Consider the following 56568-nt stretch of genomic DNA (forward strand, 5'->3'; position numbering starts at 1 on the left):
CGATGAGCACTTCATCTGCAACCATTCCGATCACGAAGGTCGCTACTCCTTCAGCAATCAGGTGCCTATCGCGCAATGGAACCTCAGCGCGCTGGCACAGGCGCTGACCCCGTTCATCAGCGTGGAAGCGTTGCGCGAGGCCATCGGTTTGTTCCTGCCGCTGTATCAGGCGCACTACCTGGACCTGATGCGCCGCCGACTGGGCCTGACCGTTGCCAAGGAGCAGGACGAACAACTGGTCAGTCAGTTGCTGAAGCTGATGCAGAACAGTGGCGTGGATTACACCCTGTTCTTCCGCCGCCTGGGTGACCAGCCAGCCGCCGAGGCGTTGCGCACGTTGCGTGACGACTTTGTCGATATCAAGGGCTTCGATGCCTGGGCAGAAGCGTATCAGACGCGTATTGCCGGCGAAGACAACGGCACCGAGCAGGAGCGTCAAACCCGCATGCATGCGGTCAATCCGCTGTACATCCTGCGCAACTACCTGGCGCAGAACGCCATCGCCGCAGCGGAAAAAGGCGACTACGAAGAAGTCCGCCGCCTGCATCAGGTGCTCTGCACACCCTTCACCGAACAGCCCGGCATGCAAGGCTACGCCCAACGCCCGCCGGACTGGGGCAAGCACCTGGAAATCAGCTGTTCGTCGTGAGGCGTTTGTCCTCTATCGTGCCCATGCTGGAGCGTGAAGAACGATAATCTCAACTATCGTGCGGCGCTCCGCGTCGCATGCCGTTCTGGACGCTCTGCGTCCGATCTTGAGTATGCGGCGCGGCGCAGATCTGTGACGCGGAGCGTCACGCACGGCATTCCCACGCTGGAGCGTGCGGAACGATCATCACACTATCGTGCGGCGCTCCGCGTCGCATGCCGTTCTGGACGCTCTGCGTCCGATCTTGAGTATGCGGCGCGGCACAGATCTGTGACGCGGAGCGTCACGCACGGCATTCCCACGCTGGAGCGTGAGGAACGATCATCCTGTAACTATCGTGCGGCGCTCCGCGTCGCATGCCGTTCTGGACGCTCCGCGTCCTCTTTACCTATGACAGCCCTGCATCCACCAGCCATTGCTCCAGGCCTTCGAGGTCGGGAATGCGGGCTACGGTTTCGCCGATCTGTACGGCGGCCAGCTCCAGTTCGGCCAGCGGAACGTCGACGTAGCTCAACTGGCTGTCGACCTTGCACGAGCGCGGGATGCCCTGGGTCAGCAGGGCGATGAACCTGACATCGTTGCGTCCGCCCAGTGCATTGAGCACCACGATCCGGGCTCGACCGCCGACACGGGTGCGGCCTCCGCAGGCGGCTTCGAAGCTGAGCAGCGGCAAGGTCAGTTCGCGCCAGCTGATCGGTCCCAGGTACCATTCGGGGGCGCCCGGCTCTGCGCTGCAATCCTGGTAATCGATCAACTCGGCGACCGCGACGTTAGGCAGCAGCAGATGCCGGTCACTCAACGGCAGCAGCAGGCCGGTCAGACTGGTCAGCCGGCTGGTCTGGAACGTGCCTTCAGACATGCGCCTGGCTCCAGTAAGCGATGCTCTCCAGCAACACGGTTTCCTGATAGGGCTTGCTCAGGTATTCGTTGACGCCCACTGCCATCGCCCGATCGCGATGCTTCTGGCCCGAGCGAGAGGTGATCATGATGATAGGCAGTTCCTTGAGCTGCTCGTCCTGGCGGATCTGGCTGGCCACTTCAAAGCCGTCCATACGCGGCATTTCGATATCGAGCAGCATGATGTCAGGCGTGTGCTCCTGCAACAGGGTCATGGCATCGACACCGTCCTTGGCAGTCAGTACGTGCATGCCGTGGCGCTCCAGCAAGCGGCTGGTGACTTTGCGCACCGTCACCGAATCGTCCACCACCATCACCAGCAACGGTCTGGCGTGCTCGGCTTCGTGGTAGGCAGGCGCCAACCCTCTGAAAGGCAAGCCCTGCAAGGTACGGATCTGCGCCATCAGATCGAGAATCAGCACCACGCGGCCGTCACCCAGAATGGTCGCACCGGAAATGCCCTGCACCCTTGAGAACTGCGTACCAAGGCTCTTGACCACGATCTCGCGCGAGCCTGCCAGCGCATCGACCTGCACCGCCACCCACTGATCCTGCAGATGCACCAGCAACACCGGCAGCGGCTGCAATTGCCCGGCCAGTCTGGGCGGGCTGCTGCCCAGCAACTCGCCCAGATAGCGCAACTCGTAACTGCGTCCGCCATATTGATAGCGCGGCGGGGTGGTCTGGTAATAGCCGTCCAGCTCATTGGCCATGACACGCACGATGCCATCGACGGTATTGAGCGGTACCGCATACTGTTCTTCGCCGCACGTCACCATCAACGCCCGGTTGACCGACACCGAAATCGGCAGCCGGATACGGAAGCGCGTGCCCTTGCCCGGCACCGAGTCGATGACCATGGAACCGCCCAGTTGCTTGACCTCGGCGTGCACCACATCCATGCCCACACCACGGCCGGAAATCTGGGTGATGATCTCGCTGGTGGAAAACCCCGCCTGCAGAATGAACGGCAACACTTCATGGTCGGACAGATCGGCATCCGGATGGATCATGCCGCGCTTGATGGCCTTGCGACGTACTGCAGCGAGGTCAACGCCAGAGCCATCATCGCTCAGTTCGATGACCATATCGCCGCCTTCGTACATCAGTTCCAGACTGATATGGCCCTGCTCCGGCTTGCCGGCGGCGATGCGTTTTTCGGTGCTTTCAAGCCCGTGATCGACGGCGTTGCGCAGCATGTGCTCAAGAGGCGCGACCATTCGCTCCAGCACGTTGCGGTCCATTTCACCGTCGGCATTGCCCACTTCGAAATGGACTTTCTTGTGCAGTTCCGACGCCACTTGGCGTACCACACGACGCAGGCGTGGCACCAATCGCTCGAACGGCACCATGCGCGTACGCATCAGGCCTTCCTGGAGCTGGGTGTTGACCCTGGCCTGTTGCGACAGCAGCGTTTCTGCGTCGCGGGCGCGCGCACCGAGGGTTTCCTTGAGGTCCATCAGGTCGGACGCCGATTCGAACAAAGCGCGCGACAGTTGCTGTAACTGCGAATGACGGTCCATTTCCAGCGGGTCGAACTCTTCGTAACCCAGCCGCTCGGCCTGGACCTGCTCCCGGCTAAGGATGCGCCCCTGGGTTTCCATATCGAGACGACGCAATTGGTCGCGCATCCGCTCGATGGTGGTTTCCATCTCGACCAGAGCGATCTGCGAATCAATGATCTGCTGTTCGATGCGTCCACGGAAGATGGATGTTTCGCCGGCCAGGTTGACCAGGTCTTCCAGTTGCTCGGCAGGCACCTTGACCATTTCCGGGCCGCTGCGCTCGGCCTCCCCTTCGGCGACCGGGGCCACGGCGACGACTGACTCCGGACTGACTTCCGGGTCCTGCGCAGCCAGCGGTGCGCCCACCGGCTCATCGGTGGCCAGCCTGCGAATGCTCTCAATCAGCAAGGTGGCATCAGGCAACGGTTTTTCATTGCGCACGGCATCGAGCATGTCGGCCAGCACATCCTGACCGCTCTGCAACAGGCCGATCATCAACGGCGCGGGCTGCAGACTTCCGGTGGAAAGCCCCTCGTAAAGCGTCTCCAGCTCGTGAGCGAGGTCGCCTATCGGAGCGATTTCCACCATCCGCGCGCCGCCCTTGAGGGTGTGCAGGTCGCGCAGCAGGTTTTCGACCTCCAGCATGTTATGCGGATCGGCCTGCCAGCGGGCCAATGCCGCGCCGGAGCTTTCCATGATGTCGAAACCTTCCTCGAGGAAGACTTCACGCAGCTCGGTGTCATGTTCGGGAAGATCTTCATTGGCCAGCGGCGAGGCCTGCACCTCGGGCCCGGTGCTCTCGAGCGTGCGGCAGCTGCGCAGCGCTTCGATCAAGGCCGAAGGGTCGCTGAGCGCTTCCTGCCGATACAGTTGCTCGAGCAGAATCGCCAGATGGTCGTGGCTCTCGTGCAGCAGCTCGGCCAGCGTCGGCGAATGGTTGAAGCGCCGGTCGATCAAGCCTTCGTAGAGGTTTTCCAGTTCGTGGGCCAGATCGCCCACCTCGCCCACCTCAGCCATCCGCGCACCGCCCTTGAGGGTGTGCAGGTCACGCTGCAACGAGGCCAGCGGCGCAGGGTTTTCTGGGTCGGCCAGCCAGCGCTGCAACGCTTGACCGGCACTGTCGAGGATATCGACGGCTTCCTCCAGAAATATCTCGACGATTTCGTCGTCCGGACCGGCAACGTCAGTGTCAGTGTGCCCGGCCTCGTTGGCCAGTTGCTCGGTGGCGGCGTTGAGCTCGGTAACGCTCAACGTGCGATGGCCGTCGCTCTTGACCAGCCCGGTCGCCGACGGGTCAAGCGCCTGATCCAGCAACTGGTTCAAGGCACGCACGCACTCGGGACGCGGCTCGACATCCTGGCCGGCAGCCACCTGATCAAGCATGTTGATCAGCGCTTCGTGAGCATTTTCTGCCACATCGAAAAACCGTTCGCTGACCGCCAGACTGCTTTCTTCGACCGCCCCGTAGAGGTCGAGCAAGGCTTCGCACAGTTCATCGACCTGCGGCAGGTCGGCCAGATGCGCGCCGTGACCGAGGGTGGTCAGCTCATCGAGCAGCGCGCTCAGTTCCTGACGTTCGCCGGGGTGCTGCCGCCAGCGCCGCAGGAGGTTTTCCGCATCCAGCACGATGTCCATGCCTTCGGCCAGAAAACTGGCGAGCAGCGTGGGGTTGCGCTTGATCCGCAGGCCGCTGTCCGACTCGCGCAGCACCACGGTGAGGCGCTCGTTGAGCATCGCCAGGGCGGCCTCGATCAGCGGCGCGGCACCCGGAATATCGGCCAGCGGCGTGCTGTCGAGTTGCTCGAGGCCCTTGTGCAGCAACGGCTCGGCGCTGCGCAGCAGGACGAGTTCCGGTGAGCCGATATCGATGAGGTTGGCCTTGTATTCACGCACCAGTTGATCGAGCGGGCTGGCCAGTTCGGCAATCGGCAGCACCCCGGCCATGTGCGCGCTGCCCTTGAGCGTATGCAGCGCACGCAGCACCGCGTCGCTGATCGCCGGCGACGCTGATTGTTCGGCGTTGTCGAGGAAGCGGCCGAGGGTGTTCAGATGGCCGAGCGCTTCCTGACGGAAAATCTCCAGCAACTGTGGATCGAGCGCTTCGGCGGCAACAGGCTCGCCTGCCTCATGATCATCCGCGACCTGCAGCGTCGGCAGCTCCAGCCCATTGGCCAACGCATGGGCACGGGCCGCCAACAGGTCGACATCGTTACGCTGGCACTGTGCATCTTCGGCAAAGTCGCGGATGACCGACGGCAGCAGCGCCTGCACTTCGCTCATCAATTGCTGCACTTCGAGGCCCGGCAGTACGTCGCCTTCCAGCACCCGGTTGAGCAGGTTTTCCACCGCCCAGGCCAGTTCGCTGAGGATCAGTGCACGCACCATCCGGCCGCTGCCCTTGAGCGTATGAAACGCACGGCGTACCTCGGTCAGCGCCGTGCTGTCCCAATGGCCGTCGCTGCCAAGCGAGGTGAACCAGCGCGGCAGGTACTCGCGCAGCGCGTCGAGCACCTCGTCGGCCTCTTCGAGAAACACATCGCGCAACTCGTCGTCCACCGCCTCTTCTCCGGCCGCGGGCGGCAACAGGCTGGTGGGTACGTTACGGGCGGGAGGGTTGACGGCCGAGACCGGGCTGGCGAGGACCTGGGCAATAGTCTGCGTGGGGCTGACCAGCGCCTTGCGGTCATCCAGCTCCAGCAACTCGTCCTGAGTGATGATCTCTTCGAGCAACGGCACTTCGAGAGTGTCCGCAGCGGGCGTATAGCCCAGCCGTGCCAGGCTTTGCTGGGCCATGTCGAGCACCTGGTCGCCAGGCGCCTGATGGTCTTCGAGCATGCGCTCCAGGTAATACTCGATGCCGGTGATGGTGTCGGCCAGGCAATCGAGCTGAACCCAGGTGGGACGGGTTTCGTCCACCAGCAGGTGTTCCTGAATGTATTCGTTACAAGCGGCCAGCAGGCTGGCAGCACGGGCCAGCGGGATCATCGCCAGCGCACCCCGTACCTGCACGATCAGCGCGCACAGCGGATCGAGCCGCTGCCGGTCCCACTCGCCGTCGATGTAATCGAGGATCACGTCCTTGGCCTGCTGCAACACCGTGCGGGCTTCGCGAATCACCAGTTGATGAATCTGCGTCAGGTCGGTAGTCGGCAGGCGGCTTTCCTCGCGGCTGACCTGCTCGTGACTGCCGGCCATGCCGGCAAGGGTCGATTCGACGTAGAGCAAGGCACCCGCGACATCCATCAGCGCAGCGTCGCTGGGCTCGCGCTGCCCCTGCGCCAGACCGAGCACCACAGACAACTGATCGATGATCACCTTGCGCGGCTGGCCGAAACCCAGCACCGCCAGGGTATCGGCAATCTGCCGCAACGGCGGCAGCAGCGCGTTGAGCTCGCTGACATGCTGACGGTCGCCGCGCACGAACACGTCGAGCCGCTCCTTGACCCTGACCAGCCCTTCACACAAGGCCACGATCACCGAACGCATGGCGTCACGGTCCGGACCGGCCATGCGGGCGCGCTCTTCATTGACCACATCGTTGCCGGGCAAGGCATCGGCCAGCGCGTACTGGTCCTTGAGGTCGAGCATCTTCGGCGCCAGGCTGTCGGACTTGGCGATATAGAACAGCAGGCTTTTCAACAGCTCTTCGGGGGCGGGCTGGTTGATGCCGGTGACGCCCTGCTCGGCCAGACGCTTGAGTTCCTTGTCGGCGTCCTTCAGCAGACTGCGCAGCGCCGGGCTGTTGGTGAAGTTGCCGTTGAGCATGGTTTCGACCAGTGCCGAGGCGATCCGCCAGAGCGCACCGAGCGGCGCGTCTTCGCACAACTGTTCAAGCCGGGCAAACACCTTGGCCATGTAGCCGAGCTGGGTCTGCACACCCTGCTCACGCATCAGGCCGGCCAGCGCCGCCTGCAGGGTCTGGCGCAACTTGCGCAGCAGGTTGGGCAATTCCGGGGTATTGCGCCGCGCCAGCTCCTCGTCATCAAGCGGCGGCACGACGACCAGTTGCGGGGCGAACAGGCTGGTTTCCGAGAGCAGACTTTCGCCCCGCGCACTGCGCAGGTCATTGAGCAATGGCAAGACCACCAGCGGCAGGTCGCGGCGCGCGGAATGAATGCGCTCCAGGTAAACCGGCAACTGACTCATGGCCTGGATCAACAGTTGCTCGGACTCGATCGGATGGCTGACGCGGTTCTGCTGGACCGCCAGCGCCAGTTGCTCGATTTCCTCGGCCAGCAACGCGGCGCCGTAGAACTCGATCATCTGCAGGCTGCCGTGAACCTGATGCACCAGGTTCAGGCACTCGGCCATCGCTGCAGCGTTGGTCGGGTCTTCGATGAACGGGTCCAGCGCCTGTCGGGCCTGGCGCAGCGTTTCGGCGATCTCGCCCTTCAGCCACTCAAGAGCTACGTAATCGTGACGATCAGCCATGACGAGTACCGTCCGTTACCCAATCAAGGTTGTTCATGTGCGGTACATCATCCGGCTTTCTTCGATGACGGCAGGGCAAAGCCCGATACCGAGCGCCGCATTTCGCTGGCCATTTTCGCCAGGTTGCCGATGCTTTCGGCGGTGGCCGATGTGCCCGAGGTGGTCTGCGAAGTGGTCTGCTGAATGACGGTCATGATCTGCGAAATCTGCCCGGCAGACTCGGCCTGTTGGTGGGCGGCATCGGTGATACTTTCGATCAGCTCGGCCAGCACTCTGGACACCCCTTCGATTTCGCCCAGCGCCACCCCGGCGTCCTGCGCCAGCCGGGCACCGCGCACCACTTCGCTGGTGGTCTGCTCCATGGAGATAACCGCCTCGTTGGTGTCGTTCTGGATGGCCCGGACCAGCGTTTCGATCTGCTTGGTCGCAGACGACGAACGCTCGGCCAGCCGTTGTACTTCGTCGGCTACCACGGCAAACCCTCGCCCGGCATCACCGGCCATCGACGCCTGAATGGCGGCGTTGAGGGCCAGAATATTGGTCTGGTCGGCAATGTCGTCAATCAGGCTGACGATGTCGCCAATCTCCTGTGACGACTCGCCCAGACGCTTGATGCGTTTGGAGGTGTCCTGAATCTGCTCGCGAATGTTGTCCATGCCATGAATGGTGTTTTGCACCACCTCGTTGCCTTTATTGGCTATCGTCACGGAGCGCTCCGCCACGGCCGAGGACTCCGAGGCGTTGGTCGAAACCTGATCGATGGACGCCGCCATGTCGTTGATCGCTGTCGACGCCGCACTGATCTGCAACGCCTGGTGCTCTGAAGCAGCCGACAATTGCATGGCCGTCGCCTGGGTTTCGGTCACCGCAGCCGCTACCTGCTCGGCAGTCAGGTTGATGGTCACCACCAGCTCGCGCAACTGGTCGATGGAGTAATTGATGGAGTCGGCAATCGCCCCGGTGAAGTCCTCGGTCACCGAGGCCGTGACCGTCAGGTCGCCATCGGCGAGGTTCTCGATCTCGTCCAGCAGACGCATGATCGCCGTCTGGTTGCGTTCGCTCTTCTGCGCAGTTTCGCGCAACTGGCGATTGGTCTCGCGCACCATGACCAAACCGATGAGGATGATCGACGCCAGCGCCAGCAAGCCCAGCACATAGCCGCCGACGGTGTTCATGGTGCGGCGCTTGGCAAGGTTTTCCAGGCTGTTGGCGAGTACCGAGGTTTCATCCAGCAGGGTCTGTGAGGTGTTGAAGATGTTGCCCGAGGCCTCGCGCACCTGATACAGCTCGGGCGAGGTTTCGAGAATCTCGTCCACCGAGCCGGAGACGAATTCGAACAGCTCGGCGATCTCCGCCAGCCGCGCGCGCGCATCGCGGTCCTCGACCTGGGATATGCGCAGCGTGGCGTTGCCCTCCAGCATGCCGTTGAGCACCCGACCAAACTGGCTGGCATCGCGGCCAAAGGCGTCGGCGGCCTGCACAGCCGTTTCATCACCGGCCAGCACGGTGTTGACCGAGCCGAGAATTCGTTCTGCGAGCAGCGCCTGGCGTTGCGCAACCACCACCTGTGCGGCGGGCGCACGGCTTTGCAGCAGGCTCTCGACGACTTTCTCGTATTCGGCCTGCAATTGCGGAATGGTTTCGGCCAGCGTTGCCGCCACCTGATGCAGCGACAGAACGGTCTGTTCGCTGGCCAGAATCACGTCGGTGCTCTTGCGCAGCCCTTCCCAGTCACGTTGCACGGTGCGCAATTCGTCGCGTATCAGGTCGGGGGCCGCAGGCAATCCGGTGGCCGGGTCGCCCTTTCTCAGATAGCCCCAGCGCACGTCGAAATCATTGCGCGCATCGGCCAGCAACTTGAACGCCTGGGTTTTGCCGGCAGCCGCTTCGGTGGCGTTTTTCGCGATGCGTTGCGACAGGACGCGCAGCTCACCGGCATGCCCGATGTACTGTTTGTCGTAGTTGGACTGAGTGTTGAGGTAAGCGAAGTTGGCGAACAGCAACATGATGAAAACGATAAGCGCCACGAACAGCAGAATAATCTGCGTCCGGCTTCTTGCGCCTTCCCTTGACCGGTCTGTACTACTCATTAATCAGGCCCCCGCCTGGATCAATTGTGAAACACACCAGGCCCGACATGCTAGGAAGCCAGGTCCATGAACTCCGCAGACTGCACCAGCGCCCACGGGCTGAAGATCTGCCACGCCTGTTCGCGGATAAACTGCCCGCGCAGGAACGGCACCATACGCTGATCCATGTCCTGCGGGGTCTGGGGTATGAGGCTCAACTGACTGAAACGTTGCATGCCGAACACTTCATCGACCAGCAGACCGGCAAATACATCATGGTGCTCGACCACCAGCACCCGTCGCTGTTTGCGCACCGGCACCAGTTCGTGGCCGAAAAACCCGCACAGATCCATGAGTGGCAACAAGCGACCGCGCAGGTTGGCGATACCCGCCACCCAGAACTTCACACCGGGCATTACCGCATGATGGGGTTCGTGAAGGATTTCGGCGATCTCGCCGATCGGCGCTACAAACCGTTGCTCGCCCATGCGAAAGCCGATACCGACCCAGTCCTGCTGATGGGCTTCCTGCAGCGGCAGGCCCGCCGCCAGCGAACGACAGCGTCGATCCATATCCAGAAGCAGTTCAAAAGCGGTGCGCGGCTCGGCCATGGCGATTCCGGCAATCAGCCGGCCAGCACCGCATTCAGGGTTTTCATCAGGGTTTCTTCGTCCACCGGCTTGGTCAGGTAATCGCGTGCGCCCTGACGTTTGCCCCAGACCTTGTCGGTCTCCTGATCCTTGGTGGTAATCATGATCACCGGGATCATGCTGGTGTCGGCATCCTTGGTCAGCTGACGCGTGGCCTGAAAGCCGTTGAGCCCCGGCATGACGATGTCCATCAGCACGGCATCGGGCTTTTCCTGACGGGCCAGGGCCACGCCATCAGCGCCGTTTTCGGCCTTGAGCACTTCATGACCGTGCTTTTCCAGCATGCCGGTGAGTTTGTACATTTCAGTCGGCGAGTCATCGACGATCAATATTCGAGCCATGGGTGTTCCCCGTCAGATTACGAGCGCGCTACATCAGGCGCGGGCGTCATGGTATGTGTTGTTCTGCTGCAACGAAGCCCGGCACATGAGCCTTGATCGCGCTGAGCAGTTCTTCCTTGCTGAAAGGCTTGGTCAAAAACTGATCGGAACCGACAATCCGCCCCTTGGCCTTGTCGAACAGGCCGTCCTTGGAGGACAGCATGATGACCGGCGTCGACTTGAATGCCCGGTTGTTCTTGATCAGCGCGCAGGTCTGATAACCGTCCAGACGCGGCATCATGATATCGACGAATATGATTCGCGGGTGGTTATCGGCAATCTTGGCCAGCGCGTCGAAACCGTCTATCGCAGTGATGACTTCACAGCCTGCGTTCTTGAGCAGTGTTTCGGCGGTGCGGCGGATGGTCTTCGAATCATCGATGACCATGACTTTCAGGGCGGAGGCGTGTTGTTCCATAGCTGCTCTTCCATCGCCGCAGCGAATTTTTGCGCATTCTGCGAGGCACTGGGAGCCTGACGGTATCGCTTCGTTGACCCACTGGGACCGAAGACCGGATGCCGAGCCTTTTTAGCACACTCTCCAGACGCAATCCATAAAGTGCACCTTGGCGCATCGCGGCAGGCCTGCCCCTTGACCGGGAGCAATCGGAGCGCCACCCTGATGCCAATTTTACGGCCGTTGCGGCCCTTACCGATCAGAGGATATTGCCCATGAGCGTTCGCCTAGGGATTGTCATGGACCCCATTGAGCGCATTTCCTATAAAAAGGACAGCTCGCTGGCCATGCTGCTTGCCGCCCAGGAACGCGGCTGGTCACTGTTCTATATGGAACAGAAAGACCTGTATCAGAACGCCGGCCAGGCCCGCGCACGCATGAAGCCGCTCAAGGTGTTTGCCGATCCGGCCAAGTGGTTCGAGTTCGAAGCCGAAGTCGACGCAGGTCTTGACGATCTGGACGTGATCCTGATGCGCAAGGATCCGCCGTTCGACATGGAGTTCGTCTACGCCACCTACCTGCTGGAGCAGGCCGAGCGTGCCGGCGTCCTGGTGGTCAACAAGCCGCAGAGCCTGCGTGACTGCAACGAGAAGCTGTTCGCCACGCTGTTCCCGCAGTGCACACCGCCGACACTGGTCAGCCGCCGCGCGGACATCATCCGTGAATTCGCCGAACAGCACGGCGACGTGATCCTCAAGCCGCTGGACGGCATGGGCGGTGCGTCGATCTTCCGCCATCGTGCGGGCGATCCGAACCTGTCAGTGATCCTTGAAACCCTGACCGCCCACGGCACGCAGCAAATCATGGCGCAGGGCTACCTGCCCGCCATCAAGGACGGCGACAAACGCATTCTGATGGTCGATGGCGAACCGGTCCCGTATTGCCTGGCGCGCATCCCGGCAGCCGGCGAAACGCGTGGCAACCTGGCGGCAGGCGGGCGTGGCGAGGCCCGTCCGTTGAGCGACAAGGACCGCTGGATCGCCGAACAGATCGGCCCGACCCTGCGTGAAAAAGGCCTGCTGTTCGTCGGCCTCGACGTGATCGGTGAGCACCTGACCGAAATCAACGTCACCAGCCCGACCTGCATCCGCGAGATCGACAACGCCTTCGGCACCAACATTGGTGGCCTGCTGATGGACGCGATCGAGAAGAAGCTGCAAGCACGCAAGGGCTGATCAGCCACTGACGCCGCCGGCCACGGTCAACACCGTGCGCCACGGCGTCAGATCGATTCCCTTCGTCCGATCCGCAGCAGAGCGGCGCGGCACATTGCGTTATCATGCGCCACCTGTAACACGACACGGATTTTGACATGCAGGCTGACGAGATGCTGAACCGCCAATGACATCCATGGCCAACAACGACCTCCCCCTGGAACTCGCCAACGCCGGTGTGCGTCCTGCCGATCGCCTGGGCTTTACCATGATGATCGCGGCGCTGATTCACCTCGCGGTGATCCTTGGCGTGGGGTTCACCTATGTAAAGCCGGAGCAGATCTCGCAGACGCTGGAAATCACCCTGGCCACCTTCAAAAGCGAAGAAAAGCCCAAGCAGGCTGACTTTCTGGCGCAAGACGATCAGCAGGGCAGCGGCACCCTGGACAAGGCCGAAACGCTCAAGACCACTGAACTGGCGCCCTATCAGGACACCAAGGTCAACAAGGTCACGCCGCCCCCGGCCAGCAAGCCGGTGGTCAAACAGGAAGCGCCGAAGACCGCCGTCGCGACCACCGCGCCCAGCCAGCAGAAAACCGTTGCCAAACGCGATGAGGTCAAGCCCGAGCCCGCCACCAAGGCTGCACCGACCTTCGACAGCTCGGAACTGAGCAACGAAATCGCCAGCCTGGAAGCCGAACTGTCGACCGAACAGCAGCTTTACGCCAAGCGCCCGAAGATCCACCGCCTCAATGCGGCGTCGACCATGCGCGACAAAGGCGCCTGGTACAAGGATGACTGGCGCAAGAAGGTCGAGCGGGTCGGAAACCTGAACTATCCTGAGGAAGCACGACGCAAGCAGATCTACGGTAATTTGCGACTTCTTGTGTCAATCAATCGGGACGGCTCGTTGTATGAAGTGCTGGTGCTTGAATCTTCAGGGCAGCCTTTGCTGGATCAGGCCGCACAACGAATCGTGCGTCTGGCGGCGCCTTTTGCGCCGTTCACCGGCGATCTGGCGGATATTGATCGACTGGAGATCATCCGCACCTGGAAATTTGCACGCGGAGACAAGCTGTCAAGCAACTGAACTTTTTGCCCGCTGACGCTCGACACCCACACGTGTCAGTTGTCAGCCGCGCAAGGCAACGCCAAACTAGGGCTCATGAAAAAAGTCTCTCCGAGTTATCTCAAGCATCAGTTCCTCATCGCCATGCCTCACATGCACGATGAGAACTTTGCTCAGACCTTGACCTACATTGTCGAGCACAACGCCAATGGCGCCATGGGGCTGGTGATCAACCGCCCGCAAAGCCTGACCCTGGCCGATGTACTCGAACAACTGCGACCGGAGCTTCCGGCACCGAGACACTGCCAGGACATCGTCATTCATACCGGCGGGCCGGTGCAGACCGATCGCGGCTTTGTCCTGCATCCCAGCGGCCAGACCTTTCAGGCGACGGTCAATCTTCCGGGCGGAATTTCCTTGTCGACTTCTCAGGATGTGCTGTTCTCCATCGCCGATGGCTACGGACCTGATCAAAATGTGATCACCCTGGGTTATGCGGGATGGGATGCCGGTCAACTGGATGCTGAAATGGCCGACAATGCCTGGCTGACCTGTTCGTTCGACCCGGCCATCCTGTTCGATGTGGACAGCGAGCAGCGTCTGGACGCCGCCGCCAGACGTCTGGGCATCAATCTCAACCTGATCTCGACCCAGGCAGGGCACGCTTGATGGCCGCCTTACGGCTGCTGCTGGGCATTGATTACGGCACCAAACAGATCGGCGTTGCGGTCGGCCAGGCGATTACCGGCCAGGCACGTGAACTCTGCACGCTCAAGGCGCAGAATGGCGTGCCGGACTGGGACAAGGTCCAGGCGCTGATCAACGAGTGGAAACCTGATGCGATCGTGGTGGGTCTGCCGTTGAACATGGACGGCACGCCCAGCGACATGAGCGCGCGCGCGGAAAAATTCTCGCGCAAGCTCAACGGACGCTTTGGTGTAACGGTCTACACCCATGATGAACGCCTGACCACCTTCGAAGCCAAGGGCGAGCGCATGGCGCGCGGCGGCCAGAAGGGCAGCTATCGCGACAATCCGGTGGATGCCATTGCCGCTGCGCTATTGCTGCAAGGCTGGCTGGACGAGCACCCCGAACTGTTGAATGTGTGACTTTTTCTGCCTTTATCGCTTCGAGATACCCGGATTCCACGTTATCGCTTGAGCATCGCGCCACGGACCAGACTGTGTAAAAACGTCACGAGCAAAGGCAAGACAAGGCAAAAACAGGCGAAAACGGCCGGGGTCGCGACCGACTTCAGGTGTTCTAAATGAGCATTTTTCGCCTGTTTTTAACGCAGTATTGCCAAGCGCAGTAGTTTTTACACAGTCTGGGAAGGACGCTGCCCGAGCCTCTAAGGAGCAACCATGAGCCTGCCCGATCCCGCCGAACTGATTCGTCAGATGGCCACTGACCTGAACGCTCACCTGAGCAAGCGCGGCATCAGCGACCCTCGTTTCATCGGCATCCGCACTGGCGGTGTCTGGGTTGCCCAGACGCTGCTCAAGGCACTGAACAACCCCGCTCCGCTGGGCACGCTGGACGTTTCGTTCTATCGCGATGATTTCAGCCAGAACGGCCTGCACCCTCAGGTGCGCCCTTCTGAACTGCCGTTCGAGATCGAAGGCCAGCACCTGGTGCTGATCGATGACGTGCTGATGAGCGGCCGTACTGTCCGTGCCGCACTCAACGAACTGTTCGATTACGGCCGCCCGGCCAGTGTCACGCTGGTCTGCCTGCTGGACCTGGACGCCGGTGAACTGCCGGTGCGTCCGAACGTGGTCGGCGCCACCCTGGCGCTGGCACCGAATGAACGCATCAAGCTGTCCGGCCCCGAGCCGCTGGCACTCGAACTTCAAGACCTCTCCACCGCCCTTTAAGAGTCCATTGCGATGACGCCTCTCGACGCCAAGCGCCCGCTGCAGCTCAACCACCTGGGCCAGCTGCGCCATTTCCTGTCTCTGGACGGCTTGCCCCGCGAGCTGCTCACCGAAATTCTCGACACGGCCGACTCGTTCCTCGAAGTCGGCGCCCGGGCGGTCAAGAAAGTCCCATTGTTGCGCGGCAAGACGGTGTGCAACGTGTTCTTCGAGAACTCCACGCGCACCCGGACCACTTTTGAGCTGGCGGCCCAGCGCCTGTCAGCCGACGTGATCACGCTGAACGTCTCGACCTCGTCCACCAGCAAGGGGGAAACGCTGTTCGACACCTTGCGCAACCTCGAAGCGATGGCCGCCGACATGTTCGTCGTGCGCCACGCCGACTCGGGTGCGGCGCACTTCATTGCCGAACACGTATGCCCGGACGTCGCGATCATCAACGGCGGCGACGGACGCCATGCCCACCCGACCCAGGGCATGCTCGACATGCTGACCATCCGCCGTCACAAGGGCGGTTTCGAGAACCTGTCGGTGGCCATCGTCGGTGACATCCTGCATTCACGGGTCGCACGCTCCAATATGCTTGCGCTCAAGGCGCTGGGCTGCCCGGATATCCGCGTGATCGGGCCGAAAACCCTGCTGCCGGTAGGCGTCGAGCAATACGGGGTCAAGGTCTACACCGACCTCAACGAAGGTTTGAAGGACGTGGACGTGGTCATCATGCTGCGCCTGCAGCGTGAACGCATGACCGGCGGCCTGCTGCCCAGCGAAGGCGAGTTCTACCGCCTGTTCGGCCTGACCACCGCGCGCCTGGCGGCTGCGAAGCCGGATGCGATTGTGATGCACCCCGGCCCGATCAACCGAGGCGTGGAAATCGAATCGGCAGTGGCCGACGGCGCGCATTCGGTGATTCTCAATCAAGTGACTTACGGTATCGCGATCCGCATGGCGGTGCTGTCCATGGCCATGAGCGGACAAAACGCACAACGCCAATTCGAACAGGAGAACGCCCAGTGAAGCTCAGCATCCTCGGCGCTCGCGTCATCGACCCGGTCAGCGGGCTGGATCAAATCACTGACCTGCACCTTGAAGCAGGCAAACTCAGCGCCATCGGTTCGGCCCCGGCGGGTTTCGAGCCCACTCAGACCATCGACGCTACCGGGCTGGTCGCAGCACCGGGCCTTGTCGACCTCAATGTGTCCTTGCGCGAACCTGGCTACAGTCGCAAGGGCAGCATCGCCAGCGAAACCCGCGCAGCGGTGGCAGGCGGCGTGACCAGCCTGTGCTGCCCGCCACGTACCAAACCGGTGCTCGACACCTCGGCAGTGGCCGAGCTGATCCTCGACCGCGCCCGTGAGGCCGGGTTCAGCAAGGTGTTCCCCATCGGGGCGCTGAGCAAGGGCCTGGAAGGCGAACAGCTGGCAGAACTGATCGCCCTGCGCGACGCAGGTTGCGTGGCCTTCGGCAATGGTCTGAGCAGCTTCAGCAACACCCGCACGCTGTGCCGGGCACTGGAATATGCGGCGACCTTCGACCTGACGGTGATTTTCAACTCGCAGGATCGTGATCTGGCCGAAGGCGGTCTGGCACACGATGGCCCGACGGCCAGTTTCCTGGGTCTGGCGGGCATTCCCGAGACGGCCGAAACCGTAGCGATGGCTCGCGACCTGTTGCTGGTCGAACAGAGCGGTGTACGTGCGCACTTCAGCCAGCTGACCAGCGCCCGTGGCGCGGCGCTGATCGCCCAGGCACAGGCGCGCGGTCTGCCGGTGACGGCGGATGTGGCGTTGTATCAGTTGATTCTGACTGACGAGGCGCTGATCGACTTCTCCAGCCTCTATCACGTCCAGCCGCCGCTGCGCACCCGCGCTGACCGCGATGGTCTGCGTGAAGCGGTGAAGAGCGGTGTCATTCAGGCGATTTCCAGCCATCACCAGCCGCACGAACGCGATGCCAAGCTGGCGCCGTTTGGCGCTACGGAGCCGGGCATCAGCAGCGTCGAACTGCTGCTGCCGCTGGCCATGACCCTGGTGGATGACGGTCTGCTGGACCTGCCGACCCTGATTGCCCGCCTGAGCAGCGGCCCTGCCGCCGCGCTGCGCCTGCCAGCCGGCAAGCTGAGCGCAGGAGCGCCGGCCGACATCGTCCTGTTCGACCCTGCCGCCTCGACGGTTGCCGGCGAGACCTGGCTGTCAAAAGGCGAAAACTGCCCCTTCATCGGCCACTGTCTGCCGGGCTCGGTACGCTACACACTGGTGGATGGACGGATCAGCTACAGCCGTTGAGCCCGCTCTGGGCTCTCGCTCCCACATTCCTCGTTGCATCACTGTGGGAGCGAGCCGGGCTCTGCGTCAGCCCCTCTGCCCAAGCTTTACCCGCGTCGGGCGTTCCTCATCGAGATCTGGTCATTCAATGTCCAGAAGTCATAGAGGATGCCCACCAGAAACAGCCCGCCGGTAAACAGGTAGATAATCCCGGTAATCCACTTGCCCTGGTACATGCGGTGCACGCCGAACAGGCCGAGGAAGGTCAGCAGCACCCACGCCACGCTGTAGTCGGTGGAGCCGGGGGTAAAGCGCAGGTCGGCGTCACGGTCCATCGACGGGATCAGGAACAGGTCAATCAGCCAGCCAATGCCAAACAGACCGAACGTGAAGAACCAGATGGTCCCGGTGACCGGTTTGCCGTAGTAGAAGCGATGCGCTCCCAGGAAGCCGAAAATCCACATCAGGTAACCCATGACCTTGCTGTGTGTGTCTGAACGATAGGCGTTCATTTTTGCCCTCTTTGCGCTGATAGAAAAAAATACATAACAAAATTGTGACTTGGTTTCCCTATTCCGACGTATGGCACATGAGGCGGTTTAATGCCGCCAAGCCCTTGTCGCTAAAGGGATTAGCCCGAAAAAAGAAAGAGTCTGTCGCATAAAATGCAATGATGCCACTGTGATGCGCTCGACAAATGGGGTCAGTTTTTTTGAAAAAGCTGTTATAAAGTTGCGCGCTGACCACCATGAGCCCTGCCGAATGCGTCCTTTTTTCAAGACATGGCTAACCATTTGCCTATTTATGCCACTGGCCGCCCACGCCACCAATCGTGAGCAACAACTTCCTGCGAGCTTCACGGGCTACACCGCCAAAAGCCACTCTTCACCGGCACTCGCGACTCGCAATGCACCCAAGGAAGCCACCACCACCCGAACTCAGTACGGCGCTACCAGCGCCGTCCAGAAGCCGCTTTCACGCAAGAACGCCAAAAAAATCGCGGCCTTGCAGGCTTCTGCCCCTGCCAAGCAAGGCAGCGCCGTTGTAAAACGCGCCTTGCAGGCTGTGGGCACGCCTTATCGCTGGGGCGGCACCACGCCCGGCAAAGGCCTGGACTGCAGCGGACTGGTCAAATACGCCTACACGGATGTCCGTGAGGTCGACCTGCCACGCACCTCCAATGCCATGGCCCAGGGTCATGGTCAGACGGTGGATCGCAAGGATCTGAAACCCGGTGACCTGCTGTTCTTCAATATCAAGAGCCGCAACATCAACCACGTCGCCATTTACCTGGGCGACAACAAGTTCGTTCATGCGCCGCGCCGTGGCAAGGCCGTAACTGTCGATACGCTGAACAAACCGTATTGGAACAGTCACTACAAGATCGCCAAGCGCGTGCTGCCCAAGCAACCCGGACAGATGCGTGTGGTTCAGCGCTGATCCTGATGTGAATCCGCGGTCCGCAAGCCGCATCTGAAAAAAAGGGGTCTTGAACGCTTTCAAGACCCCTTTTTCGTTCCTGCAGCCTCCCTGCGATCAGAAGTTATCCGGCACCTTGGCACGTTCGCGCGCGCTTTCACGGGTGATCAGCCCCTTCTTCACCAGATCGGCCAGGCACATGTCCAGCGTCTGCATGCCCATCGAGCCGCCCGTCTGGATCGACGAATACATCTGCGCCACCTTGTCCTCGCGGATCAGGTTACGGATCGCCGGGGTGCCCATCATGATTTCGTGCGCCGCCACGCGTCCGCCGCCGACCTTCTTGAGCAACGCCTGCGAAACCACGGCGTGCAGCGATTCGGAGAGCATCGAGCGAATCATCGATTTTTCCTGAGCCGGAAACACATCGACGATCCGGTCGATGGTCTTGGCTGCTGATGTGGTGTGCAGCGTGCCGAATACCAGGTGGCCGGTTTCAGCCGCGGTCAGCGCCAGGCGGATGGTCTCCAGGTCACGCATCTCCCCGACCAGAATCACGTCCGGGTCTTCACGCAACGCCGAGCGCAGCGCCTCCGAGAAGCCCAGTGTGTCGCGGTGCACCTCGCGCTGGTTGACCAGGCACTTCTTCGACTCGTGGACGAATTCGATCGGGTCCTCGATGGTCAGAATGTGGTGATGCTTGTTGTTATTCAGGTAGTCGATCATCGCCGCCAGGGTGGTCGACTTGCCTGAGCCGGTCGGACCGGTGACCAGAATCAGGCCACGCGCCACGTCGGTAATCTTCCGAAACACACTGCCCATGCCCAAGTCTTCCATGCTCAGGATTTTCGAAGGGATGGTCCGGAAGACCGCGCCAGCACCGCGGTTCTGGTTGAAAGCGTTGACCCGAAACCGCGCCACGCCCGGCACTTCGAAGGAAAAGTCGGTTTCCAGCCGTTCTTCGAAGTCCTGGCGTTGCTTGTCGTTCATGATGTCGTAGATCAGCGCCTTGACCTCCTTCGCGTCCAGCGGAGGCAGGTTGATACGCCGTACATCGCCGTCGACGCGGATCATTGGCGGCAGACCTGCAGAGAGGTGCAAATCCGACGCGCCCTGTTTGGCACTGAAGGCCAGCAGCTCGGTAATATCCATACAGCTCCTCAATCACATAGAATGCCGCAGACTTTAGCCCTGCTGGCGCAAATCAATGTCCACGATAGCAGCGAACATTTCAACGCTCGAACAGCGAATTCGCGACGCAGCGCTTGCTGCTGAGCGCGATCCGGCGTCCGTCGGCCTGCTGGCGGTGAGTAAAACCAAGCCCGCCAGTGACCTGCGTGAAGCTTACACCGCAGGTTTGCGCGATTTTGGCGAAAATTATTTACAGGAAGCACTGGGCAAACAGCTCGAACTGAGCGACCTGCCCTTGTGCTGGCACTTCATTGGCCCCATTCAATCGAACAAGACGCGAGCTATCGCCGAGAACTTCGACTGGGTACATTCCGTGGACCGCCTGAAAATCGCTCAACGCCTGTCCGAGCAACGCCCCGAAGGGCTTGAACCGCTGAACATCTGCATTCAGGTGAACGTCAGTGGCGAAGCCAGCAAATCGGGCTGTACGCCTCAGGACCTGCCTGCGCTGGCCGCTGCCATCAGCGCCCTGCCGCGACTCAGGTTGCGCGGCCTGATGGCCATCCCCGAGCCTACAGACGATCCTGCGGCGCAGAACGCATCCTTCGCCGCAGTGCGCACGCTGCAGGAGCAATTGCACCTGCCGCTCGACACACTTTCCATGGGCATGAGCCACGACCTGGAAGCCGCCGTTGCACAAGGCGCGACCTGGGTGCGCATCGGCACCGCTCTTTTTGGCGCCCGCGACTATGGCCAGCCATAACCTCTTCACAAGGACCCCTTCATGAGCAAGACCCGTATTGCCTTCGTTGGTGCCGGAAACATGGCCGCCAGCCTGATCGGCGGCCTGCGCGCCCAGGGCGTGGAGGCGGCACTGATCAGTGCCAGTGCGCCGGGTGCCGAAACCCGCGAGCGCATCGCCAACGATCACGGCATCCAGGTATTCGCCGACAACGCCGACGCGATCAATGGCGCCGACGTGGTGGTACTGGCGGTCAAGCCGCAGATGATGAAAAACGTCTGCCAGGCCTTGAAGCCCAGTCTCGAACCTCACCAGCTGATTGTTTCGGTCGCGGCCGGCATCACCTGCGCCAGCCTGACGCAATGGCTGGGTGAGCAGCCGGTGGTGCGCTGCATGCCCAATACGCCCTCACTGCTGCGTCAGGGTGCCAGCGGGTTGTACGCGACCGACAACGTCACGCCAGAGCAGCGTGAGCAGGCCGAGGCGTTGCTGGCCGCAGTCGGCATCGCGGTCTGGGTCGAGCAGGAAAAACACATGGACGCTGTCACGGCAGTGTCCGGCAGTGGCCCGGCGTATTTCTTTCTGATGATGGAAGCGATGACTGCGGCAGGCGTGAAACTGGGTCTGCCGGAGGACATTGCTAAAAAGCTGACCCTGCAGACAGCGCTGGGCTCGGCCTTGATCGCGACTGGCAGTGATGCAGGCGCTGGCGAACTGCGTCGTCGCGTTACATCGCCGGGCGGGACCACTGAGGCGGCCATCAAGGCATTTCAGGCGGGCGGCTTCGAGGCACTGGTGGAAACGGCACTGACCGCCGCAGACCATCGTGCAGCCGAGCTGGCTGAACAACTGGGCAAATAATTTTCGGGTTTTCTGGAGCAGATCGATGATCGGATTGAACACCGCTGCAATTTACGTCCTGCAGACGCTTGGCAGTCTTTACCTGCTGATCGTGCTGTTGCGCTTCGTCCTGCAACTGGTACGGGCCAACTTCTACAACCCGCTGTGCCAGTTCATCGTGCGCGCCACCCAGCCGCTGCTCAAGCCGCTGCGACGCATCATCCCCAGCCTGTTCGGGCTGGACATGTCGTCGCTGGTGCTGGCGATCATCGTGCAGATGATCCTGATGGCCCTGACCCTGCTGCTGATGTTCGGCACCACGGGCGACCCGCTGCACCTGCTGCTGTGGTCGATCATCGGCGTGACCGCGCTGTTCCTGAAGATATTCTTCTTTGCCCTGATCATCAGCGTGATTCTGTCGTGGGTCGCACCGGGCAGCCACAACCCTGGCGCGGAACTGGTCAACCAGATCTGCGAACCGGCACTGGCACCGTTCCGCAGGATCGTCCCGAACCTGGGCGGCCTGGACATCTCGCCGATCCTCGCATTCCTGGTGCTCAAGCTGCTGGACATGCTGGTCATCAACAACCTCGCCGCCATGAGCGGCATGCCGGATGTGCTGCGGCTGTTGATGTAAGCACTCTTGTTCCCGCGCTAGAGGTTCCCGCGCTGGAGCGTGACGTTCGAAAGAACGCCTATCGTGCCCATGCTCCGCGTGGGCATGCCGTTCTGGACGCTACGCGTCCTCTCCGGAGCATGCGGCACGGCGCAGATCTGTGACGCGGAGCGTCACCCTAGGCATTCCCGCGCTGGAGCGTGAGGAACGATCACCTCGTAACTATCGTGCCGTTGATTTACGTCTCACAACATCCCTTATTGCCGCTGCACCCCGCGGTCTTTAGACTTACGCCTCATTTATGCGAGAGCAGGGTCGATGCCCACGGTATTCCCTCACGATTCTGTCGGACTGGTCACACCGCAAACGGCGCATTTCAGCGAGCCTCTGGCGCTGGCCTGTGGTCGTTCGTTGCCAGCCTATGACCTGATTTACGAAACCTACGGTCAACTCAACGCCGCACGCAGCAATGCCGTGCTGATCTGTCATGCGCTGTCCGGGCACCACCATGCCGCAGGCTTCCACAGTGCCGATGACCGCAAACCCGGTTGGTGGGACAGCTGTATCGGTCCCGGCAAGCCTATCGACACCAACAAGTTCTTCGTCGTCAGCCTTAACAATCTGGGCGGCTGCAATGGCTCCACTGGGCCGAGCAGCATTGACCCGGACACCGGCAAGCCGTTCGGTGCCAATTTCCCGGTGGTGACCGTGGAAGACTGGGTCAACAGCCAGGCCCGGCTGGCGGATCTGCTGGGTATCGACACCTGGGCAGCGGTCATTGGCGGCAGTCTGGGTGGCATGCAGGCACTGCAATGGACCATCAGCTACCCGGATCGCGTGCGCCATTGCCTGGCGATCGCCTCGGCGCCCAAGCTGTCGGCACAGAACATCGCATTCAACGAGGTGGCGCGCCAGGCCATTCTCACCGACCCCGAATTCCACGGTGGTTCGTTCCAGGAACGCGGAGTGATCCCTAAACGCGGCCTGATGCTCGCGCGGATGGTCGGGCACATCACCTACCTGTCGGATGACTCGATGGGCGAGAAATTCGGCCGTGGCCTGAAGAGCGAAAAACTCAACTACGATTTCCACAGCGTCGAGTTCCAGGTCGAGAGCTACCTGCGCTATCAGGGTGAGGAGTTTTCCGGGCGTTTCGACGCCAATACCTACCTGTTGATGACCAAGGCACTGGATTACTTCGATCCTGCGGCGAACTTCAACGACGACTTGGCCAAGACATTCGCCAACGCCACCGCCAAATTCTGCGTGATGTCGTTCACCACCGACTGGCGCTTCTCGCCAGCCCGCTCGCGGGAACTGGTGGACGCGCTGATGGCCGCGCGCAAGGACGTCTGCTACCTGGAAATCGACGCACCGCAGGGCCACGACGCCTTTCTGATCCCGATTCCGCGCTACTTGCAGGCTTTCGGTAATTACATGAACCGAATTTCGTTGTGAGGACGCCATGAGAGCCGATCTGGAAATCATTCAGGAATGGATTCCCGCGGGCAGCCGCGTGCTCGACCTGGGTTGTGGCGACGGCGAATTGCTGACCTGGCTGCGTGACCACAAGCAGGTCACCGGCTACGGGCTGGAAAACGACGCCGCCAACATTGCCGAGTGTGTCGCCAAGGGCATCAACGTCATCGAGCAGGACCTCGACAAGGGGCTGGGCAACTTTGCCAGCAACAGCTTCGACGTCGTGGTCATGACCCAGGCCCTGCAAGCGGTGCATTACCCGGACCGAATCCTCGACGAGATGCTGCGCGTCGGTCGCCAGTGCATCATCACCTTCCCGAACTTCGGTCACTGGCGCTGCCGCTGGTACCTGGCGAGCAAGGGCCGCATGCCGGTGTCCGAATTCCTGCCGTATACCTGGTACAACACGCCGAACATTCACTTCTGCACCTTCGGCGACTTCGAAGAGCTGTGCCGCGAGCGCGATGCGCAGGTGCTCGACAGGCTGGCGGTCGATCAGCAGCATCGTCATGGCTGGGCCAGCAAACTCTGGCCCAATCTGCTCGGCGAGATCGGCATCTACCGCGTCACCAGCCCTGGGCTGACGGACCACAGGATTGCCGTTTAACCGACCGTTTCCAAGCACCACGACAGGCCAACCATGAACCTCACACAACTCGTACTGGCCAGCCACAATGGCGGCAAACTCAAGGAACTCCAAGCCATGCTCGGCGGCAGTGTAACGCTGCGCTCGGTCAGCGAGTTCAGTCTGGTGGAGCCGGAAGAAACCGGCCTGTCATTCGTCGAGAATGCAATCCTCAAGGCACGCAACGCCGCGCGTCTGTCCGGTCTGCCTGCGCTGGCCGACGACTCAGGGCTGGCGGTGGACTTTCTCGGCGGTGCGCCGGGTATCTATTCCGCACGCTACGCCGATGGCCAGGGCGATGCCGCCAACAACGCCAAGCTGCTGGAAGCGCTCAAAGACGTGCCGGACGACCAGCGTGGTGCACAGTTCGTCTGCGTATTGGCGCTGGTACGCCACGCCGACGATCCATTGCCGATCCTCTGTGAAGGGCTGTGGCACGGGCGCATCCTGCACGCCGCCAGCGGTGAACACGGCTTCGGCTATGACCCGCTGTTCTGGGTGCCGGAGCGCAACTGCTCGAGTGCCGAACTGGGCCCGACCGAGAAGAACCAGCTCAGCCACCGCGCCCGCGCGATGGTCCTGTTGCGGCAACGCCTGGGTCTGCAATGACCCACGATTCGCCTGCGCAGCCGCTGTTTCTCGGCGAGAGCGGCTTCTCGTCAGATAGCCCGCGCCCTGCACTGCCGCACCTGCCGCCGTTGTCGCTGTACATCCATATTCCGTGGTGCGTGCGCAAATGCCCGTACTGCGACTTCAACTCGCACACTGCCAGCCCGGTGCTGCCGGAACAGGAATACGTCGACGCCCTGCTCGCCGACCTGGACCTGGACCTGCCGCACGTCTACGGCCGCGAGCTGCAATCGATCTTCTTTGGTGGCGGTACGCCGAGCCTGTTCAGCGCCGATGCGCTGGGGCGCCTGCTGCAGGGCGTCGAACAGCGCATCCGCTTTGCCAGCGATATCGAGATCACGCTGGAAGCCAACCCGGGCACCTTCGAGCAGGTCAAGTTCAGCGCCTATCGCGGCCTGGGCATCAATCGACTGTCGATCGGCATTCAGAGCTTTCAGGAATCCAAACTCAAGGCGCTGGGCCGCATTCACAACGGCGACGAAGCAATTCGTGCCGCCGATATGGCGCGTCAGGCCGGTTTCGACAACTTCAACCTGGACCTGATGCACGGCCTGCCGGATCAGTCCCAGGACGAGGCGCTGGCCGATCTGCGCCAGGCCATTGCCCTCGCGCCGACCCACCTGTCCTGGTATCAACTGACCCTGGAGCCCAACACGGTGTTCTGGAATCAGCCACCGGTGCTGCCCGAAGACGACATTCTTTGGGACATTCAGGAAACCGGACAGCAGTTGCTGGCCACTCATGGCTACGCGCAATACGAAGTGTCGGCTTATGCACAGCCCGGAAAACCGGCGCGGCATAACCTCAACTATTGGGCGTTCGGTGATTTCATCGGCATCGGCGCAGGTGCACACGGCAAGCTGAGCCACCCGGACGGGCGCATCATGCGCACCTGGAAAACCCGGCTGCCCAAGGATTACCTGAACCCGGACAAGCCGTTTCAGGCCGGTTCCAAGCTGTTGCCGCTGGATGAATTGCCGTTCGAATTCCTGATGAACGCACTGCGACTGACAAATGGTGTGGACGCTGCGTTATTTCGCGAAAGAACCGGTCTAAGCCTCGATTCGCTGGCCGAGGCGCGTCGACAGGCTGAACAAAAGGGGTTGCTGCACCAGGACCCGACACGCCTGATCGCCACGCCACAAGGCCAGCTGTTCCTCAACGACCTGCTGCAATACTTTCTGATCTAAGGACCCTGCATGGATTTCGTACTCGATTTGCTCGCCACCGTCTCGCGCTGGAGCCGCAGCAATCTCTCGGAAATCGCGCTCGCGCTGGTGGGCTGCCTGCTGGTGCTGTTCGGCTCGGACATCAAAGGCTGGCTGGAACAGCGAATCAGCGGCATCACAGGCGCTCTGCGCATCCCGCTCATCGCCCTGCTGTGCGCCGTGGGCAGCGGCGCGGCGCTGATCTATGCCACGCCTTGGGTAGTGCGCGGCCTCAGCCAGTTCAACAACTACAGCCTGGCGCCGGTGCTGTTGGTGGTGCTGGTGCTGATCGGGGTAATTGCGGACCGCAAGTAAGCGCTGCTTTTTCAAACGCAGCAAAAAGCCCGGCATCTCTGCCGGGCTTTTTAGTGTTGCCGATGCAGATCAAGGCACCAGTTTGTCCAGCAACGCCTTGTCACGCACCGCGCCCTTGTCAGCGCTGGTCGCCAGCAGGGCGTAGGCCTTGAGGGCGGTGGTCACTTTGCGTGGACGCGACTCGACAGGTTTCCAGCCTTTCTTGTCCTGTTCGGTGCGACGCTCGGCCATCTCGGCATCGTCGATCAGCAGGTTGATCGAGCGATTGGGGATGTCGATCAGCACCTTGTCACCGTCGCGCACCAGACCGATCGCTCCGCCTGCCGCAGCTTCCGGTGAGGCGTGGCCGATGGACAGGCCGGACGTACCGCCCGAGAAGCGGCCATCAGTCAGCAGTGCGCAATCCTTGCCCAGCCCCTTGGACTTCAGGTAGGACGTCGGGTAGAGCATTTCCTGCATGCCCGGGCCGCCTTTCGGGCCTTCGTAGCGGATGATGACAATGTCGCCCGCTTTGACTTCGTCAGCGAGAATCCCGCGCACCGCGCTGTCCTGGCTTTCGAAGATCTTCGCGTTGCCTTCGAAGACGTGGATCGACTCGTCGACGCCAGCGGTTTTCACCACGCAGCCGTCCAGTGCGATGTTGCCGTACAGCACGGCCAGGCCACCTTCTTGCGAATAGGCGTGCTGGACGCTACGGATGCAGCCGTTTTCACGGTCAGCATCCAGGCTGTCCCAGCGGGTCGACTGGCTGAACGCGGTCTGCGTCGGGATGCCCGCCGGGCCTGCCTTGAAGAAGGTGTGCACGGCCTCGTCGTCAGTCTGGGTGATGTCCCATTTGGCGATGCCTTCAGCCAGGGTCTTGCTGTGTACGGTCGGCAGGTCGGTGTGCAGCAGGCCGCCACGAGCCAGCTCGCCGAGGATGCTGAAGATCCCGCCCGCGCGGTGCACGTCTTCCATGTGGTACTTCTGGATGTTCGGCGCGACCTTGCACAGCTGCGGCACCTTGCGCGACAGGCGGTCGATGTGGCGCAGGTCGAAGTCGATCTCGGCTTCCTGAGCAGCGGCCAGCAAGTGCAGGATGGTGTTGGTCGAACCGCCCATGGCGATGTCCAGCGTCATGGCGTTCTCGAACGCCTTGAAGTTGGCGATGTTGCGCGGCAACACCGAGTCATCGTTTTCCTTGTAGTACTGACGGCACAGGTCAACGATGGTGCGGCCGGCCTGCAGGAACAGTTGCTCGCGGTCGCTGTGGGTGGCGAGTGCGGAACCGTTGCCCGGCAGGGCCAGACCCAGTGCTTCGGTCAGGCAGTTCATCGAGTTGGCGGTGAACATGCCGGAACACGACCCGCAGGTCGGACAGGCGCTGCGCTCGTACTCGGCGACTTTTTCGTCACTGGCTGTCGAGTCGGCGGCGATGACCATCGCATCGACCAGATCCAGGCCATGGCTGGCCAGCTTGGTCTTGCCCGCTTCCATTGGCCCACCGGAGACGAAGATCACCGGAATGTTCAGGCGCAACGACGCCATCAGCATGCCCGGGGTGATCTTGTCGCAGTTGGAAATGCACACGATGGCGTCGGCGCAATGCGCATTGACCATGTACTCGACCGAGTCGGCAATGATCTCGCGGCTCGGCAGCGAATAGAGCATCCCGTCGTGACCCATGGCGATGCCATCGTCGACCGCAATGGTGTTGAATTCCTTGGCCACGCCACCGGCGCGCTCGACTTCACGCGCGACCAGCTGGCCCATGTCCTTGAGGTGGACGTGGCCGGGTACGAACTGGGTGAAGGAGTTGGCGATGGCGATGATCGGTTTCTTGAAGTCTTCGTCCTTCATGCCCGTGGCGCGCCACAGGGCACGGGCGCCGGCCATGTTACGGCCGTGGGTGGACGTTTTCGAGCGGTAATCAGGCATTGAAACACTCCGGCAAAAATAAGGCTGATCAGGAAGGGAGTGAGCTTCTATTGACGTCGCGGACGAGCGGCAGTGACCGCAGGCAGCGAAGAAACCGAACACCACGGGATCACCGTGTATTCGGCCTGAGCTCATAAACCCGCCGGGGATGACTGGCGATGAATAGCGCCGATTCTACACCGCCGGGTGGTTTGGTGGGGTCCGAATATCGGTCTTGGCACGGCGTTGCAAATCCCGATGGACAAAAGGCTGTCAGCCCATCTATCTTCCTCGACAGGCCGCCTCATGTGGCCACGTCGCTCGGACGGTTCCGGGCGCTTACGTACGCGAGATACTCATGGCAGACCAAGGTTCGCCGCGCCGCTTTGCGCGCATCGATCGACTCCCCCCTTACGTGTTCAACATCACCGCCGAGCTGAAAATGGCTGCTCGTCGTCGCGGTGAGGACATTATCGACCTGAGCATGGGCAACCCCGACGGGGCCACACCGCCGCACATTGTCGAAAAACTGATCACCGTCGCCCAGCGCGAAGACACCCACGGCTACTCCACCTCGCGCGGCATTCCACGCCTGCGTCGGGCGATTTCCAACTGGTACAAGAAGCGCTACGAGGTCGACATCGACCCTGAAAGCGAAGCGATCGTGACCATTGGTTCCAAGGAAGGCCTGGCCCACCTGATGCTCGCCACGCTGGATCAGGGCGACACGGTGCTGGTGCCCAACCCCAGTTACCCGATCCACATCTACGGTGCCGTGATTGCCGGCGCCCAGGTGCGATCGGTGCCGCTGGTGCCAGGCGTGGACTTCTTCGACGAGCTGGAAAAAGCCATTCGCGGCTCGATTCCCAAGCCGAAGATGATGATTCTGGGCTTTCCGTCCAACCCGACTGCGCAATGTGTGGAGCTGGATTTCTTCGAGCGCGTGGTGGCTCTGGCCAAACAGTACGACGTGCTGGTGGTGCATGACCTGGCGTACGCCGACATCGTCTACGATGGCTGGAAAGCCCCGTCGATCATGCAGGTGCCGGGCGCCAAGGACATTGCCGTGGAGTTCTTCACCTTGTCCAAGAGCTACAACATGGCGGGCTGGCGGATTGGCTTCATGGTCGGCAACCCCGAACTGGTGAATGCACTGGCGCGGATCAAGAGTTACCACGACTACGGTACCTTCACGCCACTGCAGGTGGCGGCGATTGCCGCGCTGGAAGGCGATCAGCAGTGCGTGCTCGACATTGCCGAGCAGTATCGCCAGCGCCGCAACGTGCTGGTCAAGGGCTTGCACGAGCTGGGCTGGATGGTCGAGAACCCCAAGGCCTCTATGTACGTCTGGGCGAAGATTCCACAGGCTTATGCGCACCTGGGTTCGCTGGAGTTCGCCAAGAAGCTGCTGGCCGAAGCCAAGGTGTGTGTCTCGCCGGGCATCGGTTTCGGTGAGTACGGCGACGATCATGTGCGCTTCGCCCTGATCGAGAACCAGGACCGCATCCGCCAGGCCGTTCGTGGCATCCGCAGCATGTTCAGGGCCGACGACAAGCTCAAGTCCTGAGTTGCTTCTGAGACACCGCGCCTGCTGACCGACTGCGCTCGGCAGGCGTGGACGCTGCAACCAACCGCCTCTCCACACCTGACCGACAGTCGCCTCGGCAATTTTTGATTTCTGCAAATCGCTGCAGACCGGTATGATCGCGCGCCCCGATACACCCGGAAGCCTGACCTGAAATGAAACCCACCTTGATCGCCGCCGCAGAACTCGATCGCATCGACACCTGGGCCAAATACTCCAGCCACATGTGCGGGGGCTGCGTCTCCAGTTGCTGCACGTTGCCGGTAGAAGTGAAGATCAAGGACCTGATCCGCATCGGCATCGTCGATGAGTTCGAACGCGGCGACCCGGCCAAGAACATCGCCAAGCGTCTGCAGAAAGAAGGCATCGTCGAGCGCTACAACCAGAAGTCCGAGATCTTCACCCTGCAGCGCATGAGCAACAACGACTGCCTGTACCTGGACCGCAAAAGCCGCCTGTGCACAATCTATGACAAGCGCCCGGACACCTGCCGCAACCACCCGAAAGTCGGGCCGCGCCCCGGTTATTGCGCGTACAAGCCCAAAGAAGTCGTGCGTCAGGAAAGCGGCTCACTGAGAAACGCCACGAGCGCGCCAGTGCCAAAATTCTGATTCGTGAAAGGCGGCGCAGCACGCCGGACATCATCGTTATCAATCAAGCCCCGCACAGGGGCTTTTTTGTGCGCGATGGAAAAAGCCTATCGATGTTAATTTTTGTGAAAAATAAAAATACTTCACATTATTTACTCATTGATTCACTATCAAATTCACAGATCAGAACAATAACGTCCGAATGTCGGCTTCACAGGCATCGGCACTGACTTCGAGGATTACTGCATGACTGGCAAAAACGTTGGCGTTATCGGCCTGGGTGCGATGGGTCTGGGCATTGCCCGCTCGTTGCTGCGTAGCGGCTTCACTGTGCATGCCTGTGATGTGCGCACCAGCGTGACCGAAGCATTCGCCCAGGAAGGCGGGGTTGCCTGTGATTCTCCGGCCAGCATGGCCGCTGCCTGCGATGTGATCATCACAGTCGTAGTCAACGCCGAGCAGACCGAAACCGTGCTGTTTGGCGAAAACGGCGCCATTGCCGCCCTGCGTCCAGGCTGCCTGGTCATCGGTTGCGCCACCGTCGCGCCCACCTTCGCCGTCGAACTGGGCGAGCGTCTGGCCGCACAGAACCTGCTGTACCTCGATGCGCCTATCTCCGGCGGTGCCGCCAAGGCTGCCGCAGGTCAGATGACCATGATGACCTCCGGCCCTGCCGAGTCCTACGCCAAGGCAGAAGCCATCCTCAACGGCATGGCCGGCAAGGTCTATCGCCTGGGCGACGTCCACGGTCTGGGTTCGAAAGTCAAAATCATCAATCAGTTGCTCGCGGGTGTACACATCGCCGCCAGTGCCGAAGCCATGGCCCTCGGCCTGCGCGAAGGTGTCGATGCTGATGCGCTGTATGAAGTGATCACCAACAGTGCCGGTAACTCGTGGATGTTCAAAAACCGCGTGCCGCACATCCTCAATGCCGATTACACGCCGCTGTCGGCCGTGGACATCTTCGTCAAGGACCTGGGTCTGGTGCTGGATACCGCACGCAGCAGCAAATTCCCGCTGCCGCTCTCGGCCACCGCGCACCAGATGTTCATGCAGGCATCCAGCGCCGGCTTCGGTCGCGAGGATGACTCGGCCGTGATCAAGATTTTCCCGGGCATCGAGTTGCCGAAAGCCAAGCCAGAAAAAGCCTGAGGAGCGACTGATGAGCCTGAATAACGCTCGCCCGCTGCTGGGCTGCATTGCCGATGACTTCACCGGCGCCACCGACCTGGCCAACATGCTGGTGCGGGGCGGCATGCGCACCGTGCAGAGCATTGGCATCCCCAGCGCCGAGATGGCTGCCGGTCTCGACGCCGACGCGATTGTCATCGCGCTGAAATCGCGTACCACGCCCAGCGCCGACGCGGTGGCTGAATCCCTGGCGGCTCTGGAGTGGCTGCGCGAGCGCGGCTGCGAGCAGATCTTCTTCAAATACTGCTCGACCTTCGATTCCACCGCCGCGGGCAACATCGGCCAGGTCAGCGAAGCACTGCTGGAGCAACTGGGCAGCGATTTCACCCTCGCCTGCCCGGCCTTCCCGGAAAACGGCCGCACGATTTTCCGTGGTCATCTGTTCGTACAGGACCAGTTACTCAGTGAATCGGGCATGCAGAACCACCCGCTGACGCCCATGACCGACGCCAATCTGGTGCGTGTGCTGCAAGCGCAGACCCGCCACAAGGTCGGCCTGTTGCGCTATGACAGCATTGCCCAGGGCGTCGAAGGCGTGCGCAACAGAATTGCCGAGCTGCGCGCCGAAGGTGTGAGCATGGCGATCGCCGATGCCCTGTCGGATGCCGATCTGTACACCCTGGGCGAAGCCTGCGCCGACTTGCCGCTGCTGACCGGTGGCTCGGGGCTGGCGCTGGGCCTGCCGGGTAACTTCCGCAAGGCAGGCAAGCTGCGCGATATCGATGCCGCCAAGCAGGTCGCCATCAGTGGCGGCGAAGTGGTACTGGCGGGTAGCGCATCGGTCGCCACCAACGGTCAGGTTGCGGCCTGGCTGGAAGCCGATCGCCCTGCGCTGCGCATCAATCCGCTGGACCTGGCCGCTGGCAAGCCAGTGGTCGAGCAGGCGCTGGCCTTTGCCAGAGATGCCGGGCAGACCGTATTGATCTACGCCACCAGCACACCGGATGAAGTCAAAGCCGTGCAGAAAGAACTGGGCGTCGAACGCTCCGGAGCCATGGTCGAAGCCGCACTCGGCGAAATCGCCAAAGGGCTGCTGGACGCAGGCGTACGGCGTTTCGTGGTTGCCGGTGGCGAAACTTCCGGTGCCGTGGTTCAGGCACTGGGCGTGCAGTTGCTGCAGATCGGCGCACAGATCGATCCGGGCGTTCCGGCCACGGTGAGCAGCGGCGCACAACCGCTGGCTCTGGCCCTCAAATCCGGCAATTTCGGTGCGCGCGACTTCTTCGCCAAGGCGCTCAAGCAACTGGCGGGGGCGGCCTGATGATCGACGAAAACGCACTGCGTCAGGAAATCTGCGACGTCGGCCGTCTGCTGTATGGCCGTGGCTATACGGTGGGCAGCGCCGGCAACATCAGCGCACGACTCGACGACGGCTGGCTGATTACCCCGACCGACGCCTGCCTGGGCCGCATGGACCCGGCCGATATCGCCAAGGTCAATCTGGCCGGTGAATGGGTGTCCGGCAGCAAGCCGTCCAAGACCCTGGCCCTGCACCGCGAAGTCTACGACCGCAACCCGCAGGTCGGCGGCGTGGTGCATACGCACTCGACGCATCTGGTCGCCCTGACCCTGGCCGGAGTGTGGCAGGAGGACGACATTCTGCCGCCGCTGACGCCGTATCAGGTCATGAAGGTCGGGCATATCCCCTTGATCCCTTACGAACGTCCCGGCTCACCGAAAGTCGCCGAGCGCGTGGCGGAACTGGCCAACAGCGTGCGCGGCGTGATGCTGGAGCGCCTCGGTCCAGTGGTCTGGGAAAGCTCGGTGGCCAAGGCCTGCTATGCCCTGGAGGAGCTGGAAGAGACTGCGCGTCTGTGGCTGATGAGCAACCCCAAACCTGCACCGCTGGACCCGGCGGCGCTTGAAGAGCTGCGTCAGGTGTTCGGCGCCAGGTGGTAACGAGCACACGGTGATCGGGGAGCGCATTGCGCCTCCCGGTCGAAAAACAATAACAACAGGAATCGAGAGCATGACTCACCCCTACCCCGCTGTTTCGTTGTCAGTCTTTACCACCATTGACCGGAGTGCACGGCCATGACGCCGCTCATGTTGATGGTCGTGGCCGGTGCGGGCATCGCACTGCTGTTGTTTCTGGTGCTCAAGTACAAATTCCAGCCCTTCGTCGCCCTGATGCTGGTCAGCATTATCGTGGCGCTGGTCGCCGGTGTTAAACCGGCCGATCTGGTTGCCACCATCGAAGGTGGCATGGGCAAGACGCTCGGCCATATCGCGATCATCATCGCGCTGGGCGCGATGATCGGGCGCATCATCGAGCTGTCCGGCGGGGCCGAAGCACTGGCCAAGACCCTGATCAACCGCTTCGGCAACAAGCGCACGCCTCTGGCGCTGACCGTTGCGGGTTTCATGGTCGGTATTCCGGTGTTCTTCGAGGTCGGCGTGATCATCCTCATGCCGCTGGCTTACGGTGTGGCGCGTGCGGCACGCAAACCGCTGCTGATTTTCGCGCTACCGATGTGCGCCGCACTGCTCGCCGTGCATGCGTTTCTGCCGCCGCACCCTGGCGCTGTTGCCGCTGCCAGCCAGTTGGGCGCGGACCTGGGCCGGGTGCTGATGCTGGGTATTCCGATCGTTGCCGTGCTGTGCATGATCGGCTACTTCGTCGCGGGCCGCATGACCCGCAAGACCTACCCGATGACCGATGACATCCGCGCCGAAGTCTATGGCCCGCACGTCACCAACGAAGACCTGGAAGCCTGGGCCCGTAACGATTATTCCGCTGCGCGCGAAGCGACCGAAACCCGAACAATGGGCGTCGAAGAAAGCGCCAGCAGCTTGGCAAGCAAGCTGCCGCCTGCGCCCGCACCGGGTTTCGGACTGATCATCGCGCTGATCCTGCTGCCGATCGTGCTGATTCTGATGGGCACACTGGCCACCACCATGCTGCCAGCCACGTCCACGCTGCGCGCAGTGCTGACCGTACTGGGTGCCCCCTTGGTTGCGCTGCTGATCGATACCCTGCTGTGCGCCTGGCTGCTGGGCTCACGTCGCGGCTGGAGCCGTACTCAGGTGTCCGATGTGATCGGCTCGGCCTTGCCGGGTGTGGCGATGGTGATCCTGATTGCCGGCGCCGGTGGCGTATTCGGCAAGGTGCTGGTCGACACCGGCATTGGTGCCGTGGTCTCCGAGGCGCTGCGCAACACCGGTCTGCCGGTACTCGCGCTGGGCTTCCTGCTGACCCTCCTGCTGCGCGCCGTCCAGGGCTCGACCACCGTTGCACTGGTCACTACTGCAGGCATTCTCAGCCCGCTGATCGCCACGCTGGACCTGAGCGCCAACCACCTGGCCCTGCTGTGTCTGGCCATGGGCGGTGGCGGTCTGGCCATGTCGCACATCAACGATGCCGGTTACTGGATGTTCACCAAGCTGGCGGGCCTCAACGTCGCCGACGGCTTGCGCACCTGGACCGTACTGGTCACGCTGCTCGGCACACTGGGCTTCGTGATCACCCTGCTGCTTTGGCCATTCGTCTGACCCTTTGAAGACTGGAGTTAACATGCCTCGTTTTGCCGCCAACCTCAGCATGCTGTACCCGCAGCATGATTTTCTTGAGCGCTTCGCCGCAGCCGCTGCCGATGGTTTCGGCGCGGTCGAGTACCTGTTCCCTTACGCCTACGGCACTCAGGAACTCAAGCAGCGCCTGAACGACAACGGTCTGGTGCAGGCGCTGTTCAACGCTCCGCCGGGCGACTGGGAGGCAGGCGAGCGAGGCATTGCAACGCTGCCGGGCCGTGAAGCGGAATTTCGCAGCGGTATCGAGCAGGCCTTGGAATATGCGCAGGTGCTGGGCAATGACCGAGTGCATGTCATGGCTGGCTTGCTGGCCGATGAAAGCTTGCGTGAGCGTCATCAGGCGGTCTATCTGGAAAACCTCGCGTTCGCGGCTGAGCAAGCCAAGGGCGCAGGGGTCACGATTCTGATCGAGCCGATCAACACCCGCGACATGCCGGGCTTCTTCCTCAACCGTCAGGATCAGGCACAGAACATCTGCAAGCTGGTGGGTGCCGACAACCTGAAGGTGCAGTTCGACTGCTACCACTGCCAGATCGTCGAAGGTGACCTGACCAGCAAGCTGCGTCGCGACTTTGCAGGCATTGGTCATATTCAGATCGCCGGGGTACCGGATCGCCATGAGCCGGACCTGGGCGAACTGAACTGCGAGCACCTGTTCAACGTCATCGACGAACTGGGCTACAGCGGCTGGATCGGCTGCGAATACCGTCCGAAAGGCGATACCAGCGTGGGTCTGGCGTGGTTGCGCGAGTTACAAGCCAGGGGCTGAAACCAGCAGGATGGACGACGCGGAGCGTCGTGAACGGCATTCCCACGCGGAGCGTGAGGAACGATCATTCTGTAACTGTCGTGCCCGGGAAAACACTATCGTGCGACGCTCCGCGTCGCATGCCGTTCTGGACGCTCCGCGTCCGATCTTGAAGAGGTATCAGTCCTCTACGTCGAACTGGTCCTTGATGTAGCGGATTTCAGTCCGCCCATGCGGCGCAGGCTGACCGTCTTCGTCGAGGTTGACGAAGACAATCTTGTCGACGGTCAGAATGCTCTTGCGGGTGATCTTGTTGCGCACCTGGCATTTTAGGGTGATCGAGGTACGACCGAAATCCGTGGCGGTGATACCCAGTTCGATGATGTCGCCCTGGCGCGAGGCACTGACGAAGTTGATTTCAGAGATGTACTTGGTGACCACCCGCTGATTACCCAGTTGAACGATCGCGTAGATCGCCGCCTCTTCATCGATCCAGCGCAGCAGGCTGCCGCCGAACAACGTGCCGTTGGGGTTGAGGTCTTCGGGCTTTACCCACTTGCGGGTGTGGAAATTCATGGTCACTCCTGAGCGTCTGGCCGATGGATAGCTGCATGATGGCAGAGCCGGCGACCCGCGCCCATGCCTGCGTGATAGCGACTGTGCATCGACCCTATTACAGACAGATGGCAATTGGATGGCCTTTAAACCGACAGAAAGCCTTGGGTAGAATCGCGAGCACCGCTATACTGCCAAACGTTTCAAAACGGTCATCTACGCTTGATACCGTTCCCGCCACCTGTCCGAGGGGCGCTGCAGCAGGTTTTCCCTGTCAGGCTCGGATGGGGCGTTGTTTGCCAGGACGATCCTCGACCGGCAAACCTTAAACGCACAACGGCGCCCATTCGCATTTTTATGGAATGGAGACTCTCAATGAGTGCTGTAATGACGCCCGCAGAATTCAATGACTACAAGGTTGCCGATATTTCCCTGGCCGCCTGGGGTCGCCGCGAAACCATCATCGCCGAATCCGAAATGCCTGCCCTGATGGGTCTGCGTCGCAAATACGCTGGTGATCAGCCGCTGAAAGGCGCGAAGATTCTCGGCTGCATCCACATGACCATTCAGACCGCCGTACTGATCGAAACCCTGGTTGCCCTGGGTGCCGAAGTTCGCTGGTCGTCGTGCAACATTTTCTCCACTCAGGACCAGGCTGCTGCGGCCATCGCTGCTGCCGGCATTCCTGTGTTCGCCTGGAAAGGCGAAACCGAAGAAGAATACGAGTGGTGCATCGAGCAGACCATCCTCAAGGATGGCCAGCCATGGGACGCCAACATGATCCTCGACGATGGCGGCGACCTGACCGAGATCATCCACAAGAAATACCCGGCGATGCTGGACAAGATCCACGGCGTCACCGAAGAAACCACCACTGGCGTTCACCGCCTGCTGGACATGCTGGCCAAGGGTGAGCTGAAAATCCCGGCCATCAACGTCAATGACTCGGTGACCAAGAGCAAGAACGACAACAAGTACGGCTGCCGTCACAGCCTGAACGACGCCATCAAGCGCGGCACCGACCACTTGCTGTCCGGCAAGCAGGCGCTGGTGATCGGCTACGGTGACGTGGGCAAGGGCTCGGCCCAGTCCCTGCGTCAGGAAGGCATGATCGTCAAAGTGACCGAAGTCGACCCGATCTGCGCCATGCAGGCCTGCATGGACGGTTTCGAGCTGGTTTCGCCGTTCATCGACGGTGAGAACGACGGCACCGAAGCGAGCATCGACAAGGCACTGTTGGGCAAGATCGACCTGATCGTGACCACCACCGGTAACGTCAACGTTTGCGACTCCAACATGCTCAAGGCGCTGAAAAAGCGCGCTGTGGTGTGCAACATCGGTCACTTCGACAACGAAATCGACACCGCTTTCATGCGCAAGAACTGGGCATGGGAAGAAGTGAAGCCACAGGTTCACAAGATCCATCGTACCGGCCCAGGCTCGTTCGACGCACAGAACGACGACTACCTGATCCTGCTGGCCGAAGGCCGTCTGGTAAACCTGGGTAACGCCACTGGCCACCCAAGCCGCATCATGGATGGCTCGTTCGCCAACCAGGTTCTGGCGCAGATCTTCCTCTTCGAGCAGAAGTACGCCGACCTGGCACCGGCCAAGAAAGCCGAGCGTCTGACCGTTGAAGTGCTGCCGAAGAAACTCGACGAAGAAGTGGCCCTGGAAATGGTCCGCGGCTTCGGCGGCGTTGTGACCAAGCTGACCAAGACCCAGGCCGATTACATCGGCGTGACCGTCGAAGGTCCGTTCAAGCCGCACGCGTATCGCTACTGATTGAGCAGGCTCGGTCCGCTTCTTACGCAGAAGCGGATCGAGCGTGATCAGCCATCACCGGCAGCACTCGCTGCCCCGGTGATGCTCAGTATCTGAAGGCCGTTCCGGCCTTTTCGCGAACAAGTTCGCTCCTACAACGAGATCGGCTCCATGTCTCAAGAACGCCGCTTCAGCTTCGAGTTCTTTCCTACCAAGACCGACGCTGGACATGAAAAGCTGCTGACCGTTGCTCGTCAGCTCGCTACGTACAACCCCGATTTTTTCTCCTGCACCTATGGTGCCGGTGGCTCGACCCGCGACCGCACGCTCAATACCGTGCTGCAGCTGGAAAACGAGATCAAAGTCCCTGCTGCACCGCATTTGTCCTGCGTGGGCGACAGCAAGGACGACCTGCGCAACCTGTTGACGCAGTACAAGGATGCGGGCATCAAACGCATCGTGGCACTGCGCGGCGACCTGCCTTCCGGCATGGGCATGGCCAGCGGTGAGCTGCGTCACGCGAATGACCTGGTGAGCTTCATTCGCCAGGAAAGCGGCAGCCATTTCCACATCGAAGTCGCCGCCTACCCGGAAATGCATCCGCAGGCGCGCAATTTCGAAGACGACCTCAAGCACTTCGTCAACAAGGCCAACGCCGGCGCCGACAGTGCGATCACGCAGTACTTCTTCAACGCCGACAGCTATTTCAACTTCGTCGAGCGGGTCGAGAAGATGGGCGTCAGCATTCCGATCGTGCCGGGCATCATGCCGATCACCAACTACAGCAAGCTGGCGCGTTTCTCGGATGCCTGCGGTGCGGAAATCCCGCGCTGGATCCGCAAACAGCTGGAAGCCTACGGCGATGACGTGCAAAGCATCCAGGCGTTTGGCGAAGAAGTCATCACGCAGATGTGCGAACGACTGCTGCAAGGCGGCGCCCCCGGCCTGCATTTCTACACGCTGAACCAGGCAGAACCGAGCCTGGCGGTGTGGAACAACCTGCAACTGCCACGCTGAAAACGGCTGCGGCACCGCGGTCCGACCGGTAATTTCCGGGGGATCGCGGCCTCATACACCGTTGGGCAGCAGGAAAGCGGCGTATTGCGCTCGCTCTGTTATACTCCAGCCTTCCCGCCAGGCTTACGCCCGGACGCCCGGTCTTGCAATCGTCATCCGTTCACGCCAACAGCGCAATTTTCATCAAGCGCAGACGTCACGGAATGCACTGAAGACCCGGCAGGACCGGACGGGATCGCGTTGTCTTTACACGCCATTCGCGCCAGGCAAGACATCCCTTGAGCTTAAGCTCCAACAGAACAGGATTACTCATGTCCTTTGCTTCCCTCGGTCTCTCCGAGGCTTTAGTCCGCGCCATCGAGGCAGCGGGCTATACCCAGCCTACCCCCGTGCAACAGCGGGCCATTCCCGCCGTGTTGCAAGGTCGCGACCTGATGGTTGCGGCACAGACCGGTACTGGTAAAACCGGTGGTTTCGCCCTCCCTATTCTGGAGCGGCTGTTTCCCAATGGTGTTCCGGACAAATCCCAGCGTCACGGCCCGCGTCAACCACGCGTTCTGGTCCTGACCCCGACCCGCGAACTGGCCGCACAGGTGCACGAGAGCTTCAAGCTCTATGCCCGCGACCTGAAATTCGTCAGCGCCTGCATCTTCGGCGGCGTCGGCATGAACCCTCAGGTTCAGGCCATGTCCCGTGGTGTGGACGTCCTGGTGGCCTGCCCTGGCCGCCTGCTCGACCTGGCCGGTCAAGGCAGTGTCGACTTGTCCCACGTCGAAATCCTGGTGCTCGATGAAGCAGACCGGATGCTCGACATGGGCTTCGTGCATGACGTCAAGAAGGTCCTCGCGCGGCTGCCGGCCAAGCGCCAGAACCTGCTGTTCTCGGCTACCTTCTCCAATGACATCACGTCGTTGGCCGGCAAGCTGCTGCACAACCCAGAGCGCATCGAAGTCACGCCGCCGAACACCACGGTCGAGCGTATCGAGCAACGGGTTTTCCGCCTGGCAGCCAACCACAAGCGTTCGCTGCTCGCGCATTTGATCACTGTCGGCGCCTGGGAACAGGTGCTGGTCTTCACCCGCACCAAGCACGGTGCCAACCGTCTGGCCGAGTACCTGGACAAGCACGGCCTCGCGGCTGTCGCGATCCACGGCAACAAGAGCCAGAACGCCCGTACCAAGGCTCTGGCCGACTTCAAGGCAGGTGATGTACGCATCATGGTCGCGACCGATATCGCCGCACGCGGCCTGGATATCGACCAGCTGCCGCATGTCGTCAACTTCGAGCTGCCAAACGTCGATGAAGACTACGTTCACCGTATCGGTCGTACCGGCCGGGCCGGTCGTTCAGGTGAAGCCATTTCGCTGGTTGCGCCGGACGAAGAGAAGCTGCTCAAAAGCATCGAGCGCATGACCAAGCAGAAGATCGCCGACGGCGACCTGATGGGCTTCGACATCACAGCAGTCGAGGCTGAGAAGCCGGAAGTGCGTGAGCGTCCGGATGTTCGCAACTCGCGTGGCGCACGCCCTGCACGTGGCGATGGTGACAAGAACAACGGTGGTCGTCGCGACAAGGGCAAGGATAAAGGCAAGGAAAAACCTGCCGCTGCATCCGCTACTGGCGAACGCCCTGCAAGGCAGCCACGCGAAAAAAAACCTCGTGAGGGCACGCCTCGCAGCGAACAGCGTGCATCGCAACCCGCCATACCGCGTCCGGCAGCCGATCGTGCGCCAGACGAGTTTCGCGACGACGAAGTAGACAACTTCGGCAATCGCGCTGACTACGTCAGTCCTTATCAGGGCAAAGGTCAGAACCGTGGTCGTCGCCCTGCTGCCGCGCCTGGTGCAGCCGCACCGGCCGCTGGCGGCGCAGCTCGCCCGGCCAACCAGGGTCGTCCTGCCGGTGGCGCTCGTAACGGCTCCGGCAGCGGCGCACCAAAGCGCAACGGCTCGGGTTCATCGGCACCACGCTCGCGTGATGGTCAGCCACGTGGCCGTCGTCCGGCACGTGAAGACCAGCCTTTGCCACGTGAAGGTCAGGAGCCAGCCGCACGCGCACCACGCGACGGCCAGCCTCAGCCGAAGATCGTGCACAAGGAATCCAAGATCGACCGTTTCCCGTCTGCCGAGCAACTGGACCAGTTGCCGAGCCGCCCACGCGGTGAAAAACCGGCCCTGCTGACCCGCAACCGCGACAGCTGACAGCCACGCAACACTAAAAACGCCCCGACCTGTTCGGGGCGTTTTTGTTTGTGGGCCCGGAGGATGTTGATCATCGCTCCCACGCTCCGCGTGGTAGCGCAGCCCTGGACGCTCCGCGTCCGATCTTAAGCGGGTGGCGCAGCGCCGATCTGTGACGCAGAGCGTCACGAAATGCATGCCAACGCGGAGCATTGGCACGATAGTCATCTCAGGAAGTTTCATCGCACCCACAAAAACGCCGACCCAAGGGTCGGCGTTCTGTCGATCAAGCGTGCAATTACTTCTTCTGTACGCCTTCGAAGCTGATGTCCAGATCCAGCGTCTGCGACGTCGGGCCTGGGCCCTTGATGCCGAAGTCGTTCAGGTTCAGCGTCGAAGTACCGTTGAAGCCGGCACGGTAGCCGCCCCACGGATCCTTGCCTTCGCCGTTGAAGGTTGCCTTGATGACGATTGGCTTGGTCACGCCGTGCAGGGTCAGGTCGCCAGTGACGTCAGCCGTTTTCTCGCCAGTCGATTTGACTGCGGTGGAAACGAATTTGGCTTCCGGGTATTTGGCAACGTCCAGGAAATCCTTGCTGGAGATGTGCTTGTCGCGCTCGGCGTGGTTGGTGAACAGGCTGGCGGTTTTCAGCTCGACATTGATTTTGCTGGCTTCAGGCTTGGCAGCGTCGAAGCTGAACGTGCCGTCCCAGTCCTTGAAGGTACCGTGAATGAAGCTGTAGCCCAGGTGGCTGATCTTGAAGTCAACGAATGCGTGTTGACCTTCCTTGTCGATAACGTAGTCGGCGGCCATGGCCTGGCCAGCAGACAACAGTGCGGTACCCAGAGCCAGAGCGGCGAGAGACTTCTTCAACATGCTTTTATTCCCGTTTTGGTTGAACAATCAATTACGACCCAGCATGCGCTTGAGGGTCACATCGCGATCGATGAAGTGGTGTTTCAATGCAGCAAGACCATGGAGCCCCGCGAATATCACGATGACCCAGGCCAGATACAGGTGAATCCAGCCCGCCGTTTCTGCCTGATCAGGAAGGCCCGAAACCAGCGCGGGCACATCGAACAGGCCGAATACCGGAATCCCCACGCCGTCGGCGGTGGAAATGAGATACCCGGCGAACATCACGGCAAACAGTGCGACGTACAAAAACAGATGGCCGAATGCAGCACCGATGCGCGTCAACTTACTGTAGCTGGTCAACGGCGGCGGTGGCGGACTGAGCAGACGCCAGACCACGCGGATCAGCATGATCGCAAACAGCGTGATGCCGATGCTCTTGTGCAGATCAGGGCCCGCCTTGCGCCACGTATCGTAGTAATCCAGCCCGACCATCCACAGCCCCAGCGCAAACATTCCAAACACGACAGCAGCCACACCCCAGTGCAGCACCATGCTGACCAGACCGTAGCGAGAGGATGAATTACGTAGCTGCATTACCAGTACCTTGTCAGAAGTGTTACCAGACTAGCTTTTTATCTATCGAATGAAAGCGCAAAATTTCGCTCGGACGTATCGAACAATACGATAGGTCTGGTGGGCAGTTCGTACCTCGATTCTGTTGCTTCCCTCAACACCTGAACCACTGTTCAGCAGTGTCAGGCTGTCCGCGCTGCAGCAGCATCCCGATAATTTGCCGTCAGTAACACTTTGCAATGACCATCGGCCTTTCGATGCCGATGAACGGCACCATCAGGCCTGAGCACAGGGATAGAACGAATCGAGCACGCATAAAAAAAGGGATGCGGTATGAACCGCATCCCTTTCAGTCAGCCATCGGACGGTCAGTTATTGGCGTCTGCAGGCGCTGCTTCAGCAGGGGTCTTGGCGGGAGCCGGTTTGCTCTGAGCCTTTTTCGCGGCCTCTTTTTTGGCCGCTTCCTTCTTCGCAGCCTCTTTTTTAGCCGCTTCTTTCCTGGCCGCTTCCTTGCTCTGCACTTTCTTCGCAGGCTCGGCCTTGGTCGCCGGCTTCTTCGCTGGCTCGGCTTTTACCGATGGCTTGGCAGGCTGGACAACCGGCGCAACCACGGGTGCCGGAGCGGCAGCCGGTGCAGGCGCTGGGGCAGGCTCTACAGCCTTCTCTACCGGCGCAGGGGCCGGGGCCGGGGCCGGGGCCGGGGCCGGTGCCGGTGCTTCACCACCACCGAACAGGCGCGAGAAGAAGCCTGGCTTGTCAGCCTGCGGCTTGGCGGGTTCGGCCGGCTTGTCGGAGGAACCACCGAACAGATTGCTGAAGAAATTGCCTTCGGACTTCTGCGAAGCCGGGGCTGGTGCTTTCGGCGGTGCAACCTTGACCGGTTCGAACGACTTGCCAGCGGCCAGATCCTGCACCTGACCGGCTGCACGCTGACCACTGCGCAGGGCGCCTTCCAGAGTGCCGGGGTACAAGGTGTCGGTGTGCTCGCCAGCAAAGGCTACACGCAGAATCGGCCGTTCCCACAGACGCCAGTATTTGCTGATCTGACCGGGGCCGAACGCCAGGTAAGAACCGCCAGTGGACGGATCGACGCTGTAGCGGCGGATTTCATAGCCGGTGTACGCACCGCGTGCTTCAGGGTAGAACGCATGCAGACGGATCAGCACCTGATCGACCATCTGCTTGTCGCCGAAGGCCTGCATGATGCGCGCGTTGTCGCCCGACAGGTTGATCACCACGTTGGCGCCACCTTTAAGCGCCGGCTCTACCCACAACATGCCCAGACCGGTGTTACTGAACACTTCACCGGACATGCGCGCCTTGCTGTCCCAGACCGGGGTCTTGAACTTGAGCATGATCTGGTCGCGCCAGCCATAGTTTGTGCTCTTGATCGCGCCCATGTGCTGAGCGTCCAGTGCAGGTGTCATCTGGATCTTGCCCAGCGAACGCAACGGCACGGCCATGACCACGTAATCCGCCGTGTAGCTGGTCGCGCCAGCCTTGACGGTGACCTTGTCCTTCTCCTGGACGACTGCCGTCACCGGCGAGTTGGTCTTGACGGTCTTGAGTTGCTTGACGAACGCCTGGGTCAGCACCGCACTGCCTCCGGGCAGGCGCGCAGCACGCAAGTCACGCTCGTCAACCGAGCGATAAACCCGCGATTGCTGGGCGAGGTACAGCAGCGACAGGCGCGAAGGCTCGTCGTAGCGGGTACGGATCTGCTGGTTGATCAACTGATGCGCCGTAGCAGGCAGGTTCAGACGGTCCAGCCAGTTGGCGACGTTGATCTGGTCCAGCGCAAACAGCGTGCTGTTGGACGCCGGATTTTCCGGGTCGTCAACCGAACGCGCGAGGTTGTCCAGCGTGTCGTTGTAGCGCTTGATGGCTTCGGCGGTCGCCGGCTGTTTGACGGCCAGGTCAGCCTGGGTGAAGTACACGCCGTCGATCAGGTAGCTGGGCGTGCGCACGAATTCAGGCGCGGGCACGGTCGTCAGCTTGAAGCTGTCCAGGTAGCGGTTCAGCACAGGCTGAGCCTTGGTGTTGCCGATCCACTCGCTGGTCGCCAGACCGGAGCGTCCACCCAGACTCGGCTTGGCTTCCAGCACCGTCACCTGCCAGCCTTTGGCCTGCAGTTCATAGGCGGCAGTCAAACCTGCCAGACCACCACCGACGACAATGGCGGTTCGTTGTTTTTCATCGGCGAGCGTCGAAACGCTGACCAACCCTGCCACTATCAGCGCACAGGCGCGCAGCCAACCAGAAAGCATTCGGCGAACTCCAGAAAACATAGGGAAGATAGGGCAAGTCAGCCCGACACATCGACTCGCTGCGCAGGATACGCGAGCCATCAAATAGCCGCCAGCAATGTCCATCGCCCGTTAAAACTGCATCAAAGGTTGTTCCGCAGCCGGGCATTGCATAGGCTTGCGCGATTGTTCGTCCTCGCATCAGGCGAGTCGCTACCCGGAGATTGAAAATGGGCCTCAATGACCAGTGGATGCAGCGTGACCTGAAGGTCCTGTGGCACCCCTGCACCCAGATGAAAGACCACGAAAATCTGCCGTTGATACCGATCAAGCGTGGTGAAGGCGTATGGCTTGAAGACTTCGAGGGCAAGCGTTATCTGGACGCTGTCAGCTCTTGGTGGGTCAACGTTTTCGGACACGCCAACCCGCGCATCAATCAGCGCATCAAGGATCAGGTCGACCAGCTGGAGCATGTGATCCTCGCCGGTTTCAGCCATCAGCCAGTGATCGAACTGTCCGAACGGCTGGTCAAACTCACGCCCGAGGGCCTGACCCGCTGCTTCTACGCCGATAACGGCTCGTCTTGCATCGAAGTCGCGCTGAAAATGAGCTTTCATTACTGGCTCAATCGCGGCCAGCCGGACAAGAAACGCTTCGTCACCCTGACCAACAGCTACCACGGCGAGACCATGGCGGCGATGTCGGTCGGTGACGTACCGCTGTTCACCGAAACCTACAAGGCGTTGCTGCTCGATACCATCAAAGTGCCGAGCCCCGATTGCTACCACCGCCCGGACGGCATGAGCTGGGAAGAGCATTCGCGCAACATGTTCGTCGCCATGGAGCAGACCCTTGCCGAACACCACGCCAGCGTTGCGGCGGTGATCGTCGAACCGCTGATCCAGGGCGCGGGCGGCATGCGCATGTATCACCCGATCTACCTCAAGCTGCTGCGCGACGCCTGCGACCGCTATGGCGTGCACCTGATCCACGATGAAATCGCTGTCGGTTTCGGCCGTACCGGGACCATGTTCGCCTGCGAACAGGCCGGCATCCGTCCAGACTTCCTATGCCTGTCCAAGGCACTGACCGGTGGCTACCTGCCGCTGGCGGCCTGCCTGACCACCGATGATGTGTACGACGCGTTCTACGACGACTACCCGACCCTGCGTGCGTTCCTGCACTCGCACAGCTACACCGGCAACCCGCTGGCCTGTGCGGCGGCGCTGGCGACCCTGGATATCTTCGAGCAGGACAACGTCATCGAAAACAATAAGGCCCTGGCGCAACGCATGGCGACGGCCACCGCGCACCTGGCCGATCATCCGCATGTCGCGGAAGTGCGTCAGACCGGCATGGCCATCGCCATCGAAATGGTTCAGGACAAGGCGAGCAAAACCGCCTACCCGTGGCAGGAACGCCGCGGCATGAAAGTCTTCCAGCATGCGCTGGAGCGTGGCGCACTGCTGCGGCCACTGGGCAGCGTGGTGTATTTCCTGCCGCCCTATGTGATTACGCCGGAGCAAATCGACTTCCTCGCCGAAGTGGCCAGCGAAGGCATTGATATCGCGACACGTAGCAGCGTCAGCGTTGCCGTGCGCGAGAACTTTCATCCGGACTTCAGGGATCCGGGTTAAAGGCTGGAATTAAATGTAGCCGGACTGGCGCCTTCGCGAGCAAGCTCGCTCCCACTGGCAGGGGCCTGTCCGGGCGACCTTCATTTGCTCGCGAATGCGTCATCACAAAACGAACACCAGAACCGAGACACACCATGAGACTGTCCCGCTTTTTTACTGAAACGCCGCTGAGTCTGGGCGAGCATGAACTGCCTGAGGCCCAGGCGCATTACATCAGCCGCGTGTTGCGCATGACCGAAGGTGACGCGCTGCAACTGTTCGACGGTTCGGGCCAGGAGTTTCGCGGCACCTTGCTGGAAGTCGGCAAGAAGCGCGTGCATGTACAGCTCACCGAGAGCTTTGCCGGGCAGCAAGAGTCAGGCCTGCGCATTCATCTCGGTCAGGGCCTGTCGCGCGGCGAGCGGATGGACTGGGCCATTCAAAAGGCCACCGAACTGGGCGTCAGCGAAATTACGCCGATTGTCAGCGAACGCTGCGAAGTGCGCCTGAAGGACGAACGTGCCGAGAAGCGTCAGGCGCATTGGCAGCAGATCGCAATCAGCGCCTGCGAGCAATGTGGCCGCTCCGTGGTGCCGGTGATTCATGCGCCGATGCCGCTGGCCGAGTGGATCAAGCACACCGAGGCCGACCTGAAACTGGTCCTGCACCCGGTGGCTGAACCTCTGACCAGTCATGACAAGCCTGCCAGCCTGGCTTTTCTGATTGGTCCGGAAGGCGGTCTGAACGATGCGGAAGTCGATCAGGCGCAAGACGCCGGCTTCCACGCCGCACGCCTCGGCCCGCGCGTGCTGCGCACTGAAACCGCTCCCGTGGTCGCGCTCAGCGTGGCGCAACAGCTGTGGGGCGATTTTTGATCATTTGATGCGTCCTCAAACGCGCTGCACGCTCAGAATCAGACACCGGCTCGCTCCCACAAGGATTTGCATTTACCCAGCCATTGAGGCCTGAACCTGGCCACTTTCACAGCACATAAAAACAAATCGCCACGAAGTGCATCAAACTGCCGCCGATGACGAACAGGTGCCAGATACCGTGAAAGTGGCGGATCTGGTCGTAGGCGAAGAACAGGATGCCTACGGTATACAGCACGCCGCCTCCGGCCAGCCAGATGAAACCCGATACACCGAGTGCAGCCAGCAGTGGCTTGACGGCCACCAGCACGATCCAGCCCATCACGGCGTAGATCACGATGGACATGATTCGCGCTTCGGAGCGCGGTTTTATCTCTTGCAGGATGCCGATCAGCGCCAGCCCCCAGACAATTCCGAACAGGGTCCAGCCCCATGCGCCGCGCAATGTCACCAGACAGAACGGGGTGTAGCTGCCGGCAATCATCAGGTAGATCGAAAAGTGGTCGACCTTCTGCATGATCGATTTCGAGCGTCCCTTGACGCTGTGGTAGACCGTCGAGACGCTGTACAGCGTCACCAGACACGCACCATAGATGGCCATGCTGACCACTTTCCAGACATCGCCATGCAGGCTGGCCATGACCAATAGCCAGATCGCACCGACGGCTGCCAGCACAGCGCCGACCAAGTGCGACCAGGCATTGAATTTTTCTCCGTAGTACATCCGCTCGATACCCTCTTGTGGCGAAAACACTGGAAACAGAGACTCCGGGTTATTGAAACAAACCGCAACACCCGTGTCAGTGACGGATATTTTAAGCAGCTATCGACGCATGAGTTGTGCACAATCAGCGCACCTCAACCATAAGCGCCACGACATGCAGATCGATGACGAACTGACGCTCAAGAAACTGGAAATATTCCTGGCCTTCATGCGCACCGGCAATCTGGCACGTGCAGCGGAGGAGCTGCAGACCAGTAACGTCAGCGTGCACCGCGCCATTCATTCGCTGGAAAGTGCGTTGCGTTGCCCGCTGTTCAAGCATGAGGGCCGCAACCTGACGCCGCTGGAAAGCGCGTATGTACTTGAAGAGCGTGCGCAGAAGCTGGTCCAGGACGTGCTCGCCACGGTAGAACTGACCCGTCAGGCGGCAGGCTTCTCAGCGGCGCGGTTTCGCCTGGGGGCGTTGTATTCGCTGACCGTCAAGACCGTGCCGCAGTTGATCATGGGCCTGAAGATCCGCCGCAGCGAGCTGAATATCGACCTGATTCTGGGCTCGAACATGGACCTGCTGTACAAGCTCAAGAACATGGAAGTCGATGCGATGCTGGTGTCACTGGATGAGAGCACCAACGACCCGGACTGCGAGCATCTGGCGCTGTTTTCCGACGACATCTTTCTCGCCGTCCCCACCGACTCACCGTTCGCCGAACACCCTGAAGTGGACCTGGGCGATCTGCGCGAAGCGACGTTCATCACCCTGACCCAAGGCTTTGCCACGCACCGCGACGGGATCCGCGTGTTCCGGCAGGCCGGTTTCGAGCCCAAGGTGGCGATGCAGGTCAATGACATCTTCACCCTGCTGAGCATGGTCAGCTCCGGCGTCGGCTATGCACTGCTGCCGGGAAGAATCGCCGCGGTCTATGAAAACCGCGTGCGCCTGATCCCGTTGCAGAGCCGCTACCGGATGCAGCAACACATCGGCATTGTTTTTCTCAAGTCCAAACAGCGCGATCCCAACCTGCTCGCGCTGTTGGCCGAGTGCCGGATGTACACCAACCGGCTGCTGGAACAGATGACCTGACCTAGGCTCTGTACGAAAAGTCGGCGAACGAAGCATCACCGAGCGCAGCCACTTTTAGTACAGCGCCTAGCCGACGATGGCGCGCACGATGAAGTACAGCACCGATGGCCCGAGCAGGCAGCCCAGACCGGTGTGGAACGTAGCGGTCAGCGCGCCATAAGGCACCAGACGCCGGTCGGTTGCCGCCAGCCCTGCGGTAACGCCGCTGACAGTACCCGCCAGACCACCGAAAACCATCGCCGAGCGCGGATTGTCCAGCCCCATCCAGCGCGCCGCCATGGGCGTGCCGACCATCACCAGAATCGCCTTGATCAGGCCGGTGGCAATCGACAGCGCCATCACATCGGAGGTGGCACCCAGCGCAGCACCGGTCACCGGGCCGACAATGTAGGTCACCGCCCCGGCACCGATAGTGGTCATGCTGATCGCGTCTCGATAACCGAACAACCAGGCAATGCTCGCGCCGACGATAAACGGCAGAATCGTGCCCAGCAGCAAGGCGATGGCGCCGATCAGCCCGGCCTTGCGCGCTTCGGTGGCCTGCACTTCAAAAGCCGTCGCCACGATAGCGAAGTCACGCAGCATCGCCCCGCCCATCAGGCCGATACCGGAAAACAGCGTGATATCCGCCAGCCCTTTCTGGCCGCCGGTCAAGGTGCCGCCGACCCAGGCCAGAATCAGCCCGATGACAATCGCAATGGCCGAACCATGCACCCGGCCGAACGTCAGGCGTTTGGACAGCACCACAGACACCCACATGATGATGCCGACGAAGGCGAATGCGGTGATCAGGCCGTTGTGTTCAAGTCCCTTCTCGATGAGATCCCACATATCAGCGACCTCCAGCCGGGGCGATTTCAGGCGTCAGCAGCGGCTCTTCCTTGGGTAACGGCTCGCCGCGATTGGTACGACTGATCACTGCGATGGTGCAGGCACACAGCACCACCGAACCCACAGCGGCCAACACCGCCACCGGCCCGCCCTTGAGTGCGGTTACAACGTTTTGTTGTGCGGCCATCGCCACCACCACCGGGATGTACAGAGCGCCCCAGAAACCCACGCCCATTTCGCAGTCCTTGCTCATGCCGCCGTGTTTTTCCATCCACAGGCGCGCGCAGATCAACAGGATCATGGCGATCCCGACCCCGCCCACATTGGATTTCACGCCCAGCAGAACGCCGAGCATATCGCCGAGAATCACGCCCGCAAGCGTGCAAATGGCCAGTAGTGCAACACCATAGATAATCATTGTTGTTATTCCTCTGTTTGCATTGCTGAAGTTGTTGTTTTTGTCCTTCGTAGCAGCTGCACGGCGGCTCTATGGGGTGCGGCGACCCTCCTCGCGCGACAGCGCAACCAGGCTGTCCAGGCGCGCAGCCTGAAAAGCCAGCGCGGTGCCCTGCTGGAATACTTTGCGCGCCAGCCCGGTCAGCACGCTGCCGGGCGGCAACTCGATGTGCAGGCGCACGCCCCGCTCCCAGGCGGTTTCCACGGTGCTGCGCCAGTCGATGACCCGACACATGTTGAACGCCAGGTCGTCACGCAGCTTCTCGGCATTGCGCACAGGTCGCGCCGTGCTGCCGCTCAGGTAACGTATGGTGGGTGCCTTTAGCGCGACCCTTGAAAAGGCCTCGGCCAGTTGTTGCGCGGGAGCGTCCAGCAAGGCGCAATGTGACGGCACGCTGACCGCAAGACGCTTGACCGCTGCCGCTCCGGCAGCCTTGGCCAGTTGACCGACCTGATGCATCGCCTCGGTACTGCCGGAGATCACCATCTGGTTGTCGGCGTTGATATTGGCGAGAAATACCGGTGCCTTCGCGCTGTGTACCTGCGCGATCAGCGCTTCTACCTGCGTCTGGTCCAGACCGATGAGCGCGGTCATACCGTAACCCTGCGGCCAGGCGCTTTGCATCAGCTCGCCACGCAGCGCGACCAGGCGCACGGCGTCGTCAAAAGCCAGCGCTCCCGAAATCACTGCTGCCGGATAAGCGCCGATGGACAGCCCTGCCAGGTAGTCCGGCACACACTCACGCGCCTGCAGCACGCGCGCGCATGCGACGCCAGCGATCAGCAGGCAAAGCTGAACGGCACGGGTGGCTTGCAGTGCCTCGGCAGTGTCCAGCGCCAGCACGTCTTCGCCCAGCGCATCGGCGGCTTCCTGCAGGCAATCGCGCACCACGGCCTCGTCCGGCAACTGATGCAGCATGCCGGCTTGCTGGGCGCCCTGGCCGGGAAATACCCACAGGCTGCTCATGCGCACACCTGCCCCAGGTGCCATGGGTCTGCAACCAACCGCGCGCCGCTGGCGGTCTTGAGCAGCACCCGCCCCGTTGGCCGCGCCCACTCACGCAGCGCCACGGCACCGTGTTCAAGTTGCAGCTGAACGTCGACCCGACAGACCGAGGTTTCCAGCGCCTCGACCAGCTCGGCGGCGCAGCGGCGACTTAGGCGCCCCGGGGTGCGCAGAATCAGGTCCAGATCGCTGTCCTGATGCAACGCCGCAATACCGCTGGCCAGCTCGAATCCGGCACTGCCGCCGACGCCCCAGTCCAGCTCCAGCGCCTCCATGACCGGACGGATCTGGCGCAACGCCTGCAACGCCGGCCATTGCTGAAGGCTCTCGGTCGGGGCTTCGATCAACTGCTCGGGCATGACCCTTCGGCAGACGTCGGCCAACGGCATGCTTGCGGCATAGCGTTGCTCCCGACCGCGACCGCGCAAGCCCACCGCCACCTGCCCGGCGGGCATTGCCTGACGCCGGACCACCACCGGTTGCCCGGCCAGCACGGCCTCGACCGCCCATTTGGGCGCGTCGTCCGGCAACGCAGACAGCGGCATGCCCCACAACAAATCATGGGGCAGCACTGCGCCAGTGTTGCTGATCACCATTGCGCCCGCAGCAACTGACGCACATTGGCCGACGCCGCACGGTTGCTCGCACCCAGACGGCTGCTCAGATCGACGCCGCGGGCCTGCACGTCCTTGATCGCACTGCTCAGCACGTTGCGCACCTGAATCAGGTCATCTGCAGCGGGCTGTTCGATCTGGCTGACCGCCAGGGTTTCCCACAGCAGACCGAGACTGGCGTAACTGTCGATGTCGTAAGCCATCGGCGGGATGCTGGCGGCGAGCTTTTCCAAGTCCTCGACGCTGCGCAGGGTTACGCGGGCTGCCGAGGCTTTGCCCATCGCATGCACCATCACGCCGGGATCACGCAGCGCGATCAATCGATTGGCCTGATAGCCGTGGGCCAGGAATGCGCCGGACATGGCTTTGCCCACCAATAGACCGATCACCGGATGTCCCGCCAGACGCGCTCGCGCGTAACTGTCCACAGCTCCGGCCAATGCCTGATGGATACCGAGCGCCTCCTCGCGACGCCCGTAGGCCTGGCTCGGCACGTCGACGATGGCAATCAATGCACGTTTTTCGGCGCGGTCGCGATCCTGCTCGATGGCCTCGTCCACCGCCTTGGCCAGGCCCCAGCCTTCCAGCAGGCCGACTTCGCCCTGACGCGCCCGGGGAAAGCGGTTGTCGGTATCGGCAATCACTGCAACAAAACGCACCGCCTGCTCGCCGAGAAAACCGTCGGCGACCTTGAGTGAGGCAGGCAGGCCAGTGACCTCACGGGCGCCTGCGCTCAAGGCGTTGAACCAGTTCAAACCCCGCTGTGAATGACTCATGACCGGGCTCCTTGATAGAGGGTACGCACGCTTTGCGGATCAATTTGCGGCTCGGTGTCCAGGCTTGCCAGTCGCTGCAGGAACAGTGGGTACTGACTGCTGCGATGCGTGTCGGGCACGCCCTGTTTGAGCCAGCCGCTGACCTGCTGGCGGACATCGGCGACATCATCGGCAGCAAAACCATCCACCAGAGCGCTGGCAAAGCGTTGCTCGCCACCGGTCAGGCTCCAGATGAACGGACGGTCACGGGAGTCGTATTCTTCGATGCCGGCTTCCTGCTCGATCACCTGCGGACCGTTCAGGCCCAGACGTGCTTCCTGGGTCACCAGCAGGTAACTGCACAGCCCTGCGGCGATGGACATCCCGCCAAAGCAGCCGACGCTGCCTGCCACCACACCGATCACCGGCTGGTACTGACGCAGATCGACTATCGCGGCATGAATCTCAGCAATCGCGGCCAGGCCCAGATTGGCTTCCTGCAAACGCACACCACCGGTTTCCAGCAGCAAGATAGCAGCGGTGGGAATACCGTTGCGGTTATCTTCGGCAGCCAGTTCCAGCGCACCGGCCATTTTCGCGCCGCCGACTTCGCCCATGCTGCCGCCCTGAAACGAGCCTTCGATGGCGGCGATGACCACTGGCCGACCATCGACAGTGCCTTTGGCGACCACCACGCCGTCATCCGCCTGAGGCACCACGCCCTGCATGGCCAGCCACGGCGACATGACCCGATCGAACGGCCCCAGCAGTTCGCGGAAGCTGCCTGCATCCAGCAAGGCGCGGGCGCGCTGTCGGGCACCCAATTCGATGAAACTGTGCTGATTCAGCAAACGTGCGCTATCAGTCATGACCGATCTCCTCGAAGCCTTGCTCCAGGCGCAAACGCACGACGCCGGGCGTCGCGCCGAAGTCATGAATATCGATGCTCAGCGCAGGCGGGGTCTGCCCCTCGAACATGCGCTCGAACAGGTGTTGCCAGCGCAGCGAGGCACCGTTGACCGACGTCACCACCTGAATCGACAAGGTGCCCGGTTTACCGGGTTCCAGCAGCACCTCCAGATCACCGGAGCCCACCACCCCCACCAGCGCACGGCCCTTGGGCGGCTGTCCGGCAGGAAATTCAAAAGACAGGGTTTCCATTTCAGGCACTCCTCGAAACAGGGCCGAGCGCAGGCTCAAGACCATCGATGAACAGGCAGGCAGCCAGCAGATCCGCCGCGCCACCGGGCGAAGCATTGAGGGCCAGCAAGTGCTGATCAAGCTCGTTCAGTGCGCGGCGGCCCGCCAGACTGGCGCTGCCTCCGGCGTCGAGCACGCGCTGTGCCCCGCGCTGCATGGCATTCAGCCCTTCGATGCCGGCGCGATGCAGCACACAGGTGTCGTCCAGCGTAGTCATGATCGCCAACAGCGCATCCAACCGAGCGTTCTGTTCGCCGCTGCCTGCCGCACGGCTGCGTTGCAGTTGTGGCAAGGCGAACAGCCTGACCGCCGGGAACCCTTGCTGCGCCTGCTCTCTGGCGCCCATGACGCCGTAACGACGAACTACCTGATCACCGTGGCTATTCTGCGTGAGCACCTGGCGGTCCTTGATCTGGGCCAAAGCGGCAGCGCGCGCGCAGATGGCATCGGGCGCACAATCCCGAGCCTCCAGCGCGGCAGCGGTCACCAGCAGACCCAGCGCCCAGATCGCGCCGCGATGCGTATTCACCCCGCTGGTGGTGCGCAGCATGGTGGCTTCGCCTTCACGGCCAAGCCTGCCCAGTGCCTCACGCAATGGCCGGTCCACAACAGCGAACTGCGTGGCGGCGTCAGCCATCAACTTGAAAGTCGGCCACAATGACAGCGCCGAGGAATGCATCAGCCCCAGGTGCAAATCGCTGTGCGCGCCGCTGCCACGCCGGTCCACCAGGGCCGGTTTGGGCGACAGGTCGGCTTCGTCGATCAAGGCGTCGACGGCCAGATCGGCCAGTCGTACTGCCAGCGAGGCCGATTGCGGTGCCAATTGAAGTGCGCTCATTACCAGCTCCTGAATTTGGCAGGCGGGTTGTAGAGGCCACCGGACCACTGAACCAGATCGGCAATGCTCTTGGCGGCCAGCAGTTCACGACTGGCGTCGGTGCGACGAATGCCGAGGTCTTCGGGCAGCGCGATCAGCCCTTCACGGCGCATGCGCGCGGTGTCCTTGGGGTTGTGGCGCAAACCGATCACAGTCACGCCCGCCACTGCCGCGATCATCGCCTGGCGTTCCTCAAGGCTGCGCGCCTTGTAGAGATAGGCGATGCCTTCTTCGGTCAGCAGGTGGGTCACGTCGTCGCCGTAGATCATGATCGGCGCCAGCGGCATGCCGCTTTTCTTCGCCACTTCGACCGCGTCCAGGGTTTCGACGAAGGTCGGTTTGCCGCCTTCCTGAAACGTTTCGACCATCTGCACCACCAACTTCTTGCCGCGCTCCAGGTAGGCAGCCGGGCCGTCATCGTGCTGCTGACGCATATCGAGCCAGGCGGGCGTGGCGTGACGCCGGCCGCGTGGGTCATGGCCCATGTTCGGCGCGCCGCCAAAGCCGGCCAGACGACCACGGGTGACTGTCGAGGAGTGCCCGTCGCCATCGACCTGCAGGGTTGCGCCGATGAACAGGTCCACGGCGTATTGCCCGGCCAGCTGGCAGAGCTGGCGGTTGGAACGCAGCGAGCCATCGCGTCCGGTGAAGAACACATCCGGGCGGGCAGCAATGTAGTTCTCCATGCCCAGCTCGGTGCCAAAACAATGCACGCTCTCGACCCAGCCGCTTTCGATGGCCGGGATCAGCGTCGGGTGCGGATTGAGTGTCCAGTTGCGGCAGATCTTGCCCTTCAGGCCCAGCGACTCGCCGTAGGTCGGCAGAATCAGCTCAATGGCGGCGGTATTGAAACCGATGCCGTGGTTCAGCGACTGGACATTGTGTTTCTCGTAGATGCCGCGAATCGCCATCATTGCCATCAGCACATGCACCGGCTTGATGTGGCGCGGATCGCGGGTGAACAGCGGCTCGATGTAGAACGGCTTGTCGGCCACCACCACAAAATCGACCCACGAGGCCGGGATATCCACCCGTGGCAGCTCGCTGACGTCATCGACCAGCTGATTGACCTGGACGATAACGATGCCGTCGCTGAATGCCGCCGGTTCGATGAGTGCGGGGGTGTCTTCGGTACTGGGCCCGGTGTAGATGTTGCCGGCGCGGTCGGCCATGAAGCCTGCCGCCAGCACCACGTTGGGGATGAGGTCCACCACCAGCCGTGAATAGAGTTCGATGTAGGTGTGGATCGCGCCGATTTCCAGCAGGCCGTCTTCCAGCAACTGACTGATGCGCAGGCTTTGCGTGCCGGCAAACGAGAAGTCCAGCTTGCGCGCGATGCCCTGTTCGAACAGGTCAAGGTGCTCGGCGCGGCCGACGCTCGGCATGATCATGTG

The 56568-nt window shown here is 61.6% G+C and carries 53 protein-coding genes and 1 riboswitch (2 of these 54 running past the window's edge); of the genes, 30 read left to right on the forward strand and 23 right to left on the reverse strand.

What is annotated here, in order from left to right; translation table 11 throughout:
• Positions 1-649 carry the 3' portion of a protein adenylyltransferase SelO gene (gene selO / locus BT119_RS05590; RefSeq protein ID WP_072365056.1) on the forward strand. 815 nt of this gene lie to the left of the window's left edge, so the window shows 649 of its 1464 coding nt (coding positions 816-1464); its start codon lies off the left edge, out of view; the stop codon is at positions 647-649.
• 388 nt (positions 650-1037) lie between these two features.
• On the opposite strand, the gene BT119_RS05600 is transcribed toward selO, so the two are convergent.
• Genes BT119_RS05600 through pilG form a run of 6 tightly spaced genes read right to left on the reverse strand, consistent with a single transcriptional unit; the run spans position 1038 to position 10999 of the window.
• Entirely contained in the window at positions 1038-1508 is a 471-nt protein-coding gene (locus BT119_RS05600) for a chemotaxis protein CheW (protein WP_002551743.1), read from the reverse strand.
• Positions 1501-7482, reverse strand: coding sequence for an Hpt domain-containing protein (locus tag BT119_RS05605; RefSeq protein ID WP_072365058.1), 5982 nt, complete (start codon positions 7480-7482; stop codon positions 1501-1503). The genes BT119_RS05600 and BT119_RS05605 overlap by 8 nt, the downstream gene beginning before the upstream one ends.
• A gap of 47 nt (positions 7483-7529) precedes the next feature.
• Positions 7530-9572 carry a methyl-accepting chemotaxis protein gene (locus tag BT119_RS05610; protein WP_032609251.1) on the reverse strand — a complete coding sequence of 681 codons (2043 nt, stop codon included), beginning with the start codon at positions 9570-9572 and terminating at the stop codon, positions 7530-7532.
• A gap of 50 nt (positions 9573-9622) precedes the next feature.
• Positions 9623-10162 carry a chemotaxis protein CheW gene (locus BT119_RS05615; RefSeq protein WP_003432055.1) on the reverse strand — a complete coding sequence of 180 codons (540 nt, stop codon included), beginning with the start codon at positions 10160-10162 and terminating at the stop codon, positions 9623-9625.
• Positions 10163-10176: 14 nt separating this feature from the next.
• The gene (pilH, locus tag BT119_RS05620; RefSeq protein WP_003316741.1) at positions 10177-10542 is read right to left on the reverse strand and encodes a twitching motility response regulator PilH; all 366 of its coding nucleotides are present in this window, start codon (positions 10540-10542) and stop codon (positions 10177-10179) included.
• A gap of 46 nt (positions 10543-10588) precedes the next feature.
• The gene (gene pilG / locus BT119_RS05625; RefSeq protein ID WP_003366149.1) at positions 10589-10999 is read right to left on the reverse strand and encodes a twitching motility response regulator PilG; all 411 of its coding nucleotides are present in this window, start codon (positions 10997-10999) and stop codon (positions 10589-10591) included.
• A 254-nt stretch (positions 11000-11253) separates the two neighbouring features.
• Between pilG and gshB the strand changes: the two genes are divergently transcribed.
• The 7 genes from gshB (at position 11254) to BT119_RS05660 (ending at position 17423) form a co-directional block, all read left to right on the forward strand.
• Positions 11254-12213, forward strand: a complete 960-nt coding sequence (gshB, locus tag BT119_RS05630; protein ID WP_003316740.1) for a glutathione synthase — start codon at positions 11254-11256, stop codon at positions 12211-12213.
• Between the two features lie 166 nt (positions 12214-12379).
• Positions 12380-13282 (forward strand): energy transducer TonB, encoded by a 903-nt coding sequence (locus BT119_RS05635; protein WP_072365060.1) that lies wholly within the window; start codon positions 12380-12382, stop codon positions 13280-13282.
• Positions 13283-13357: 75 nt separating this feature from the next.
• Entirely contained in the window at positions 13358-13930 is a 573-nt protein-coding gene (locus BT119_RS05640; protein WP_003366147.1) for a YqgE/AlgH family protein, read from the forward strand.
• Positions 13930-14370 (forward strand): Holliday junction resolvase RuvX, encoded by a 441-nt coding sequence (ruvX, locus tag BT119_RS05645; RefSeq protein WP_002551734.1) that lies wholly within the window; start codon positions 13930-13932, stop codon positions 14368-14370. Before BT119_RS05640 ends, ruvX begins: the two co-directional genes overlap by 1 nt.
• A gap of 255 nt (positions 14371-14625) precedes the next feature.
• Complete coding sequence (gene pyrR, locus BT119_RS05650) at positions 14626-15138, forward strand: bifunctional pyr operon transcriptional regulator/uracil phosphoribosyltransferase PyrR (RefSeq protein WP_072365062.1); 513 nt, start codon at positions 14626-14628, stop codon at positions 15136-15138.
• Between the two features lie 12 nt (positions 15139-15150).
• Positions 15151-16155: an aspartate carbamoyltransferase catalytic subunit gene (locus BT119_RS05655; protein ID WP_003366142.1), complete on the forward strand. Its 1005-nt coding sequence runs from the start codon at positions 15151-15153 to the stop codon at positions 16153-16155.
• Positions 16152-17423, forward strand: coding sequence for a dihydroorotase (locus BT119_RS05660; RefSeq protein WP_060708578.1), 1272 nt, complete (start codon positions 16152-16154; stop codon positions 17421-17423). Before BT119_RS05655 ends, BT119_RS05660 begins: the two co-directional genes overlap by 4 nt.
• Positions 17424-17509: 86 nt before the next feature.
• On the opposite strand, the gene BT119_RS05665 is transcribed toward BT119_RS05660, so the two are convergent.
• Positions 17510-17914 carry an NINE protein gene (locus BT119_RS05665; RefSeq protein WP_060708577.1) on the reverse strand — a complete coding sequence of 135 codons (405 nt, stop codon included), beginning with the start codon at positions 17912-17914 and terminating at the stop codon, positions 17510-17512.
• A 250-nt stretch (positions 17915-18164) separates the two neighbouring features.
• On the opposite strand from BT119_RS05665, the gene BT119_RS05670 reads away from it, so the two are divergent.
• Complete coding sequence (locus tag BT119_RS05670; RefSeq protein ID WP_003432065.1) at positions 18165-18842, forward strand: C40 family peptidase; 678 nt, start codon at positions 18165-18167, stop codon at positions 18840-18842.
• A gap of 96 nt (positions 18843-18938) precedes the next feature.
• Here BT119_RS05670 and BT119_RS05675 read toward each other — a convergent pair whose 3' ends face one another.
• Positions 18939-19973 (reverse strand): type IV pilus twitching motility protein PilT, encoded by a 1035-nt coding sequence (locus BT119_RS05675; protein WP_003366137.1) that lies wholly within the window; start codon positions 19971-19973, stop codon positions 18939-18941.
• A 55-nt stretch (positions 19974-20028) separates the two neighbouring features.
• On the opposite strand from BT119_RS05675, the gene BT119_RS05680 reads away from it, so the two are divergent.
• The 8 genes from BT119_RS05680 (at position 20029) to BT119_RS05720 (ending at position 26407) form a co-directional block, all read left to right on the forward strand.
• On the forward strand, positions 20029-20715 hold the full coding sequence (locus BT119_RS05680) for a YggS family pyridoxal phosphate-dependent enzyme (protein WP_072365064.1): 687 nt from the start codon (positions 20029-20031) through the stop codon (positions 20713-20715).
• A 21-nt stretch (positions 20716-20736) separates the two neighbouring features.
• Complete coding sequence (proC, locus tag BT119_RS05685; protein ID WP_003366134.1) at positions 20737-21555, forward strand: pyrroline-5-carboxylate reductase; 819 nt, start codon at positions 20737-20739, stop codon at positions 21553-21555.
• Between the two features lie 25 nt (positions 21556-21580).
• Complete coding sequence (locus tag BT119_RS05690) at positions 21581-22171, forward strand: YggT family protein (protein ID WP_003366132.1); 591 nt, start codon at positions 21581-21583, stop codon at positions 22169-22171.
• A 297-nt stretch (positions 22172-22468) separates the two neighbouring features.
• Positions 22469-23608 carry a homoserine O-succinyltransferase MetX gene (locus tag BT119_RS05700; RefSeq protein WP_003432070.1) on the forward strand — a complete coding sequence of 380 codons (1140 nt, stop codon included), beginning with the start codon at positions 22469-22471 and terminating at the stop codon, positions 23606-23608.
• Between the two features lie 7 nt (positions 23609-23615).
• The gene (gene metW, locus BT119_RS05705) at positions 23616-24236 is read left to right on the forward strand and encodes a methionine biosynthesis protein MetW (protein WP_003316724.1); all 621 of its coding nucleotides are present in this window, start codon (positions 23616-23618) and stop codon (positions 24234-24236) included.
• Between the two features lie 33 nt (positions 24237-24269).
• The gene (gene rdgB, locus BT119_RS05710; RefSeq protein WP_003366128.1) at positions 24270-24863 is read left to right on the forward strand and encodes an RdgB/HAM1 family non-canonical purine NTP pyrophosphatase; all 594 of its coding nucleotides are present in this window, start codon (positions 24270-24272) and stop codon (positions 24861-24863) included.
• Positions 24860-26074 (forward strand): radical SAM family heme chaperone HemW, encoded by a 1215-nt coding sequence (hemW, locus tag BT119_RS05715; RefSeq protein WP_072365066.1) that lies wholly within the window; start codon positions 24860-24862, stop codon positions 26072-26074. The genes rdgB and hemW overlap by 4 nt, the downstream gene beginning before the upstream one ends.
• Before the next feature lie 9 nt (positions 26075-26083).
• Positions 26084-26407, forward strand: coding sequence for a DUF3392 domain-containing protein (locus BT119_RS05720; protein WP_002551720.1), 324 nt, complete (start codon positions 26084-26086; stop codon positions 26405-26407).
• 69 nt (positions 26408-26476) lie between these two features.
• On the opposite strand, the gene ilvD is transcribed toward BT119_RS05720, so the two are convergent.
• Positions 26477-28324 carry a dihydroxy-acid dehydratase gene (gene ilvD, locus BT119_RS05725; protein WP_044308688.1) on the reverse strand — a complete coding sequence of 616 codons (1848 nt, stop codon included), beginning with the start codon at positions 28322-28324 and terminating at the stop codon, positions 26477-26479.
• A 337-nt stretch (positions 28325-28661) separates the two neighbouring features.
• On the opposite strand from ilvD, the gene alaC reads away from it, so the two are divergent.
• The 7 genes from alaC (at position 28662) to otnI (ending at position 35969) form a co-directional block, all read left to right on the forward strand.
• Positions 28662-29870 (forward strand): alanine transaminase, encoded by a 1209-nt coding sequence (gene alaC, locus BT119_RS05730; RefSeq protein WP_003346356.1) that lies wholly within the window; start codon positions 28662-28664, stop codon positions 29868-29870.
• Positions 29871-30043: 173 nt separating this feature from the next.
• Positions 30044-30499: a YkgJ family cysteine cluster protein gene (locus tag BT119_RS05735; protein WP_002551717.1), complete on the forward strand. Its 456-nt coding sequence runs from the start codon at positions 30044-30046 to the stop codon at positions 30497-30499.
• Between the two features lie 225 nt (positions 30500-30724).
• The gene (gene ltnD, locus BT119_RS05740) at positions 30725-31630 is read left to right on the forward strand and encodes an L-threonate dehydrogenase (RefSeq protein ID WP_072365068.1); all 906 of its coding nucleotides are present in this window, start codon (positions 30725-30727) and stop codon (positions 31628-31630) included.
• 10 nt (positions 31631-31640) lie between these two features.
• Positions 31641-32930: a 3-oxo-tetronate kinase gene (gene otnK / locus BT119_RS05745; RefSeq protein ID WP_054081278.1), complete on the forward strand. Its 1290-nt coding sequence runs from the start codon at positions 31641-31643 to the stop codon at positions 32928-32930.
• Positions 32930-33568 carry a 3-oxo-tetronate 4-phosphate decarboxylase gene (locus BT119_RS05750; RefSeq protein ID WP_003392253.1) on the forward strand — a complete coding sequence of 213 codons (639 nt, stop codon included), beginning with the start codon at positions 32930-32932 and terminating at the stop codon, positions 33566-33568. The genes otnK and BT119_RS05750 overlap by 1 nt, the downstream gene beginning before the upstream one ends.
• Before the next feature lie 135 nt (positions 33569-33703).
• A complete protein-coding gene (locus BT119_RS05755) occupies positions 33704-35161 on the forward strand; it encodes a GntP family transporter (RefSeq protein WP_003432081.1) in 1458 nt (485 codons plus the stop codon).
• A 22-nt stretch (positions 35162-35183) separates the two neighbouring features.
• The gene (gene otnI / locus BT119_RS05760) at positions 35184-35969 is read left to right on the forward strand and encodes a 2-oxo-tetronate isomerase (RefSeq protein ID WP_072365070.1); all 786 of its coding nucleotides are present in this window, start codon (positions 35184-35186) and stop codon (positions 35967-35969) included.
• Between the two features lie 159 nt (positions 35970-36128).
• On the opposite strand, the gene BT119_RS05765 is transcribed toward otnI, so the two are convergent.
• Positions 36129-36524, reverse strand: coding sequence for an acyl-CoA thioesterase (locus tag BT119_RS05765; RefSeq protein ID WP_003316713.1), 396 nt, complete (start codon positions 36522-36524; stop codon positions 36129-36131).
• A gap of 220 nt (positions 36525-36744) precedes the next feature.
• A riboswitch (S-adenosyl-L-homocysteine riboswitch) is annotated at positions 36745-36855 on the forward strand.
• Positions 36856-36878: 23 nt separating this feature from the next.
• Here BT119_RS05765 and ahcY point away from each other — a divergent pair.
• The 3 genes from ahcY to BT119_RS05780 all read left to right on the forward strand — a co-directional run bounded on the left by ahcY (position 36879) and on the right by BT119_RS05780 (position 41485).
• Positions 36879-38288, forward strand: a complete 1410-nt coding sequence (gene ahcY, locus BT119_RS05770) for an adenosylhomocysteinase (RefSeq protein WP_003366112.1) — start codon at positions 36879-36881, stop codon at positions 38286-38288.
• Positions 38289-38438: 150 nt separating this feature from the next.
• Positions 38439-39284: a methylenetetrahydrofolate reductase [NAD(P)H] gene (gene metF / locus BT119_RS05775; RefSeq protein WP_044308697.1), complete on the forward strand. Its 846-nt coding sequence runs from the start codon at positions 38439-38441 to the stop codon at positions 39282-39284.
• A 311-nt stretch (positions 39285-39595) separates the two neighbouring features.
• Positions 39596-41485, forward strand: coding sequence for an RNA helicase RhlE2 (locus BT119_RS05780; RefSeq protein WP_003366109.1), 1890 nt, complete (start codon positions 39596-39598; stop codon positions 41483-41485).
• A gap of 277 nt (positions 41486-41762) precedes the next feature.
• Here the strand turns inward: BT119_RS05780 and BT119_RS05790 are convergent, their stop codons facing one another.
• The 3 genes from BT119_RS05790 to BT119_RS05805 form a co-directional block, all read right to left on the reverse strand.
• Positions 41763-42341, reverse strand: a complete 579-nt coding sequence (locus tag BT119_RS05790) for a YceI family protein (RefSeq protein ID WP_002551707.1) — start codon at positions 42339-42341, stop codon at positions 41763-41765.
• A 27-nt stretch (positions 42342-42368) separates the two neighbouring features.
• Entirely contained in the window at positions 42369-42917 is a 549-nt protein-coding gene (locus tag BT119_RS05795; protein WP_002551706.1) for a cytochrome b, read from the reverse strand.
• Between the two features lie 347 nt (positions 42918-43264).
• A complete protein-coding gene (locus BT119_RS05805; RefSeq protein ID WP_072365072.1) occupies positions 43265-45163 on the reverse strand; it encodes a flavin monoamine oxidase family protein in 1899 nt (632 codons plus the stop codon).
• Between the two features lie 209 nt (positions 45164-45372).
• On the opposite strand from BT119_RS05805, the gene BT119_RS05810 reads away from it, so the two are divergent.
• Together BT119_RS05810 and BT119_RS05815 are read left to right on the forward strand one after the other, a co-directional pair.
• Positions 45373-46779 (forward strand): adenosylmethionine--8-amino-7-oxononanoate transaminase, encoded by a 1407-nt coding sequence (locus BT119_RS05810; RefSeq protein ID WP_044308700.1) that lies wholly within the window; start codon positions 45373-45375, stop codon positions 46777-46779.
• Positions 46780-46913: 134 nt separating this feature from the next.
• Complete coding sequence (locus BT119_RS05815) at positions 46914-47633, forward strand: 16S rRNA (uracil(1498)-N(3))-methyltransferase (protein ID WP_003366101.1); 720 nt, start codon at positions 46914-46916, stop codon at positions 47631-47633.
• A 106-nt stretch (positions 47634-47739) separates the two neighbouring features.
• Here BT119_RS05815 and BT119_RS05820 read toward each other — a convergent pair whose 3' ends face one another.
• Entirely contained in the window at positions 47740-48354 is a 615-nt protein-coding gene (locus BT119_RS05820; protein ID WP_003432091.1) for a PAQR family membrane homeostasis protein TrhA, read from the reverse strand.
• Between the two features lie 154 nt (positions 48355-48508).
• Between BT119_RS05820 and BT119_RS05825 the strand changes: the two genes are divergently transcribed.
• Complete coding sequence (locus BT119_RS05825) at positions 48509-49435, forward strand: LysR family transcriptional regulator (protein WP_044308702.1); 927 nt, start codon at positions 48509-48511, stop codon at positions 49433-49435.
• A gap of 66 nt (positions 49436-49501) precedes the next feature.
• On the opposite strand, the gene madM is transcribed toward BT119_RS05825, so the two are convergent.
• From madM to mdcA, 9 genes are all read right to left on the reverse strand, one after another.
• A complete protein-coding gene (madM, locus tag BT119_RS05830; protein WP_003366094.1) occupies positions 49502-50266 on the reverse strand; it encodes a malonate transporter subunit MadM in 765 nt (254 codons plus the stop codon).
• A gap of 1 nt (position 50267) precedes the next feature.
• Entirely contained in the window at positions 50268-50684 is a 417-nt protein-coding gene (gene madL, locus BT119_RS05835) for a malonate transporter subunit MadL (protein ID WP_003366092.1), read from the reverse strand.
• A gap of 69 nt (positions 50685-50753) precedes the next feature.
• Positions 50754-51689: a malonate decarboxylase subunit epsilon gene (mdcH, locus tag BT119_RS05840; RefSeq protein WP_003432095.1), complete on the reverse strand. Its 936-nt coding sequence runs from the start codon at positions 51687-51689 to the stop codon at positions 50754-50756.
• Positions 51686-52324 carry a malonate decarboxylase holo-ACP synthase gene (locus BT119_RS05845; protein ID WP_003432096.1) on the reverse strand — a complete coding sequence of 213 codons (639 nt, stop codon included), beginning with the start codon at positions 52322-52324 and terminating at the stop codon, positions 51686-51688. The genes mdcH and BT119_RS05845 overlap by 4 nt, the downstream gene beginning before the upstream one ends.
• Positions 52318-53118 carry a biotin-independent malonate decarboxylase subunit gamma gene (mdcE, locus tag BT119_RS05850; RefSeq protein ID WP_044308705.1) on the reverse strand — a complete coding sequence of 267 codons (801 nt, stop codon included), beginning with the start codon at positions 53116-53118 and terminating at the stop codon, positions 52318-52320. Before mdcE ends, BT119_RS05845 begins: the two co-directional genes overlap by 7 nt.
• Positions 53115-53966: a biotin-independent malonate decarboxylase subunit beta gene (locus BT119_RS05855; RefSeq protein ID WP_054081272.1), complete on the reverse strand. Its 852-nt coding sequence runs from the start codon at positions 53964-53966 to the stop codon at positions 53115-53117. Before BT119_RS05855 ends, mdcE begins: the two co-directional genes overlap by 4 nt.
• Entirely contained in the window at positions 53959-54258 is a 300-nt protein-coding gene (locus BT119_RS05860) for a malonate decarboxylase subunit delta (RefSeq protein WP_003414308.1), read from the reverse strand. The genes BT119_RS05855 and BT119_RS05860 overlap by 8 nt, the downstream gene beginning before the upstream one ends.
• A gap of 1 nt (position 54259) precedes the next feature.
• On the reverse strand, positions 54260-55135 hold the full coding sequence (locus BT119_RS05865) for a triphosphoribosyl-dephospho-CoA synthase (protein ID WP_003366081.1): 876 nt from the start codon (positions 55133-55135) through the stop codon (positions 54260-54262).
• Positions 55135-56568, reverse strand: the 3' portion of a protein-coding gene (gene mdcA / locus BT119_RS05870; protein WP_003432104.1) for a malonate decarboxylase subunit alpha. The gene runs 243 nt beyond the window's last position; 1434 of the gene's 1677 nt are visible here — the last part of the coding sequence; its start codon lies off the right edge, out of view — the gene reads right to left on this strand; it ends in the stop codon at positions 55135-55137. The genes BT119_RS05865 and mdcA overlap by 1 nt, the downstream gene beginning before the upstream one ends.

This window comes from Pseudomonas sp. NFACC10-1 (assembly GCF_900119195.1).
In the GTDB taxonomy this organism is placed as follows: Bacteria; Pseudomonadota; Gammaproteobacteria; order Pseudomonadales; family Pseudomonadaceae; genus Aquipseudomonas; species Aquipseudomonas cerasi.

Coding starts and splice junctions, on each gene's coding strand:
- pilH (WP_003316741.1), bottom strand. CDS start 10,542: ATGGCTCGAATATTGATCGTCGATGACTCGCCGACTGAAATGTACAAA.
- metW (WP_003316724.1), top strand. CDS start 23,616: ATGAGAGCCGATCTGGAAATCATTCAGGAATGGATTCCCGCGGGCAGC.
- ltnD (WP_072365068.1), top strand. CDS start 30,725: ATGACTGGCAAAAACGTTGGCGTTATCGGCCTGGGTGCGATGGGTCTG.
- ruvX (WP_002551734.1), top strand. CDS start 13,930: ATGGCCGCCTTACGGCTGCTGCTGGGCATTGATTACGGCACCAAACAG.
- BT119_RS05845 (WP_003432096.1), bottom strand. CDS start 52,324: ATGGTGATCAGCAACACTGGCGCAGTGCTGCCCCATGATTTGTTGTGG.
- alaC (WP_003346356.1), top strand. CDS start 28,662: ATGGCAGACCAAGGTTCGCCGCGCCGCTTTGCGCGCATCGATCGACTC.
- madM (WP_003366094.1), bottom strand. CDS start 50,266: ATGTGGGATCTCATCGAGAAGGGACTTGAACACAACGGCCTGATCACC.
- ilvD (WP_044308688.1), bottom strand. CDS start 28,324: ATGCCTGATTACCGCTCGAAAACGTCCACCCACGGCCGTAACATGGCC.
- BT119_RS05690 (WP_003366132.1), top strand. CDS start 21,581: ATGATCGGATTGAACACCGCTGCAATTTACGTCCTGCAGACGCTTGGC.
- BT119_RS05820 (WP_003432091.1), bottom strand. CDS start 48,354: ATGTACTACGGAGAAAAATTCAATGCCTGGTCGCACTTGGTCGGCGCT.
- BT119_RS05810 (WP_044308700.1), top strand. CDS start 45,373: ATGGGCCTCAATGACCAGTGGATGCAGCGTGACCTGAAGGTCCTGTGG.
- BT119_RS05735 (WP_002551717.1), top strand. CDS start 30,044: ATGAAACCCACCTTGATCGCCGCCGCAGAACTCGATCGCATCGACACC.
- otnK (WP_054081278.1), top strand. CDS start 31,641: ATGAGCCTGAATAACGCTCGCCCGCTGCTGGGCTGCATTGCCGATGAC.
- BT119_RS05795 (WP_002551706.1), bottom strand. CDS start 42,917: ATGCAGCTACGTAATTCATCCTCTCGCTACGGTCTGGTCAGCATGGTG.
- BT119_RS05640 (WP_003366147.1), top strand. CDS start 13,358: ATGAAAAAAGTCTCTCCGAGTTATCTCAAGCATCAGTTCCTCATCGCC.
- BT119_RS05670 (WP_003432065.1), top strand. CDS start 18,165: ATGCGTCCTTTTTTCAAGACATGGCTAACCATTTGCCTATTTATGCCA.
- mdcE (WP_044308705.1), bottom strand. CDS start 53,118: ATGAGTCATTCACAGCGGGGTTTGAACTGGTTCAACGCCTTGAGCGCA.
- BT119_RS05860 (WP_003414308.1), bottom strand. CDS start 54,258: ATGGAAACCCTGTCTTTTGAATTTCCTGCCGGACAGCCGCCCAAGGGC.
- BT119_RS05610 (WP_032609251.1), bottom strand. CDS start 9,572: ATGAGTAGTACAGACCGGTCAAGGGAAGGCGCAAGAAGCCGGACGCAG.
- BT119_RS05825 (WP_044308702.1), top strand. CDS start 48,509: ATGCAGATCGATGACGAACTGACGCTCAAGAAACTGGAAATATTCCTG.
- BT119_RS05815 (WP_003366101.1), top strand. CDS start 46,914: ATGAGACTGTCCCGCTTTTTTACTGAAACGCCGCTGAGTCTGGGCGAG.
- ahcY (WP_003366112.1), top strand. CDS start 36,879: ATGAGTGCTGTAATGACGCCCGCAGAATTCAATGACTACAAGGTTGCC.
- BT119_RS05665 (WP_060708577.1), bottom strand. CDS start 17,914: ATGAACGCCTATCGTTCAGACACACACAGCAAGGTCATGGGTTACCTG.
- BT119_RS05750 (WP_003392253.1), top strand. CDS start 32,930: ATGATCGACGAAAACGCACTGCGTCAGGAAATCTGCGACGTCGGCCGT.
- BT119_RS05780 (WP_003366109.1), top strand. CDS start 39,596: ATGTCCTTTGCTTCCCTCGGTCTCTCCGAGGCTTTAGTCCGCGCCATC.
- gshB (WP_003316740.1), top strand. CDS start 11,254: ATGAGCGTTCGCCTAGGGATTGTCATGGACCCCATTGAGCGCATTTCC.
- BT119_RS05615 (WP_003432055.1), bottom strand. CDS start 10,162: ATGGCCGAGCCGCGCACCGCTTTTGAACTGCTTCTGGATATGGATCGA.
- BT119_RS05790 (WP_002551707.1), bottom strand. CDS start 42,341: ATGTTGAAGAAGTCTCTCGCCGCTCTGGCTCTGGGTACCGCACTGTTG.
- BT119_RS05635 (WP_072365060.1), top strand. CDS start 12,380: ATGACATCCATGGCCAACAACGACCTCCCCCTGGAACTCGCCAACGCC.
- madL (WP_003366092.1), bottom strand. CDS start 50,684: ATGATTATCTATGGTGTTGCACTACTGGCCATTTGCACGCTTGCGGGC.
- BT119_RS05605 (WP_072365058.1), bottom strand. CDS start 7,482: ATGGCTGATCGTCACGATTACGTAGCTCTTGAGTGGCTGAAGGGCGAG.
- BT119_RS05700 (WP_003432070.1), top strand. CDS start 22,469: ATGCCCACGGTATTCCCTCACGATTCTGTCGGACTGGTCACACCGCAA.
- pyrR (WP_072365062.1), top strand. CDS start 14,626: ATGAGCCTGCCCGATCCCGCCGAACTGATTCGTCAGATGGCCACTGAC.
- pilG (WP_003366149.1), bottom strand. CDS start 10,999: ATGGAACAACACGCCTCCGCCCTGAAAGTCATGGTCATCGATGATTCG.
- BT119_RS05855 (WP_054081272.1), bottom strand. CDS start 53,966: ATGACTGATAGCGCACGTTTGCTGAATCAGCACAGTTTCATCGAATTG.
- BT119_RS05765 (WP_003316713.1), bottom strand. CDS start 36,524: ATGAATTTCCACACCCGCAAGTGGGTAAAGCCCGAAGACCTCAACCCC.
- metF (WP_044308697.1), top strand. CDS start 38,439: ATGTCTCAAGAACGCCGCTTCAGCTTCGAGTTCTTTCCTACCAAGACC.
- otnI (WP_072365070.1), top strand. CDS start 35,184: ATGCCTCGTTTTGCCGCCAACCTCAGCATGCTGTACCCGCAGCATGAT.
- BT119_RS05805 (WP_072365072.1), bottom strand. CDS start 45,163: ATGCTTTCTGGTTGGCTGCGCGCCTGTGCGCTGATAGTGGCAGGGTTG.
- rdgB (WP_003366128.1), top strand. CDS start 24,270: ATGAACCTCACACAACTCGTACTGGCCAGCCACAATGGCGGCAAACTC.
- hemW (WP_072365066.1), top strand. CDS start 24,860: ATGACCCACGATTCGCCTGCGCAGCCGCTGTTTCTCGGCGAGAGCGGC.
- BT119_RS05865 (WP_003366081.1), bottom strand. CDS start 55,135: ATGAGCGCACTTCAATTGGCACCGCAATCGGCCTCGCTGGCAGTACGA.
- BT119_RS05600 (WP_002551743.1), bottom strand. CDS start 1,508: ATGTCTGAAGGCACGTTCCAGACCAGCCGGCTGACCAGTCTGACCGGC.
- BT119_RS05720 (WP_002551720.1), top strand. CDS start 26,084: ATGGATTTCGTACTCGATTTGCTCGCCACCGTCTCGCGCTGGAGCCGC.
- mdcH (WP_003432095.1), bottom strand. CDS start 51,689: ATGAGCAGCCTGTGGGTATTTCCCGGCCAGGGCGCCCAGCAAGCCGGC.
- BT119_RS05655 (WP_003366142.1), top strand. CDS start 15,151: ATGACGCCTCTCGACGCCAAGCGCCCGCTGCAGCTCAACCACCTGGGC.
- proC (WP_003366134.1), top strand. CDS start 20,737: ATGAGCAAGACCCGTATTGCCTTCGTTGGTGCCGGAAACATGGCCGCC.
- BT119_RS05755 (WP_003432081.1), top strand. CDS start 33,704: ATGACGCCGCTCATGTTGATGGTCGTGGCCGGTGCGGGCATCGCACTG.
- BT119_RS05680 (WP_072365064.1), top strand. CDS start 20,029: ATGTCCACGATAGCAGCGAACATTTCAACGCTCGAACAGCGAATTCGC.
- BT119_RS05675 (WP_003366137.1), bottom strand. CDS start 19,973: ATGGATATTACCGAGCTGCTGGCCTTCAGTGCCAAACAGGGCGCGTCG.